Annotated in this window: 54 protein-coding genes, 3 tRNA genes, 1 pseudogene and 1 riboswitch (1 of these 59 cut by a window edge); of the genes and pseudogenes, 17 read left to right on the top strand and 41 right to left on the bottom strand. The window is 60.6% G+C overall.

Features of this window, described 5'->3' with window-relative positions; genetic code table 11:
- Positions 1-108 carry the final stretch of a L,D-transpeptidase family protein gene (locus tag EFD55_RS26925; protein ID WP_125849196.1) on the top strand. Its footprint begins 1,143 nt before the window's first position, so the window shows 108 of its 1,251 coding nt (coding positions 1,144-1,251); its start codon lies beyond the left edge, outside the window; the stop codon is at positions 106-108.
- A 39-nt stretch (positions 109-147) separates the two neighbouring features.
- On the opposite strand, the gene dnaE is transcribed toward EFD55_RS26925, so the two are convergent.
- Positions 148-3,645 (bottom strand): DNA polymerase III subunit alpha, encoded by a 3,498-nt coding sequence (gene dnaE / locus EFD55_RS26920; RefSeq protein WP_125849194.1) that lies wholly within the window; start codon positions 3,643-3,645, stop codon positions 148-150.
- A gap of 511 nt (positions 3,646-4,156) precedes the next feature.
- On the opposite strand from dnaE, the gene EFD55_RS26915 reads away from it, so the two are divergent.
- Positions 4,157-4,621 (top strand): DUF5680 domain-containing protein, encoded by a 465-nt coding sequence (locus EFD55_RS26915; RefSeq protein WP_125849250.1) that lies wholly within the window; start codon positions 4,157-4,159, stop codon positions 4,619-4,621.
- A gap of 7 nt (positions 4,622-4,628) precedes the next feature.
- Here EFD55_RS26915 and EFD55_RS26910 read toward each other — a convergent pair whose 3' ends face one another.
- From EFD55_RS26910 to proS, 3 genes are read right to left on the bottom strand one after another with little or no spacing between them, the layout of a single operon-like run.
- Positions 4,629-5,312, bottom strand: coding sequence for an ABC transporter ATP-binding protein (locus EFD55_RS26910; protein WP_125849192.1), 684 nt, complete (start codon positions 5,310-5,312; stop codon positions 4,629-4,631).
- Positions 5,313-5,326: 14 nt separating this feature from the next.
- A complete protein-coding gene (locus EFD55_RS26905) occupies positions 5,327-6,631 on the bottom strand; it encodes a lipoprotein-releasing ABC transporter permease subunit (RefSeq protein WP_125849190.1) in 1,305 nt (434 codons plus the stop codon).
- A 15-nt stretch (positions 6,632-6,646) separates the two neighbouring features.
- Entirely contained in the window at positions 6,647-7,969 is a 1,323-nt protein-coding gene (proS, locus tag EFD55_RS26900) for a proline--tRNA ligase (RefSeq protein WP_125849189.1), read from the bottom strand.
- On the opposite strand from proS, the gene EFD55_RS33325 reads away from it, so the two are divergent.
- Positions 7,968-8,243 (top strand): hypothetical protein, encoded by a 276-nt coding sequence (locus EFD55_RS33325; RefSeq protein ID WP_165504849.1) that lies wholly within the window; start codon positions 7,968-7,970, stop codon positions 8,241-8,243. The two genes, proS and EFD55_RS33325, sit on opposite strands and share 2 nt — an antisense overlap.
- Before the next feature lie 315 nt (positions 8,244-8,558).
- Here EFD55_RS33325 and EFD55_RS26895 read toward each other — a convergent pair whose 3' ends face one another.
- From EFD55_RS26895 to EFD55_RS26790, 22 genes are all read right to left on the bottom strand, one after another.
- A complete protein-coding gene (locus EFD55_RS26895) occupies positions 8,559-8,834 on the bottom strand; it encodes a DUF1467 family protein (RefSeq protein WP_125849187.1) in 276 nt (91 codons plus the stop codon).
- A 116-nt stretch (positions 8,835-8,950) separates the two neighbouring features.
- The gene (gene mce, locus EFD55_RS26890; protein WP_105005684.1) at positions 8,951-9,355 is read right to left on the bottom strand and encodes a methylmalonyl-CoA epimerase; all 405 of its coding nucleotides are present in this window, start codon (positions 9,353-9,355) and stop codon (positions 8,951-8,953) included.
- A 2-nt stretch (positions 9,356-9,357) separates the two neighbouring features.
- Positions 9,358-11,028, bottom strand: coding sequence for a ribonuclease J (locus EFD55_RS26885; protein ID WP_125849185.1), 1,671 nt, complete (start codon positions 11,026-11,028; stop codon positions 9,358-9,360).
- Positions 11,029-11,045: 17 nt separating this feature from the next.
- A complete protein-coding gene (locus EFD55_RS26880) occupies positions 11,046-11,810 on the bottom strand; it encodes a biotin--[acetyl-CoA-carboxylase] ligase (RefSeq protein ID WP_125849184.1) in 765 nt (254 codons plus the stop codon).
- A complete protein-coding gene (gene nuoN / locus EFD55_RS26875) occupies positions 11,810-13,255 on the bottom strand; it encodes an NADH-quinone oxidoreductase subunit NuoN (protein ID WP_125849182.1) in 1,446 nt (481 codons plus the stop codon). Before nuoN ends, EFD55_RS26880 begins: the two co-directional genes overlap by 1 nt.
- Positions 13,256-13,273: 18 nt before the next feature.
- Positions 13,274-14,785: an NADH-quinone oxidoreductase subunit M gene (locus EFD55_RS26870; protein WP_125849180.1), complete on the bottom strand. Its 1,512-nt coding sequence runs from the start codon at positions 14,783-14,785 to the stop codon at positions 13,274-13,276.
- On the bottom strand, positions 14,785-16,785 hold the full coding sequence (nuoL, locus tag EFD55_RS26865) for an NADH-quinone oxidoreductase subunit L (protein ID WP_125849178.1): 2,001 nt from the start codon (positions 16,783-16,785) through the stop codon (positions 14,785-14,787). Before nuoL ends, EFD55_RS26870 begins: the two co-directional genes overlap by 1 nt.
- 7 nt (positions 16,786-16,792) lie before the next feature.
- Positions 16,793-17,101, bottom strand: coding sequence for an NADH-quinone oxidoreductase subunit NuoK (nuoK, locus tag EFD55_RS26860; protein WP_003547388.1), 309 nt, complete (start codon positions 17,099-17,101; stop codon positions 16,793-16,795).
- A gap of 23 nt (positions 17,102-17,124) precedes the next feature.
- A complete protein-coding gene (locus EFD55_RS26855) occupies positions 17,125-17,739 on the bottom strand; it encodes an NADH-quinone oxidoreductase subunit J (protein WP_125849176.1) in 615 nt (204 codons plus the stop codon).
- A gap of 138 nt (positions 17,740-17,877) precedes the next feature.
- Positions 17,878-18,369 (bottom strand): NADH-quinone oxidoreductase subunit NuoI, encoded by a 492-nt coding sequence (gene nuoI, locus EFD55_RS26850; RefSeq protein WP_008521873.1) that lies wholly within the window; start codon positions 18,367-18,369, stop codon positions 17,878-17,880.
- Positions 18,370-18,409: 40 nt separating this feature from the next.
- Entirely contained in the window at positions 18,410-19,453 is a 1,044-nt protein-coding gene (nuoH, locus tag EFD55_RS26845) for an NADH-quinone oxidoreductase subunit NuoH (protein WP_125849174.1), read from the bottom strand.
- Positions 19,454-19,465: 12 nt separating this feature from the next.
- Positions 19,466-21,547: an NADH-quinone oxidoreductase subunit NuoG gene (gene nuoG / locus EFD55_RS26840; protein ID WP_125849172.1), complete on the bottom strand. Its 2,082-nt coding sequence runs from the start codon at positions 21,545-21,547 to the stop codon at positions 19,466-19,468.
- A gap of 226 nt (positions 21,548-21,773) precedes the next feature.
- Entirely contained in the window at positions 21,774-22,460 is a 687-nt protein-coding gene (locus EFD55_RS26835) for a helix-hairpin-helix domain-containing protein (protein ID WP_125849170.1), read from the bottom strand.
- 2 nt (positions 22,461-22,462) lie between these two features.
- Positions 22,463-23,767 carry an NADH-quinone oxidoreductase subunit NuoF gene (nuoF, locus tag EFD55_RS26830; protein WP_125849168.1) on the bottom strand — a complete coding sequence of 435 codons (1,305 nt, stop codon included), beginning with the start codon at positions 23,765-23,767 and terminating at the stop codon, positions 22,463-22,465.
- A 10-nt stretch (positions 23,768-23,777) separates the two neighbouring features.
- Positions 23,778-24,944: an NADH-quinone oxidoreductase subunit E gene (locus tag EFD55_RS26825; protein WP_125849167.1), complete on the bottom strand. Its 1,167-nt coding sequence runs from the start codon at positions 24,942-24,944 to the stop codon at positions 23,778-23,780.
- A gap of 16 nt (positions 24,945-24,960) precedes the next feature.
- Positions 24,961-25,233: a hypothetical protein gene (locus tag EFD55_RS26820; RefSeq protein WP_125849165.1), complete on the bottom strand. Its 273-nt coding sequence runs from the start codon at positions 25,231-25,233 to the stop codon at positions 24,961-24,963.
- Positions 25,233-26,423 carry an NADH-quinone oxidoreductase subunit D gene (locus tag EFD55_RS26815; protein WP_125849163.1) on the bottom strand — a complete coding sequence of 397 codons (1,191 nt, stop codon included), beginning with the start codon at positions 26,421-26,423 and terminating at the stop codon, positions 25,233-25,235. Before EFD55_RS26815 ends, EFD55_RS26820 begins: the two co-directional genes overlap by 1 nt.
- A 67-nt stretch (positions 26,424-26,490) precedes the next feature.
- The gene (locus EFD55_RS26810) at positions 26,491-27,093 is read right to left on the bottom strand and encodes an NADH-quinone oxidoreductase subunit C (protein WP_125849161.1); all 603 of its coding nucleotides are present in this window, start codon (positions 27,091-27,093) and stop codon (positions 26,491-26,493) included.
- A gap of 18 nt (positions 27,094-27,111) precedes the next feature.
- Positions 27,112-27,696 (bottom strand): NuoB/complex I 20 kDa subunit family protein, encoded by a 585-nt coding sequence (locus tag EFD55_RS26805; RefSeq protein ID WP_125849159.1) that lies wholly within the window; start codon positions 27,694-27,696, stop codon positions 27,112-27,114.
- Entirely contained in the window at positions 27,687-28,052 is a 366-nt protein-coding gene (locus EFD55_RS33320) for an NADH-quinone oxidoreductase subunit A (protein WP_008521906.1), read from the bottom strand. Before EFD55_RS33320 ends, EFD55_RS26805 begins: the two co-directional genes overlap by 10 nt.
- 247 nt (positions 28,053-28,299) lie before the next feature.
- Positions 28,300-28,376 (bottom strand) — tRNA-Asp (locus EFD55_RS26795).
- A 50-nt stretch (positions 28,377-28,426) separates the two neighbouring features.
- Positions 28,427-28,503 (bottom strand) — tRNA-Asp (locus EFD55_RS26790).
- A gap of 117 nt (positions 28,504-28,620) precedes the next feature.
- On the opposite strand from EFD55_RS26790, the gene EFD55_RS26785 reads away from it, so the two are divergent.
- The 3 genes from EFD55_RS26785 (at position 28,621) to EFD55_RS34230 (ending at position 29,369) form a co-directional block, all read left to right on the top strand.
- Positions 28,621-28,905 carry a hypothetical protein gene (locus EFD55_RS26785; protein ID WP_125849155.1) on the top strand — a complete coding sequence of 95 codons (285 nt, stop codon included), beginning with the start codon at positions 28,621-28,623 and terminating at the stop codon, positions 28,903-28,905.
- Positions 28,896-28,971: transfer RNA gene (locus tag EFD55_RS26780), tRNA-Val, on the top strand. The genes EFD55_RS26785 and EFD55_RS26780 overlap by 10 nt, the downstream gene beginning before the upstream one ends.
- Before the next feature lie 185 nt (positions 28,972-29,156).
- Complete coding sequence (locus tag EFD55_RS34230; RefSeq protein ID WP_125849153.1) at positions 29,157-29,369, top strand: hypothetical protein; 213 nt, start codon at positions 29,157-29,159, stop codon at positions 29,367-29,369.
- 139 nt (positions 29,370-29,508) lie between these two features.
- Here the strand turns inward: EFD55_RS34230 and EFD55_RS26770 are convergent, their stop codons facing one another.
- Together EFD55_RS26770 and EFD55_RS26765 are read right to left on the bottom strand one after the other, a co-directional pair.
- Positions 29,509-30,054: a glutathione peroxidase gene (locus EFD55_RS26770; RefSeq protein ID WP_125849151.1), complete on the bottom strand. Its 546-nt coding sequence runs from the start codon at positions 30,052-30,054 to the stop codon at positions 29,509-29,511.
- 132 nt (positions 30,055-30,186) lie between these two features.
- Positions 30,187-30,546: a hypothetical protein gene (locus EFD55_RS26765; RefSeq protein WP_125849149.1), complete on the bottom strand. Its 360-nt coding sequence runs from the start codon at positions 30,544-30,546 to the stop codon at positions 30,187-30,189.
- Between the two features lie 163 nt (positions 30,547-30,709).
- Here EFD55_RS26765 and EFD55_RS26760 point away from each other — a divergent pair, with 163 nt between their 5' ends.
- Positions 30,710-31,315, top strand: coding sequence for a class I SAM-dependent methyltransferase (locus tag EFD55_RS26760; RefSeq protein WP_125849147.1), 606 nt, complete (start codon positions 30,710-30,712; stop codon positions 31,313-31,315).
- Between the two features lie 6 nt (positions 31,316-31,321).
- Here the strand turns inward: EFD55_RS26760 and EFD55_RS26755 are convergent, their stop codons facing one another.
- Complete coding sequence (locus EFD55_RS26755; protein WP_125849145.1) at positions 31,322-31,744, bottom strand: (R)-mandelonitrile lyase; 423 nt, start codon at positions 31,742-31,744, stop codon at positions 31,322-31,324.
- A gap of 215 nt (positions 31,745-31,959) precedes the next feature.
- Between EFD55_RS26755 and EFD55_RS26750 the strand changes: the two genes are divergently transcribed.
- A complete protein-coding gene (locus EFD55_RS26750; protein WP_125849143.1) occupies positions 31,960-32,946 on the top strand; it encodes an aldo/keto reductase in 987 nt (328 codons plus the stop codon).
- Between the two features lie 135 nt (positions 32,947-33,081).
- Here EFD55_RS26750 and EFD55_RS26745 read toward each other — a convergent pair whose 3' ends face one another.
- Complete coding sequence (locus EFD55_RS26745; RefSeq protein ID WP_125849141.1) at positions 33,082-34,020, bottom strand: DMT family transporter; 939 nt, start codon at positions 34,018-34,020, stop codon at positions 33,082-33,084.
- Between the two features lie 60 nt (positions 34,021-34,080).
- Between EFD55_RS26745 and EFD55_RS26740 the strand changes: the two genes are divergently transcribed.
- Positions 34,081-34,941: a tyrosine-type recombinase/integrase gene (locus EFD55_RS26740; RefSeq protein WP_125849139.1), complete on the top strand. Its 861-nt coding sequence runs from the start codon at positions 34,081-34,083 to the stop codon at positions 34,939-34,941.
- A gap of 12 nt (positions 34,942-34,953) precedes the next feature.
- Complete coding sequence (locus tag EFD55_RS26735; RefSeq protein WP_125849137.1) at positions 34,954-36,123, top strand: IS91 family transposase; 1,170 nt, start codon at positions 34,954-34,956, stop codon at positions 36,121-36,123.
- Between the two features lie 457 nt (positions 36,124-36,580).
- A riboswitch (FMN riboswitch) is annotated at positions 36,581-36,732 on the bottom strand.
- 111 nt (positions 36,733-36,843) lie between these two features.
- Here EFD55_RS26735 and hupB read toward each other — a convergent pair.
- From hupB to clpP, 4 genes are all read right to left on the bottom strand, one after another.
- Entirely contained in the window at positions 36,844-37,119 is a 276-nt protein-coding gene (gene hupB / locus EFD55_RS26730) for a DNA-binding protein HupB (RefSeq protein ID WP_003558438.1), read from the bottom strand.
- A gap of 206 nt (positions 37,120-37,325) precedes the next feature.
- Positions 37,326-39,743 carry an endopeptidase La gene (gene lon, locus EFD55_RS26725; protein ID WP_125849135.1) on the bottom strand — a complete coding sequence of 806 codons (2,418 nt, stop codon included), beginning with the start codon at positions 39,741-39,743 and terminating at the stop codon, positions 37,326-37,328.
- 405 nt (positions 39,744-40,148) lie between these two features.
- Positions 40,149-41,426, bottom strand: a complete 1,278-nt coding sequence (clpX, locus tag EFD55_RS26720) for an ATP-dependent Clp protease ATP-binding subunit ClpX (protein ID WP_125849133.1) — start codon at positions 41,424-41,426, stop codon at positions 40,149-40,151.
- A 303-nt stretch (positions 41,427-41,729) separates the two neighbouring features.
- On the bottom strand, positions 41,730-42,359 hold the full coding sequence (gene clpP, locus EFD55_RS26715) for an ATP-dependent Clp endopeptidase proteolytic subunit ClpP (RefSeq protein ID WP_003573944.1): 630 nt from the start codon (positions 42,357-42,359) through the stop codon (positions 41,730-41,732).
- Positions 42,360-42,583: 224 nt separating this feature from the next.
- Between clpP and EFD55_RS26710 the strand changes: the two genes are divergently transcribed.
- Entirely contained in the window at positions 42,584-44,014 is a 1,431-nt protein-coding gene (locus EFD55_RS26710; RefSeq protein ID WP_183736861.1) for a GGDEF domain-containing protein, read from the top strand.
- Positions 44,015-44,155: 141 nt separating this feature from the next.
- Entirely contained in the window at positions 44,156-45,400 is a 1,245-nt protein-coding gene (locus EFD55_RS26705) for a cytochrome P450 (RefSeq protein ID WP_125849129.1), read from the top strand.
- 80 nt (positions 45,401-45,480) lie between these two features.
- On the opposite strand, the pseudogene pstB reads toward EFD55_RS26705, so the two are convergent.
- The 5 genes and pseudogenes from pstB to EFD55_RS26680 all read right to left on the bottom strand — a co-directional run bounded on the left by pstB (position 45,481) and on the right by EFD55_RS26680 (position 50,843).
- A pseudogene (pstB, locus tag EFD55_RS26700) lies at positions 45,481-46,238 on the bottom strand (phosphate ABC transporter ATP-binding protein PstB).
- 45 nt (positions 46,239-46,283) lie between these two features.
- On the bottom strand, positions 46,284-48,413 hold the full coding sequence (locus EFD55_RS26695) for a bifunctional diguanylate cyclase/phosphodiesterase (protein WP_125849127.1): 2,130 nt from the start codon (positions 48,411-48,413) through the stop codon (positions 46,284-46,286).
- 232 nt (positions 48,414-48,645) lie between these two features.
- A complete protein-coding gene (locus EFD55_RS26690; RefSeq protein ID WP_125849126.1) occupies positions 48,646-48,990 on the bottom strand; it encodes a cupin domain-containing protein in 345 nt (114 codons plus the stop codon).
- Positions 48,991-49,013: 23 nt separating this feature from the next.
- On the bottom strand, positions 49,014-50,297 hold the full coding sequence (locus EFD55_RS26685) for an O-acetylhomoserine aminocarboxypropyltransferase (protein ID WP_125849124.1): 1,284 nt from the start codon (positions 50,295-50,297) through the stop codon (positions 49,014-49,016).
- 117 nt (positions 50,298-50,414) lie between these two features.
- Complete coding sequence (locus EFD55_RS26680; protein WP_125849122.1) at positions 50,415-50,843, bottom strand: CoA-binding protein; 429 nt, start codon at positions 50,841-50,843, stop codon at positions 50,415-50,417.
- A gap of 134 nt (positions 50,844-50,977) precedes the next feature.
- On the opposite strand from EFD55_RS26680, the gene EFD55_RS26675 reads away from it, so the two are divergent.
- Entirely contained in the window at positions 50,978-51,301 is a 324-nt protein-coding gene (locus EFD55_RS26675) for a hypothetical protein (RefSeq protein WP_125849120.1), read from the top strand.
- Positions 51,302-51,774: 473 nt separating this feature from the next.
- Positions 51,775-52,611: an EamA family transporter gene (locus EFD55_RS26670; protein WP_125849118.1), complete on the top strand. Its 837-nt coding sequence runs from the start codon at positions 51,775-51,777 to the stop codon at positions 52,609-52,611.
- On the opposite strand, the gene EFD55_RS26665 is transcribed toward EFD55_RS26670, so the two are convergent.
- Both EFD55_RS26665 and EFD55_RS26660 read right to left on the bottom strand, forming a co-directional pair.
- The gene (locus tag EFD55_RS26665) at positions 52,612-53,445 is read right to left on the bottom strand and encodes an enoyl-CoA hydratase (protein ID WP_125849116.1); all 834 of its coding nucleotides are present in this window, start codon (positions 53,443-53,445) and stop codon (positions 52,612-52,614) included.
- A 93-nt stretch (positions 53,446-53,538) separates the two neighbouring features.
- Positions 53,539-53,769: a DUF1127 domain-containing protein gene (locus EFD55_RS26660; RefSeq protein ID WP_125849114.1), complete on the bottom strand. Its 231-nt coding sequence runs from the start codon at positions 53,767-53,769 to the stop codon at positions 53,539-53,541.
- A gap of 73 nt (positions 53,770-53,842) precedes the next feature.
- On the opposite strand from EFD55_RS26660, the gene EFD55_RS26655 reads away from it, so the two are divergent.
- The 3 genes from EFD55_RS26655 to rpsI all read left to right on the top strand — a co-directional run bounded on the left by EFD55_RS26655 (position 53,843) and on the right by rpsI (position 55,991).
- Positions 53,843-54,742, top strand: a complete 900-nt coding sequence (locus EFD55_RS26655) for a LysR family transcriptional regulator (protein ID WP_183736860.1) — start codon at positions 53,843-53,845, stop codon at positions 54,740-54,742.
- A gap of 314 nt (positions 54,743-55,056) precedes the next feature.
- Positions 55,057-55,521, top strand: a complete 465-nt coding sequence (gene rplM, locus EFD55_RS26650) for a 50S ribosomal protein L13 (RefSeq protein ID WP_012483399.1) — start codon at positions 55,057-55,059, stop codon at positions 55,519-55,521.
- A 2-nt stretch (positions 55,522-55,523) separates the two neighbouring features.
- Positions 55,524-55,991, top strand: coding sequence for a 30S ribosomal protein S9 (gene rpsI, locus EFD55_RS26645; RefSeq protein ID WP_009995734.1), 468 nt, complete (start codon positions 55,524-55,526; stop codon positions 55,989-55,991).
- Positions 55,992-56,164: the final 173 nt, after the last annotated feature.

Genomic DNA, 56,164 nt, shown 5'->3' with positions numbered 1-56,164 from the left:
AGGATCGACGCGCTGATTGCGCCCGGCTCAACGCTGACGATCTCCGATACAGGCCTCGGCTCGGAGACCGGCGAAGGCACGGATTTCATCACAATTACCCGAGGGTGATCTCGATCAGCCGAGTGTAATTGCGATCACCTGAGTTGATCACACGAGTTCGACATCCACGACGCCGGGGGCGGCGCGAAGGGCCGCGGCGATCTCCGGCGTGATGCGGTATTTCTCCGCCAGCGCCACTTCCACCTCGCGTTTGCCCTCCTCCTTGATGACGATGAAGGATACCAGGCCGTCGCCCTTGGCATTCAGATGGCCGGCAACCATCCGCAGCGGCCCGGAATCGCGGACATAGACCCGCAGTGCCTTCTGCATCTGCAGCGACTTTTCCTCTAGCGACTGGATCGTCTGGATGCGCAGGCCGATGCCTTCCGGCCGCTCCTCGCCCGTCGCGGTCAGCAGGAATGATTTTCCCGACTCGAGCACGTCGCGATACTGGTTCAGCATCTCGGAAAATAGCACCGCCTCGAACTGGCCCGACGAATCCGAGAAGACGATGATGCCCATCTTGTTGCCGGTGCGGGTCTTGCGCTCCTGTTTAGAAATGACGGTGCCCGCAAGACGCGCATTGGCAGCACCCTGCTTGATGGCTTGGGAAAACTCGGCAAAGGTCTGCACGCGCATCTTCTGGAGGATGTTGTTGTAGGAATCGAGCGGGTGGGCTGTGAGATAGAAGCCCAGCACCTGGAATTCCTTCAGCAGCCGCTCGGAAGCGAGCCAGGGTGAATAGGGCGGCAAGGAGATCTTCTCCGGGCCTGAGTTCAGTGTACTGCCGAAAATGTCCGATTGGCCGCTGAGCTTGTTCTCCTGGGCGCGCTGGGCATAGCCGAGAATGCGGTCGAGGCCGGCTGCAAGCTGGGCGCGGTCCAGCGCAAAACAGTCGAAAGCGCCGGCATAGATCAGGCTTTCCAGCACACGGCGGTTCACCTGGCGCGGATCGATCCGCAAGCAGAAATCCTCGATACTGGCAAAGGGCTTGTCGCCGCGCACCTCGACGATGTGGTCGACGGCGGATTCGCCGACGCCCTTGAGGGCTGCAAGCGCGTAGTAGATCCGGTTGTCGCCGGTCTCGAACTGGCGGAAGGAGGTCTGGACGGAGGGCGCGATGACTTCGATACCCAGGCGCTTGGCATCCTGGCGGAAGTCGTTGACCTTTTCGGTGTTCGACATATCGAGCGTCATCGAGGCCGCGAGGAACTCGACCGGATAATGCGCCTTCATATAGGCCGTCTGGTAGGAGACGATGGCGTAGGCGGCCGCGTGCGATTTGTTGAAGCCGTAATTTGCGAACTTCGCGAGCAGTTCGAAGATGTTGTCGGCCTGCGGCTTGGACACGCCGTTCTTGACTGCGCCAACAACGAAACGTTCACGCTGCTGGTCCATTTCGGCCTTGATCTTCTTACCCATGGCGCGGCGCAGAAGATCGGCCTCACCGAGCGAATAGCCCGACAGGACCTGGGCGATCTGCATCACCTGCTCCTGGTATACGATGACGCCCTGGGTTTCCTTAAGGAGATGATCGATCATCGGATGGATCGATTCCAGCTCTTCGTCGCCGTGCTTGCGGGCATTGTAGGTCGGGATGTTTTCCATCGGACCCGGACGATAGAGGGCGACCAGCGCGATGATGTCCTCGATGCAGTCCGGCTTCATGCCGATCAGTGCCTTGCGCATGCCGGCACTTTCAACCTGGAACACGCCGACCGTTTCGCCGCGCGAGAGCATCTCATAGGTCTTCTTATCGTCGAGCGGGATCTTGGCAAGGTCGACCTCGATGCCGCGCTTCTTGCAGAAGTCAACGGCGACCTTGAGCACGGTCAGCGTTTTCAGGCCAAGAAAGTCGAATTTGACGAGGCCGGCCTGCTCCACCCACTTCATATTGAACTGGGTGACCGGCATGTCGGAGCGCGGGTCGCGATACATCGGCACCAGCTTCGACAGCGGGCGGTCGCCGATCACGATGCCGGCGGCATGGGTCGAGGCGTGGCGATAGAGGCCTTCGATCTTCTGGGCGATATCCAGAAGGCGGGCAACGACCGGTTCCTTGGCCGCCTCTTCCTGCAGCTTCGGTTCTTCCTCGATCGCCTTGGAGAGCGGGGTCGGATTGGCCGGATTGTTCGGTACGAGTTTGCAGATCTTGTCGACCTGGCCGTAGGGCATTTCCAGCACGCGACCGACGTCGCGCAGCGCGGCGCGCGCCTGCAGCGAACCGAAGGTAATGATCTGCGCCACCTGCTCGCGGCCATATTTGGCCTGGACGTAGCGGATCACCTCTTCGCGGCGATCCTGGCAAAAATCGATGTCGAAGTCCGGCATCGAGACGCGTTCCGGATTGAGGAAGCGTTCGAAGAGCAGCGAGAAGCGCAGCGGATCGACGTCGGTGATCGTCAGTGCATAGGCGACCAGCGAACCCGCGCCCGAACCACGGCCCGGGCCGACGGGAATATCATGTTGCTTGGCCCATTTGATGAAGTCGGCAACGATCAGGAAGTAACCCGGAAAGCGCATGCGCTCGATGACGCTGAGCTCGAAATCCAGCCGCTCGCGATAATCCTTCTCCTCGTAGCCCGGCGACATGCCGAGTGAAGAAAGCCGCATATCAAGCCCTTCGACCGCCTGGCGGCGCAATTCGCTCGCCTCGGCACGTTCGGCCTCCTCGGCATCATCGGTGGCGCCTGTGAAGCGTGGCAGGATCGGCTTTCGCGTCTTCAGCACGAAGGAGCAACGCCTGGCGATCTCGATCGTGTTTTCCAAGGCTTCCGGCAGATCGGCGAAGAGCTTGGCCATCTCGGCCCGGCTTTTCAGGTAATGATCCGGGGTCAGGCGAAAGCGGCTATCGTCCGAGACGATAGCATTGTGGGCCACCGCCATCAGCGCATCATGGGCGTCGTAATCGTCCCGCGTTGGGAAGAAGGCTTCGTTGGTTGCAACCAGCGGCAGGTCGTGGGCATAGGCGAGCCCGACGATCTTCTGCTCGTGCCGTTTGTCGTAGGTGCCATGCCGCTGCAACTCGACATAGAGCCTGTCGCCAAAGAGACGCTTCAGTGTGAGCAGCCGAGCTTCCGCCTGGGCGGAATGGCCTTCCTTGATTGCCACATCGACCGGCCCGGTCAGGGCGCCGGTCAACGCGATCAGCCCTTCCGTGCCGGCCTCTTCAAGCCATGAGGCGCTGATATGGACGGCCTGGTTGCTTTCGCCACCGAGATAGGCGCGGCTGACGAGATCGACGAGCCGTTCGTAGCCGGCATCCGTCGCAGCGAGAAGAACGATCGACGGCAGTTTGATCAGCGCCTGCTGGCCACCGCGCTTTTCCGTTTCCAGCCCGTCTTCCATATCAATCGAAAGCTGGCAGCCGATGATCGGCTGCAGGCCTTCGTCCATCGCCTTCTGGGAAAATTCCAGCGCGACAAACAGATTGTTGGTGTCGGTGATCGCGATCGCCGGCTGGCTGTCGCCGGTCGCTTTGTAGAGGATCTTCTTCAGCGGCAGGGCGCCCTCGAGAAGCGAATAGGCGGAATGGACCCTCAGGTGGACGAAGCCCGGCGTGCCGCCGATCGCCTCACCCGTTGAATCCTTTACCGTATCCGCCATGACATGCCTTCCCAATCGACCGAATGAATCGGACGCATTGTCGGCATAGAGGGAGATGATGTCCAGAAGAAGTCCCGCGTCCGAACCGCATGACTGCCATGCGATCCCCTGAAAACTTTAGATCGCCATGACGATGAGCGAGAAGCTGGCAACGAACATTGCGATGGAGGTGAATGCTGCGATATCACGGATCATGTCAGTCATTTGGCTCTCCTTACTCGTTATGTTTTTACTTTGTTCCATTTATGTTCGCATGTCAACAGGAATCTTTTCCTCATGGCTTGCGTTTAAAAATCTCGGTTCGCGGTGCGCCGAATCGGTTTTGCTTCGACGCCGGCGTTGCGCATGCCCGCGCGACCGGCTCTGCATTCAGACCAGAAAAGCACCGTCGCAGATCATCCGAAAGCCAAGACAACTCCCACAGGCGGCTGAGCGATTCCCGCTGATTTGTTCTTCTTATGTTCCGATTTCCTTGCTATATCGCTACCGGATGAGTCATGAGGAGACGGCAATGCTCGACGCCAGGATGCTGAACGAATTCATCGTAGAGGCCAAGGCCGCGACCTATGTCGGCGGTGGTGTGCCGCGCCTGCCCTGCAGGCCGGGTGCTCACGATATCGGGTACGATCGCGGCGACTGGCGCTATCTCGACAGCTATTTCGGCGGCACCGATTTTGCCGGACAAGAGGTGGTTTGGTTTGCCGACGAACCCGTCTGGGCGATGAATTATTTCGGCTGTGTCGTCGCGCCTGACCTCATCGAGGGCGGCGCGGCCGGGGCTGTGATCAAGGCGGCGCTTTCAACAATGTATCGCGAAGGCCGGTTTCTCGGCGGAATGGAATTCGAGCATGCGTTCGGCCGCTATATCGATCGTAGTGAAGGCGGCTGCGAGCGGTTCAGCGGCAGCGAATGCATCATGGTCGACGGCAGAAAGGCCTATGAGCTCGATTATCGCGGCGGCCTGATCATCCCGTGACCGCCGCTCAGAAATCGACGATCTTGCCGTCGGAGATCGTTACGCGCCGATCCATGCGGCGGGCGAGCTCGTGATTATGGGTGGCGATAAGGGCGGCAAGGCCGGATTGGCGCACCAGCGCCTCCAGCGCGTCGAAGACGTAGCTTGCCGTTTCCGGGTCGAGATTGCCTGTGGGCTCGTCGGCAAGCAGCAAGGTCGGCGCATTGGCGACGGCGCGGGCGATTGCAACGCGTTGCTGCTCGCCGCCGGATAGCTCGCCCGGGCGATGCGAGCCGCGATGGCCGATGCGCATGTAATCGAGAAGCTGGCCGGCCCGTTCGCCGGCTTCCTTCCAGGAAAGCCCGGCGATCAGCTGCGGCATCATGATGTTTTCGAGCGCCGAGAATTCCGGCAGCAGATGGTGGAACTGGTAGACGAAGCCGATCTCGTTGCGGCGGATCGCGGTGCGTTTCTCGTCGCTAAGGCCGTCACAGGCATGCCCGTTGATGTTGACTTCACCGCCGTCTGGATGCTCCAGCAGGCCGGCAACGTGCAGCAGTGTCGACTTGCCGGTGCCGGAGGGAGCGACGAGAGCGACGATCTCGCCCTTCGACATCGAAAAATCCGCGCCCTTCAGGATCGAGAGCAGCGTATTGCCCTGCCCGTAATGGCGCTCGACGCCGGTAAGCTTGAGAACGACGTTGCGTTTCATGAAGGCGGCATTCCTTATTCGTAGCGCAGAGCCTGCACCGGATCGAGCCTGGAGGCGCGCCAGGCCGGGAAAATGGTCGCAATGAAGGAGAGTGTCAGCGCCATGACGACGATCGACATCGTTTCGCTGAAATCCATTTCGGCCGGCAGCTGGCTGAGGAAATAGACCTGCGGATTGAAGAGAACGGTGCCTGATACCCAGGAGAAGAATTGGCGGACGGATTCGATGTTGACGCAGACGAGAACGCCGAGCAACACACCGCCAATGGTACCGACAATGCCGATCGCCGCCCCTGTCATGAAGAAGATGCGCATGATCGCGCCGGCGCTGGCGCCCATGGTGCGCAGAATGGCGATATCGCTGCCCTTGTCCTTCACCAGCATGATGAGGCCGGAGATGATGTTCAGCGCGGCCACGAGCACGATCAGCGTCAGGATCATGAACATGACGTTACGCTCGACCTGTAGCGCCGAGAAAAAGGTCTGGTTGCGCTGGCGCCAATCGGTGATGGCGATCTGACGGCCGGCCGCCGCCTCCACCTTGGGCCTCAGATTGTCGACATCGTCGGGCTTGTCGACGAAGAGTTCGATCGACTGAACCAATCCCTCGGCATTGAAATAGAGCTGCGCTTCCTCGAGCGGCATGAAGATGATCGAGGAGTCATATTCCGACATACCGATCTCGAAGAGGCCGGAGATTTTGTAGGACTTGATGCGCGGATTGACGCCCATCGGCGTGATGTCGCCTTCCGGCGACGTCAGCGTGATGAGATCGCCGACGCGGAGACCAAGCTGGTCTGCCATGCGGGTGCCGATCAGCACGCCCTGACCGGAGGCAAAGGCAACCATGTCGCCCGACTTGATGTTGTCAGAGATCGTTTTGAGCTTGGTCAGGTCTTCGGCGCGGGCGCCGCGTACCAGCGCACCGGTGCTGCCGCCAGCTTGGGCGGAAGCGAGCACCTGGCCTTCGACCAAAGGCAGCGCCATCTTGACGCCGGGCACACCGGCGAGCCTGCTGGCGAGGTCGGGATAATCGGTGAAGGGGCCGTCGACCGGCTGGACGATCATATGGCCGTTAATGCCGAGAATGCGCGAGACGAGTTCGGTGCGGAAGCCGTTCATGACGGCCATGACGATGATCAGCGTCGCAACGCCGAGCATGATGCCGACGAAGGAGAAGCCGGCGATCACCGATATGAAGGCCTCCTTTCGGCGGGCGCGCAGATAGCGCCACGCCACCAGGCGTTCGAAGGTGGAAAATGGCCTGCCAGCCGGACCCAAGCCGGATTTTGAACTCCGGTCCACTGCTGCCTCTGCCATTTCGCCTCCGTTTCCTTAAGCCACGAACCTGTTGATCGCCGCTTCGATGGTCATCGTTTCGCGGGCGCCAGTCTTGCGGTCCTTCACTTCAACTTCGCCGTTCGCGACCGCGCGCGGGCCGGCGATGATCTGGACGGGCACGCCGATCAGGTCGGCGGTCGCGAATTTCGTGCCGGCCCGATCGTCGGTATCGTCATAGAGCACATCCTTGCCGGCCTTGGTCAGCGCGGCATAGATCAGTTCGCATGTATCGTCGCAGGCCTGATCGCCCGCCTTCATGTTGATCACCACGATATCGAAGGGCGCGACCGAAGCCGGCCAGATGATTCCGTTGTCGTCATGCGATGCTTCGATGATGGCGGGAACAAGGCGTGTCGGGCCGATACCGTAGGAACCCATGTGAACGAAGTGTTCCTTGCCGTCAGGCCCCTGCACTTTCGCGCCCATCGGCTCGGAATATTTCGTGCCGAAATAGAAGATGTGGCCGACTTCGATTCCGCGCGCCGAAAGGCGATCGCCTTCGGGAACGGCGTTGAAAGCCGCCTCGTCATGCATTTCCGAGGTCGCGGCATAGAGCGAGGTCCACTTGTCGAAGATCGACTTCAGGCCCTCGACGCTGTCGAAATCCGTGTTCTCACCGGGAATGTCGAAATCGACGAAGTCCTTGTGGCAGAAAACCTCGGACTCGCCGGTATCGGCGAGGATGATGAATTCATGGCTGAGGTTGCCGCCGATCGGACCGGTATCGGCGCGCATCGGGATAGCGCGCAGGCCGAGCCGGTCGAATGTTCTGAGGTAGGCGGCGAACATCTTGTTGTAGGAATGCTCCGCCCCTTCGCGCGTCAGATCGAAGGAATAGGCGTCCTTCATCATGAACTCGCGCGAGCGCATGGTGCCGAAGCGCGGACGGATTTCGTCACGGAACTTCAGCTGGATGTGATAGAGATTGAGCGGCAGGTCCTTATAGGATTTGACGGAAGAGCGGAAAATATCCGTCACCATCTCCTCGTTCGTCGGGCCGTAGAGCATCGGCCGGTCCTGACGGTCCTTGATGCGCAGCATTTCCTTGCCATAGGCGTCGTAGCGGCCGCTTTCCTGCCAGAGCTCGGCCGACTGCAGGGTCGGCATGGAAAGCTCGATGGCGCCGGCGCGGTTCTGCTCCTGGCGGATAATGTTGTTGACCTTGTCCAGCACCTTCTTGCCCAACGGTAGCCAGGAATAGATGCCCTGCGACTGCTGTCGGATCATGCCGGCGCGCAGCATCAGCCGATGGGAGACGATTTCCGCCTCCTTGGGGTTTTCCTTGAGGATGGGCATGAAAAAGCGGGACAGACGCATGGCGGATTCCGAGCAGTTGAGATCCCGCCGGCGAGCGGAATCGAAGACAATTGTTAATGTCGGGAGCGTTCATAGCCGCTTCGCGGCAGGAAGGAAACCCGCAACGAACGTTGGCAACCTCCCCGAAGCGCATGTTCGCACCCGCAATATGAAAGGGCGTGAAAAAGCGCGTGTTTATAAGGACTTGAACGAAAATCTTGTCAACAGAAAAATTTTGCTAGGGTGTAGCAAAAATGCAAAAAAAGGTAATGACAAAGCCCAATGTTTGAGCTAGCTTTAGCTTACAAAACAGGCAGGGAAGTTAATTCTTGCCAAATTCGCGGTCAAGTCTTGGGAGGATCAGATCTTAGGCGCGCTCGTCGCAGCCCCGGCAACGGTTACAGATCACGCGATACTTAAAACAAGGCTTTTAGCCTTGTTTTTTTTTGGTTTTTTGGCTTCCATCTCATTCGAAAAACAAGCTGCCTTCCGTAAGGGGATGGGCCTTGTTCCGTTAGGCAAGCTCTTTGCCGCAAAAGCGTGACGCCAGTATGACAGAATTCGGCGTAGCGAATTTACATCTGCCCAAAGTTTGAGCAAAAGCTACCTCTTAGTAGAAGCTCGGCCCGAGTTGTGGAAGGGCATCGAAGCCCCAGCCGAAATAGGTGTCGGAAACATACCAGAGGCCGTAGATTGCAGCCGAAATCAGCGTCGTCAGCGAAAAGACGAAAGCCGCGCGAAACCGGGTGGGCGCGCTCGGAACGGTGCCAAGCACGATGTCATTATCCTCGGCCTGGGTGCGCAGCCCGATCGGCAGGACCGCAAAAAGCGTGAGCCACCAGATAATGAAATAGACGGCAAATCCCTGGAGAAAAATCTGAAGCATCATGTTTTCCGTTAATGCCACATCGGCACTTCCGCGTCCTTATACGGCGGAACGGCGGACAACTCAAAGCCGGCGGGAGGTTTAGCCCCTTTTGGGTCACTCTGCCGCAGCCCGGTTCAGGCCTGTTCGAGCTCGATCAGCGTGCCGAAGAAATCCTTCGGATGAAGAAACAGCACCGGCTTGCCATGCGCACCGGTCTTCGGCTGGCCGTCACCGAGCACCCTTGCGCCCGCCTCGACCAGCCGGTCGCGGGCGAGAAGGATGTCGTCCACCTCGTAGCAGATATGGTGCATGCCCCCCGACGGGTTCTTTTCGAGGAAGGCCGCGATCGGGGAGGTGTCACCCAGTGGCTGCAGCAATTCGACCTTGGTGTTCGGCAATTCGACGAAAACGACGGTAACGCCGTGCTCCGGCAAAGCCTGTGGCTGCGACACCGCAGCTCCCAGCGTATCGCGATAGGCCGCCGTCGCCGCGGCAAGGTCGGGAACCGCGATGGCGATATGGTTCACCCGGCCGAGCATGGTCAGACCTTGGTGACAAACGCGGTGACTACAGGCTTCTTGCCCCAAGCCTGGTTCGCGGCCGCACGAACGGCGCGGCGCACGGCCTCCTGCAGCATGTCGAGATCCTTGCGGCGGGCGCGCGGAATGCTTTCGATGGCACCGATGGCCGCATCGTAAAGCGTATCCTCCATCTCGTCGCCCTCGTCGTCATAGACCGGCAGGCCGATCGAAACGAGATCGGGATCGCCGATGATGTCGTAGCGGGCGTCGAGCACGACGCTCACCGCGACATGGCCGACATAGGAGAGCTTCTTGCGCTCGCCGATACCCATCTCGTCAAAATCGCCGATCAGCGTGCCGTCCTTGTAGATGCGGCCATGCGGCGCCTCGCCGATCACCTCGACCGGCCCGGGAGCCAGCCGCAGGATGTCGCCGTTGCGCACGCGCGGCACGATCGCGATGCCGGATTGTTCGGCAAGTTCCTTATGGGCCGTCAGATGCGTCGCCTCGCCGTGCACGGGAACCACGACCTTCGGCCGTGTCCACTCGTACATTCGCTGCAACTCGTTGCGGCGCGGATGGCCGGAAACGTGGACCAGCGCCTCGGTATCCGTGATGATATGTACACCCTGCTCGACGAGACCGTTCTTGATGTCCTGGATCGCCTTCTCGTTGCCGGGAATAGCGCGCGAGGAAAACACCACGATATCGCCCGCGGCAAAGGCCACGTTGCGCATCTCGTCGCGGGAGAGCTTGGCAAGGGCTGCCCGCGGCTCGCCCTGGCTGCCCGTCAGGATGACGACGACCTTGTCGCGCGGGATATAGCCGTATTCCTCCTCGGAGATGAAGGGCTTCACCCCTTCCATCAGGCCGATATCCTGGGCGACGTCGACGACGCGCTTCAGCGAGCTGCCGAGCAGCAGCACTTCGCGGCCGGCTGCCTCGGCCGCCTCGGCCACGGTCCGGATACGCCCGACATTCGACGAGAAGGTGGTGATCGCCACCCTGCCCTCGGCATCCTCGATAATCTTGCGCAGACTTTCCGACACATCCTTCTCGGAGGGCGAAACACCGTCGCGCAGCGCATTGGTGGAATCGCACATCAGCGCCAGCACGCCCTCATCGCCGAGCTGGCGGAAACGTGTTTCGTCGGTCAGGGGACCGAGCGAAGGCTCATGGTCGATCTTCCAGTCGCCGGTATGGATGACATTGCCGACCGGTGTGCGGATCATCAGGGACATCGGCTCAGGGATCGAATGGTTGACGGCCACACCTTCGATGCTGAAGGGGCCCACATTAATCCTATCGCCCGCTTTGAACGGCGTCACCGGCACTTCGGCTGTTGTAGCCTTCTCGAAATTGCGCTTGGCTTCGAGCAGACCTGATGTAAAGCCGGAGGCATAAACCGGCACGTTGAGCCCGGGCCAGAGATCGGCGAGCGCCCCGTAATGATCTTCATGCGCATGGGTGATGATGATCGCCTTGAGGTTCTTGCGTTCGCTGGCGAGGAAACGGATATCGGGCAGCACGAGATCGACGCCCGGCAGGTCGGGTCCTGGAAACGTAACGCCGCAATCGACCATGATCCACTGGCGATGCTCGGGCGGGCCGTAGCCATAAAGAGCGAGATTCATGCCAATCTCGCCAACGCCGCCCAGAGGCAGGAAAACCAATTCGTCCTGTTTCGCCATAATTTTCGTTTTTTCCGCTATCCAAAAAACACATCGCCGGCAGCAATGGACATTATCCTGCCAGCGCCGGTATCGAGCATCAACAAGCCATTATCATCAATTCCGGCGAATTGTCCGGAAATCGACCGGTCCGGTAAATTGACCGTGATCTTTTCGCCGACGCCGCAAGCGATCTCGCGCCAGCGCGCTGTGATCTCGCCGACACCGCGGCCCTGATCCCATATATCAAGCACATCCGCCATCGCGGCGAAGAGGTGGGCGAAGAGCTCCTCCGGCGATGCCGCCGCCCCCTGCTGACGCAGGCAGGTGACGGGATAGAGCGGATTGTCAGGCATCTCCGAGATATTGATGCCGATGCCGACGATCAACGCATAGCGCCCGTCCGGCAACCCCTCGCCTTCGACGAGAATGCCGCAGGTCTTCTTTCTGCCGATCAGAATATCGTTCGGCCATTTGACCTCGAGTGGCTCGGCGCCCGGCGGCAGCACCCTGCGGATCGCCTGGTGCACGGCCACGGCAACCGCCAGCGGCAGCGAGCCAAGGCGCTCCATCGGCGCCGGGTCAATCAGGAGAAGAGAGGCGTAGAGATTGCCGCGCTCGGAAACCCAGAGCCTGCCGCGGCGACCGCGACCGCCGGTCTGTCTTTCAGCGGTCACCCAGAGGTTGCCGCCATCCCCCGCCCGAGCCCGGGCGAGGCATTCGCTGTTGGTGGACGATGTTTCCGACAGAGCATCGTGCCTGAAATCGCCGAGCGATATCCGGCGCCGTCCGTCGGAAGCCATCAAAAGAGCGTCGCTGCGGCAAGCTCGGCCGCGCCGCCGATCGGGCCGCCGATGAGGACATAGGCGGTGACGAAGAGACCGGAGAGGCCGAAGACCAGACGCAACGCGCCAGAGACACGGGCGAATTCGCCGGTCGCTTCATCGAACCACATCAGCTTGATGACACGCAGATAGTAGTAAGCGCCGACGACCGAGGCGAGAACGCCGATGATGGCGAGCGCATAGAGCTTGGCTTCGATGGCGGCGACGAAGACGAAGTACTTCGCGAAGAAGCCGGCAAGCGGCGGGATGCCGGCGAGCGAGAACATCAGCGCCGTCAGTACCACGGCCATGAACGGGTTCGTTGTGAAAAGACCAGCGAGATCGTTGACCTCCTCGACGACGGTGCCGTCCTTGCGGCGCATCGACATGATGATCGCAAAGGTGCCTAGCGTCATGACCATATAGATGACCATGTAAAGCATGACACCGGTAACGCCGGTCTGGTTGCCGGCTGCAAGGCCGACCAGCGCGTAGCCCATATGGCCGATCGAGGAATAGGCCATCAGTCGCTTGATGTTCTTCTGTCCGATCGCGGCAAACGAGCCGAGCAGCATCGAGGCGATCGAGATGAAGACGACGACCTGCTGCCAGTCCGCCAGAACCGGGTGGAAGGCGGTGATGACGATGCGGGTCATCATCGCCATTGCGGCAACCTTGGGCGCAGCAGCAAGGAAAGCGGTGACCGGCGTCGGTGCGCCTTCGTAAACATCCGGCGTCCACATGTGGAAGGGAACGGCCGAGATCTTGAAGGCGATGCCTGCGAGGATAAAGACCAGACCGAAGACGAGGCCGAGCGAACGCGTGCCTTCTACGGTCAGCGCCTGGGCGATCTCGGAGAAGTGGGTGTGGCCGGTAAAGCCGTAGACCAGCGACATGCCATAGAGCAGCATGCCGGAAGAGAGTGCGCCGAGAACGAAATATTTCAGACCGGCTTCGGTCGACTTCAGGCTGTCGCGATTGATCGCGGCGACGACGTAGAGTGCCAGCGACTGCAGTTCCAGCGCGAGATAGAGCGAGATCAGGTCGTTGGCCGAGATCATCAGCAGGATGCCGAGGGTCGCAAGCACCAGGAGAACCGGGAATTCGAACTTGTCGAGTTGGTTTTCCCTAGCGTGACCCATCGTCATGAACAGGGCGACCAGCGAACCGGTGAGCGCGACCAGCTTCATGAAGCGCGAGAAGCCGTCGGCCATGTAGACGCCGCCATAGGCAAGGCCTTCCGCAGGCACGAAGAGCAGCCACAGACCCGAGGCCAGGAGCAGGACGATGGCGAGACCGGTAACGACGGGGCCTGACCGCTCGCCCGAGAAGACGCCGACCATCAACAGGACAAGGGCGCCGACCGCGAGGATAAGCTCCGGCGCGGAAAGATGCAGACTGAGGAGAATTGTTTCAGCGGTCATGTCCGATAAGTCCCGTCATCAATTCATAGACAGCGCAATATTTTGCGCTGCGTGCACGGCGGCCGTGTAGTTGTTGACCAGCAGATCCACCGAGGCGGCCGTCGCATCGAAGACCGGAGCGGGGTAAACGCCGAAGAAGATGGTGAGCGCGACCAGCGGATAGAGGATCAGTTGCTCGCGTGGCGAAAGATCGAGCAACGCCTTCAGCTTTTCCTTCTCCAGCGCGCCGAAGATCACCCGGCGGTAAAGCCAGAGCGCGTAGGCGGCCGAGAGGATGACGCCGGTGGCGGCAAAGAGCGCGACCCAGGTATTGACCCGGAAGACGCCGATCAGCGTCAGGAATTCGCCGATGAAGCCCGACGTGCCGGGAAGCCCGACATTGGCCATGGTGAAGACCATCATCGCGACGGCATATTTCGGCATGTTGTTGACGAGGCCGCCATAGGCGTTGATCTCGCGAGTGTGGGTGCGGTCGTAGACGACGCCGACGCAGAGGAAGAGCGCGCCGGAGACGATGCCGTGCGACAGCATCTGGAAGATCGAACCCTGAACGCCCTGCATGTTGGCGGCAAAGATGCCCATGGTCACGTAGCCCATGTGCGCTACGGAGGAATAGGCGATCAGCTTCTTGATGTCGTCCTGCATCATCGCCACCAGGGAGGTGTAGATGATGGCGATGACGGACATGGCGAAGACGAGCGGCGCGAAATAATCGGACGCGACCGGGAACATGCCGAGCGAGAAGCGGATGAGGCCATAGCCGCCGAGCTTCAGGAGCACGCCGGCCAGGATCACCGAACCTGCCGTCGGCGCCTGAACGTGGGCGTCCGGAAGCCAGGTATGGACCGGCCACATCGGCATCTTCACAGCGAAGGAGGCGAAGAAGGCAAGCCATAACCAGGTCTGCAGCGCCGGCGGGAACTTGTAAGCGAGCAGCGCGGTAATGTCGGTCGTGCCGGCCTGCCAGTACATCGCCATAATGGCGAGCAGCATCAGAACCGAGCCGAGCAGCGTGTAGAGAAAGAACTTGTAGCTTGCATAGACGCGGTCCTTGCCGCCCCAGACGCCGATGATCAGGAACATCGGAATGAGGCCCGCTTCGAAGAAGACGTAGAAGAGCACGATATCGAGCGAGACGAAGACGCCGATCATCATCGTTTCCAAGATGAGGAAGGCGATCATATATTCCTTCAGGCGCTTCTCGATCGAGAGCCAGCTCGCCAGCACGCAGAAGGGCATGAGGAAGGTCGAGAGGATGACGAACAGCATCGAGATGCCATCGACGCCGACATGGTAGCCGATGCCGGTGCCGAGCCAGTCACGCTTCTCGAGCATCTGGAAGCCCGGGTTCGCATTGTCGAAGCCGGTCCAGATGAAGAGCGAAACGACGAAGGTAAAGACGGTGGTGATCAGCGAGATCCACAGCACGTTCTTCCGGCCGGCTTCGCTCTCGCCGTTCATCAGCAACAGGAGCACGACGCCGACGAGCGGCAGGAAGGTGACCGTTGAAAGAATGGGCCAATCGGTCATCAGAAGGAACTCCCGAGCATCATCCAGGTAACAAGCGCCGCAATGCCGATCAGCATGGCGAAGGCATAGTGATAGAGGTAACCGGTCTGCAGGCGGACCACGCGATCGGTGACGGCGACGACGCGGGCGGCGACGCCGTTCGGGCCGTAGGTATCGATGACGCCGACGTCACCCTTCTTCCACAGGAAGCGACCGAGAGCCCTTGCAGTGCGGACGAAGAGGAAGTCGTAAAGCTCGTCGAAGTACCACTTGTTCAGCAGGAACTGGTAGAGCACGCGGTGCTGCTGCGCGAGGATGCGCGGCGTCTGCGGCGAGCGGATATACATATACCAGGCGGTGACGAAGCCGAGCACCATGGCGATGAAGGGGCTCAGGCCCACGAGCGCCGGAACATGGTGGAACTGCTCGACGAGCTCGTTCTCGGCGCCGGTGAAGAGCGCGCCCTTCCAGAACTCGGCATATTCCTCGCCGTAGAAGCGTCCTTCGAAGAAATAGCCCGCAAGCACTGCACCGATCGCAAGGAGATAGAGCGGCACCAGCATGACCTGCGGCGACTCGTGGACGTGGTGCATGACCTCATGCGAGGCGCGCGGCTTGCCGAAGAAGGTCATGAAGATCAGGCGCCAGGAATAGAAGCTCGTAAACAGAGCCGCGATGACCAGCAGCGAGAAGGCGAAGCCCGAAACCGGCGAATGCGATGCGTAGGTCGCCTCGATGATCACGTCCTTGGAGAAGAAGCCGGCAAAGCCGATCGGCGTAAAGGGAATGCCGACGCCGGTAATCGCAAGCGTGCCGATGATCATCATACGGAACGTCCACTTAATGTGCGGACGCAGGCCGCCCATATAGCGCATGTCCTGCTCGCCATCGACAGCGTGGATGACCGAGCCGGCGCAGAGGAAGAGCAGCGCCTTGAAAAAGGCATGCGTGAAGAGATGGAAGATCGCCGCGCCATAGGCCCCTACCCCGAGCGCCACGAACATGTAGCCGAGCTGCGAGCAGGTGGAATAGGCGATGACGCGCTTGATGTCGTTCTGCACCAGGCCAACGGTCGCCGCGAAGAAGGCGGTGATCGCGCCGATCACGGTGACGACGACGAGGGCGTCCGGCGACAGTTCGAAGAGCGGCGACATACGGGCGACGAGGAAGACGCCGGCGGTGACCATGGTGGCGGCATGGATGAGCGCCGAGACCGGGGTCGGGCCTTCCATGGCGTCAGGCAGCCAGGTGTGGAGCAGGAACTGCGCCGACTTGCCCATCGCGCCCATGAAGAGCAGCAGGCAGATGCCGGTCAGCGCGTGCGCCTTGTCGAGCTGCATGCCGAAGAGGTTGAGGATCACCTCGCTCGCCTCGCTGCCGCCTTCATGCGGGGCGAAGTTCGAAGCATTGGCGAAGATCGTGTCGAGATTGATCGAGCCGAACAGCACGAAGACGCCGGCAATGCCGAGCACGAAGCCGAAGTCGCCCACACGGTTGACGATGAAGGCCTTCATCGCCGCAGCCGTCGCGGACGGCTTCTTGTACCAGAAGCCGATCAAGAGATAGGAGGCGAGACCGACGCCTTCCCAGCCGAAGAACATCTGGCCGAGATTGTCCGAGGTCACCAGCATCAGCATGGCGAAGGTGAAGAGCGAGAGATAAGCGAAAAAGCGCGGGCGATGCGGATCGGTGTGCATGTAGCCGATCGAATAGACATGCACCAGCGTCGAGACCGTATTGACGACGATCAGCATGACCGAGGTCAGCGTATCCACGCGCAGCGACCAGGAGACGTCAATGCCGCCGGACTGGATCCAGCGCAGCACCTCGACCTTGATCGGACCGCCTTCGAGGTGGCCCATGCCGACGTTGAAGAAAACGATCCAGGACAGGATGGCCGCAATGATCATCAGGCCGCTGGTGACATATTCCGAAGCCTTGGCGCCGATCGCGCGGCCGAACAGGCCGGCGATGATCGCGCCGATCAAGGGAAGAAAGACGATAGCCTTATAGAGGAACATGAGCCACTCAGCCCTTCATCATATTGACGTCTTCGACCGCGATCGAGCCGCGGTTGCGGTAGAAGACAACGAGAATTGCAAGACCGATCGCCGCCTCGGCAGCCGCGACCGTCAGGATGAACAGCGCGAAGACCTGGCCGACGATGTCGTTCAGGAAGGAGGAGAAGGCGACCATGTTGATGTTGACGGCAAGCAGGATCAGTTCGATCGACATCAGGATGACGATGACGTTCTTCCGGTTCAGGAAGATACCGAAGACGCCGAGCGTGAAGAGGATGGCGCTGACCGTCAGGTAATGGGAAAGTCCGATGACCATGTTCTTTGTTCCTTGACCTGCCTTTAGACGCCCTGCCCGGGCTTGACCGAAACCACCTCGACGGCGGTGGCGGGCGTGCGGGCAACCTGTCTGGAAATATTCTGCCGCTTGATGTTGGTGCGGTGCCTCAGCGTCAGAACGATCGCGCCGATCATGGCTACCAGGAGCACCAGGCCGGCGATCTGGAAGAAGTAGACGTAGTTGGTGTAGAGAACGTCGCCGAGAGCGGCCGTATTCGTGCGCTCGCTGAGCGCCGGGATCGGCATGGCAACGGTCTTTGCGATCTCAGGCGAGATGACGCTGCCGCCGATGACGACGATCAGCTCGGCTGCGAGGATGACCCCGATCAGGCCGCCGATGGGCGCATATTCGAGAACACCGGCGCGAAGCTCGGTGAAGTCGATGTCGAGCATCATCACCACGAAGAGGAAGAGAACCGCGACGGCACCGACATAGACGACGAGCAGGATCATCGCCAGGAATTCGGCGCCGAGCAGCAGGAAGAGGCCGGCGGCATTGAAGAACACCAGGATCAGGAACAGAACCGAGTGAACCGGGTTCTTCGCCCAGATAACCATGAACGCCGACGCCACCGCGACAAAGGCGAAAAGATAGAAAAATAGAGCCTGCAGACCCATGTTGGTGCCTTTTTCATCTTCCCCCGGGCAGCCGGGAGTTTCCCTGCCCGATAGAGCTTTTCACGGCGCTAACCGGCAAAGCTCCTGTGCATATTGACCGCGACGCCTAGGCGCTCTCGCGGCATTTCAAAATCTCAATCAGCGGTACGGCGAGTCGATCGCGATGTTGCGTGCGATTTCGCGCTCCCATCGGTCTCCGTTATCCAGAAGCCGCGCCTTGTCGAAATAGAGTTCTTCGCGAGTTTCAGTCGCAAATTCGAAATTCGGCCCTTCGACGATCGCGTCCACCGGGCAGGCTTCCTGGCAGAAGCCGCAATAGATGCACTTCACCATGTCGATGTCGTAACGCACCGTGCGGCGCGTGCCGTCGTTGCGGCGCGGACCGGCCTCGATGGTGATCGCCTGGGCAGGACAGATCGCCTCGCAGAGCTTGCAGGCGATGCAGCGTTCCTCGCCGTTCGGGTAACGGCGCAACGCATGCTCGCCGCGGAAACGCGGAGAAACCGGCCCCTTTTCGAAGGGATAGTTGATCGTCGCCTTCTGGCGGAAGAAATAACGCATCGACAAGAAGAAGGCGCCGACGAATTCCTTGAGAAACAGCGAGTTGATGGAGCTGGACAAGCTTGCCATCTTCAACCTCCAATTTTGCCGGAAACGAGAGCGGACATGATCATGCCCAACCCATCAGTTTCAGCACGAATGCAACGATGACGACCATGGCGAGCGACAGCGGCAGGAAAACCTTCCAGCCGAGGCGCATGAGCTGGTCGTAGCGGTAGCGCGGAACGAAAGCCTTGACCATCGCGAACATGAAGAACACCAGGCAGGCCTTCAGTGTGAACCAGATGATGCCCGGAACCCAGTTGAGGATCCAGATATCGACCGGAGGCAGCCAGCCGCCCAGGAAGAGGATCGTCGTCAGCGCGCACATCAGGCAGACGGCCGCATATTCGCCCAGCATGAACATCATGTATGGCGAGGAGCCGTATTCGACCATGAAGCCGGCGACGAGTTCCGATTCGGCTTCCGGAAGGTCGAAGGGCGGACGGTTCGTCTCGGCGAGCGCCGAAATGAAGAAGACGATGAACATCGGGAAGAGCGACAGCCAATGCCAGTCGAGGAACGACGCCGGCAGGCCGAGCATGGTGCCGAGGCCGGTATGCTGCGCATTGACGATATCGGTCAGGTTCAGCGAACCGACGCAGAGAAGCACGGTGACGATGACGAAGCCGATCGAGACTTCATAGGACACCATCTGCGCGGCCGAACGCAGCGCGCCGAGGAACGGATACTTCGAGTTCGAAGCCCAGCCGCCCATGATGATGCCGTAAACTTCGAGCGACGAGATCGCGAAGATATAGAGGATACCGACATTGATGTTGGCGATCACCCATCCGTCGGCGAGCGGCACGACCGCCCAGGTGGAGAGCGCCAGAAGCACTGTTACCAGCGGGGCAAGCAGGAAGACAGCCTTGTTGGCGCCAGCCGGAATGATCGGCTCCTTGAAGACGAACTTCAGAAGGTCGGCGAAGGACTGGAACAGGCCGAAGGGACCGACGACGTTCGGGCCGCGGCGCAGCTGCACTGCCGCCCAGATCTTGCGGTCGGCGAGCAGCACGTAGGCGATGAAGACGAGCAGGCAGACGAGAAGCAGCAGCGACTGACCGATCATGATGATCGCCGGCCAGACATAGGTTGAAAAGAAAGAATCCATAGTCCCCTGCCCTTACTCTGCCGCGACTTTGAAGTTGTTGCGGGCCAATGCCGAGCACTCGGCCATGACAGCCGAGGCGCGCGCTATCGGGTTCGTCAAATAGAAGTCTTTCACCGGCGACGCAAACCCTGACTTGTTCATCTTGCCGGCTTTTTTCGCGACTGCGGCAATTTGGGCGCTATCGGTTTCGGCGATCTCGTCGATGGCGGCGAAATGCGGGAAAGCGGCATAGAGCCTTGCGCGCAATTCGCTCAGCGAATCGAACGGAAGCTTCTTGCCGAGCACGTCGGAAAGAGCGCGGATGATCGCCCAGTCCTCGCGGGCATCGCCCGGCGCAAAGCCTGCGCGGTTGCCCATCTGAACGCGGCCTTCGGTGTTGACCCAGGTGCCGGACTTTTCGGTGTAAGCTGCGGCCGGCAAGATGACGTCGGCGTGGTGCGCGCCGTTGTCGCCATGCGAACCGATATAGACGGTGAGCTTGGCCTTCTTGGCGGTAAAATCGAGTTCGTCGGCGCCGAGCAGGAAGAGCACGTCCATCGCCGTCAGCATCTCGGCGGCATTGACGCCCTTGGCGCCCGGCACGAAGCCGAGGTCGAGGCCGCCGACGCGCGAGGCAGCGGTGTGAAGGACAGCAAAACCGTTCCAGCCTTCAACGACCGCGCCGACCGAACCGGCAAGCTTGGCAGCGCTTGCGAGAACGCCGGCGCCGTCGGTGCGCGACAGCGCGCCCTGGCCGATGATGATCATAGGCTTTGCCGCATTCTTCAGGACATCCGCGAAGCCGTGGGTGCCGTCGACCAGATCCTTCAATGTGTCGGGACCGCCGCCGAGGTAATCATAGCTGTAGCGCAGCTCGCCCGGCTCACCGATCACGCCGATCGGGAACTTGCCGCGGCGCCAGCGCTTGCGGATGCGGGCGTTGAGGATCGCCGCTTCGAAGCGCGGATTGGCGCCGATGATCAGCAGTGCGTCTGCCTGGTCGATGCCTGCGATGGTCGGGTTGAAGAGGTAGCTCGCACGGCCAAGCGACGGATCGAGTGCCGTCCCATCCTGGCGACAGTCGAGGTTCTCCGAGCCCAGCGACTTCACCAGCTCCGAGAGCGCATACATTTCCTCGACGGAAGCGAGATCGCCTGATATCGCGCCGATCCTGTCGCCGGAGGTGGCGCTGACGGCTGCCTTGATGGCAGCGAAGGCCTCCGCCCAGGTGGCGGGCTGCAGGCGACCGTCGCGGCGGACATAGGGCCGGTCGAGGCGCTGGGTCTTCAGGCCGTCCCAGATGAAACGGCTCTTGTCGGAGATCCACTCCTCGTTGATCGCTTCGTTGACGCGCGGCAGGATGCGCATGACCTCGCGGCCACGGGTGTCGACGCGGATCGCCGAACCGACGGCATCCATGACGTCGATCGATTCGGTCTTGTTCAATTCCCAGGGACGCGCGGTGAAGGCGAAGGGCTTGGAGGTGAGCGCGCCGACCGGGCAAAGATCGACAACGTTACCCTGCAGCTCGGAGGTCATCGCCTGCTCGAGATAGGTGGTGATCTCGGCATCTTCGCCACGGCCGATCAGGCCGAGTTCGGAAATGCCGGCAACTTCTGTGGTGAAGCGGACGCAACGCGTGCAATGGATGCAGCGGTTCATCACTGTCTTGACGAGCGGGCCGATATACTTGTCCTCGACGGCGCGCTTGTCTTCCTGATAGCGCGAGGTGTCGATGCCGAAGGTCATCGCCTGGTCCTGCAGGTCGCATTCGCCGCCCTGGTCGCAGATCGGGCAATCGAGCGGATGGTTGATGAGCAGAAATTCCATCACCCCTTCGCGGGCCTTCTTGACCATCGGCGTATTGGTGAAGACCTCCGGCAGTTCGCCGTTCGGGCCGCCGCGAATGTCGCGAACGCTCATGGCGCAGGAGGCCTGCGGCTTCGGCGGGCCGCCCTTCACTTCGACGAGGCACATGCGGCAGTTACCGGCAACGGACAGGCGCTCGTGGAAGCAGAAGCGCGGAACCTCGGCGCCAGCGTCTTCACACGCCTGCAACAGCGTGAAATGATCCGGAACTTCGATCTCGTTTCCGTCAATCTTCAGTTTTGCCATCGTCGCTCAGTCCTGTTTCCCGTTTGCCTGAAGACGGCAAACAAACCTATTTTTGCAACATCATCATTGCCAAGCCGGATCTTTCGTCCTGCCGACAGCTGATGTCGCCGAAATTCTCTGTCGCGCGTTCCAGACCCGGAACCCGCTCGGCATCTGCAGCTTGAGGCCCCCGCCCGTACGCCGATCTGCCCATCTTTCCGGCCGCTTGATACGGCCGGACACTTTATCATTTCTTCCTGCGACCCCGCGTCGCGAGAATTTTTGCCTGGCCGGGCCAGTCGTCACGTCCGATACGGCCGTTGAAACCGAGTTCGGCGTCGAGCCGAGCAATTTCCTCGTCGCTCCAGCCGGCGATCTCGGCAAAACTGCGAATGCCCTTGGCGTTCAACACCTGCTCAAGCTTCGGGCCGATGCCGGCGATCAGCTTCAGATCGTCAGCCTTCGCCGTCCGCGTCACCGGCTTCGCTTTTGCGGCCGGCACCGGCTTGGCGGCGGGCATCGGCGCGCTGACCGGCGCAACGATCGTCAGTTTTGGCTTTGCCTTCCTCTCGACAACCGGCTTGCTCTCAGGCGCCGGCTTCTCGACAGCCTTGACGGCCGGGCGAATATTCTCCGGCCGAACATCGACGTTGGCCGTCGGCTCGTCCGGCGGCGTATCATCGAGAGCGGCGGCGAGCTTGCCTGTGGTTTCCAGGGCGCTCTGGAAGGCGCCGAAGAAGGCGCCCGCCATTTGGGTCGAGAGACCAACACCAATCGCGGTTGCGGCGGCAAAAGCTGCAGCGGGATGCGCCATCAGCGGATGCACCGGCATCGCCCGTGCATTTTCCAGCATCTCGGCGGCAAGCCGGCCGAAGCCGGCCGCGAAATCGGCAGCCTCTTCCTTCTTCCTGCCATCAGATGCCTTGTCCACCATGATTACTCAGCCGCCTCCAGAACCGCGCCGTGATCGAGCGCGCTTGCCGTATACTGGTCGATGCGCTTTTCGATCTCGGGGCGGAAGTTACGGATCAGACCCTGCACCGGCCATGCGGCGGCGTCGCCGAGCGCACAGATGGTGTGGCCTTCGATCTGCTTCGTCACCTGGAACAGCATGTCGATTTCGCGCTTCTGGGCATTGCCCTTGGCCATGCGCTCCATCACGCGCCACATCCAGCCCGTGCCTTCGCGGCAGGGCGTGCACTGGCCGCAGCTCTCGTGCTTGAAGAAGGCCGAGATACGGGCAATTGCCTTGATAACGTCGGTGGACTTGTCCATGACGATTGCGGCGGCCGTGCCGAAGGAGGAGCCGACGCCGCGCAGGCCGTCGAAATCCATCGGGCAGTCGATAATGTCCTTGGCCGGAACGATCGGGCAGGATGCGCCGCCCGGAATGACGGCGAGCAGGTTGTCCCAGCCGCCGCGGATGCCGCCGGCGTGGCGATCGACCAGCTCGCGGAAGGTGATGCCCATTTCCTCTTCGACCGTGCACGGCTTGTTGACGTGGCCGGAGAGCATGAACAGCTTGGTGCCGACATTGTTCGGGCGACCGATGGCCGAGAACCAGCCGGCGCCGCGGCGCAGGATCGTCGGTGCAACAGCAATCGATTCGACGTTGTTGACCGTCGTCGGGCAGCCGTAGAGACCCATATTGGCCGGGAATGGCGGCTTCAGGCGCGGCTGGCCCTTCTTGCCTTCGAGGCTTTCGAGCAGCGCGGTTTCTTCGCCGCAAATATAGGCGCCGGCGCCGTGATGGACGTAGATGTCCATGTCCCAGCCGAGCTTGTTGTTCTTGCCGAGCAGACCGTAATCATAGCACTCGTCGATCGCCGCCTGCAGCGCTTCGCGCTCTCTTATATATTCGCCGCGCACGTAGATGTAAGCCGCATTGGCGCCCATGGCGAAGCTTGCGATGACGCAGCCTTCGATCAGCGTATGCGGATCGTGGCGCATGATGTCGCGGTCCTTGCAGGTACCGGGCTCGGATTCGTCGGCGTTGACGACGAGATAATGCGGGCGGCCGTCGCTTTCCTTCGGCATGAAGGACCATTTGAGACCGGTGGGGAAGCCGGCGCCACCGCGACCGCGAAGGCCGGATGCCTTCATCTCGTTGATGATCCAGTCGCGGCCTTTTTCGAGGATGTGCTTGGTGCCGTCCCAGTGGCCGCGGCTCATCGCGCCCTTCAGGGATTTGTCCTTGAGGCCGTAGATGTTGGTAAAGATGCGGTCTTTATCTTGTAACATGCTTCACCTCTTACCGCGGCTTCTTGCCGAAGACCTTGATATATTCCGCTTCACCGCCCTTGGCGAGCGCCTTGGCCTGCTTGACCCAGTCGTCTCGCTCGATGCGGCCGCGGAAATTCAGGTAGCCATCGACCCATTCGCGCTCGGCCTTCTTCCAGCCTGCGACTTGTGCGAAGGTGAAGATGCCGATTTCGTTCAACGTCGCCTCGATCTTCGGACCGACGCCTGAAATCATCTTCAGATCATCCGGCGCAGCCGGCTTCTCGATGCCGGACGGACGGTTCTTGTCGGTCAGGCTGGGCTTTGCCGCCGGAGCTGCTTCCGCCTTGACCGCAGCCGCAGGCGCTGGTTCCGCAAGCGCGGTGCCGGAGATCGGCTGCTCCTGGGCAGCCTTTGCGTTCTTCGCCGCAGCCTTCGGCGCCGTTGCCGGCGTCTTCAGGGCGGCATTGGTTTCCGCGTCAGTGCTCTTCGGGCGGGCAGCCTCGGAGGGCGGAACCGGAGCGCCGTCGACAGGAGCCGAAATGGCTTCGGCATCCGTCTTCTTGGCGCGCGTCCTTGCCTTCGGCTCTTCCGTCGTCAGCGAGGTCGGCCCGCCTTCAGGTGCCGAGAATATCCGGTCGATCTGGGTGCCGGGCTTGACGCTTGCGCCGTTCCCGGCGGCAAAGGCGTCGATGATCTCTTCGAGACGCTCGGGCGTCAGGTCCTCGTAGGTGTCCTTGCCGATCATCACCATCGGGGCGTTGACGCAGGCCCCGAGACATTCGACCTCTTCCCAGGACAGCGTGCCTTCGGCATTGCGCTCGAAGGTATGGGCATGGATCTTGCTCTTGCAGACCGACATCAGCGCTTCCGAGCCCCGTAGCATGCAAGGCGTCGTGCCGCAGACCTGGACGTGGGCGCGTGTTCCTACAGGATGCAGCTGGAACTGCGTGTAGAAGGTCGCGACCTCGAGCACTCTTATGTAGGCCATATCCAGCATGTCGGCGATTTTCTCGATCGCCGCGCGCGTGACCCAGCCGTCCTGCTCCTGCGCCCGCATCAACAGCGGAATGACCGCCGATTGCTGGCGGCCGGCGGGGTATTTCTGGATCGTCTTGTCCGCCCAGACCGCATTCTCATCGCTGAATGCGAATGCGGCAGGCTGAAATTGATCTTCGGCTAATCGACGAACGGACATTCTTCCTCACGCCTTGTCAGTTTAGGGTTCCACACCGCGAAGCGGTCAAAGACTGCATTTCGCAGGCATAGGCCGACTGGTCTTTCTGCATAAACACTACGAATTTGCTGCCGTTCGGGACGGCAGCCTTGATCTGATAGCCCTTGGACAAAAGCTCGCCCATGGACGATTGCTGTGCCGGCGGCGTCACTTCCTTATGGCCCAGCGGCGTGCCGAGGGTGTCGGCCTCCTGAGCCGAAACCCCGGATGCCGAAAGGAGCATTGCGACGACGAGCGGCAGACGCTGCATCAGCGATCCACCTCGCCGAAGACGATGTCGAGCGAGCCGAGGACGGCCGCGATGTCGGCAAGCTGGTGGCCGCGGCACATGAAGTCCATCGCCTGCAGATGCGCATAACCGGGAGCGCGGATCTTGCAGCGATAGGGCTTGTTGCTGCCATCGGAGACGAGATAGACGCCGAACTCGCCCTTCGGCGCCTCGACGGCTGCATAAACTTCGCCGGCCGGCACGTGATAGCCTTCGGTGTAGAGCTTGAAATGGTGGATCAGCGCTTCCATCGAGCGCTTCATCTCGCCGCGCTTCGGCGGTACGACCTTGCCGTCGATCGACGAGAAAGGACCGGTCTTCGCATCCGAGAGCAGGCGGTTGACGCACTGCTTCATGATGCGGACCGATTCGCGCATCTCGATCATACGGATCAGATAACGGTCGTAGTTGTCGCCGTTCTTGCCGATCGGGATGTCGAATTCGAGATCGGAATAACATTCGTAGGGCTGCGCGCGGCGCAGATCCCAGGCAGCGCCGGAACCGCGCACCATGACGCCGGAGAAGCCCCAGGCCCAGCAATCTTCCAGCGAGACGACGCCGATATCGACGTTGCGTTGCTTGAAGATGCGGTTGCCGGTCAACAGGTTGTCGATATCGTCAAGCGCCTTCAGGAACGGGTCGCACCAATCGCCGATGTCCTGCACGAGCTTTTCGGGCAGATCCTGGTGGACGCCGCCCGGACGGAAATAAGCGGCGTGCATGCGCGAGCCGCTGGCGCGCTCATAGAACACCATCAGCTTTTCACGCTCTTCGAAGCCCCAGAGCGGCGGCGTCAGCGCGCCGACGTCCATGGCCTGAGTCGTGACGTTCAGCAGATGCGAGAGGATGCGGCCGATTTCCGAATAGAGAACGCGGATCAACTGGCCGCGGATCGGGATCTCGATGCCGAGCAGCTTTTCGACGGCCAGCGCATAGGCATGTTCCTGGTTCATCGGCGCGACATAGTCGAGGCGATCGAAATAGGGCACTGCCTGAAGATAGGTCTTCGTCTCGATCAGCTTCTCGGTGCCGCGATGCAGCAGGCCGATATGCGGATCGACGCGTTCCACAATTTCGCCGTCAAGCTCCAGGACAAGACGAAGAACGCCGTGCGCCGCCGGATGCTGCGGCCCGAAATTGATGTTGAAGTTGCGGACGTTATGTTCGGTCATGGCGATGGCTCGCGTTCTCAGATAACCAGTGAATGACGGGCGCAGTGCCTGTCAGCCGCCTTGGATTTTATTGTTTCGCCTTTTCGTCGCCAGGAAGCACATAATCCGTGCCTTCCCAGGGCGACATGAAGTCGAAGTTGCGGAATTCCTGCTTCAACTCGACCGGCTCGTAAACGACGCGCTTTGCCGCATCGTCGTAACGGACCTCGACGAAACCTGTCGTCGGGAAGTCCTTGCGTAGCGGGTGGCCTTCGAAACCGTAGTCGGTCAGGATGCGGCGCAGATCCGGATGGCCGGTGAAGAGCACGCCGTACATGTCCCAGGTTTCGCGCTCGAACCAGTCGGCGCCGGGATAGACGGCGCAGGCGGACGGAACCGGCGTATCCTCATCGGTTGCGACCTTGACGCGGATGCGCAGGTTCTTCTTCGGCGACAGCAGATGATAGACGACATCGAAACGCAGCTCGCGCTGCGGCCAGTCGACGCCGCAAATATCGATCAGATTGACGAAACCACATTTGGTGTCGTCACGCAGGAAGGTCAGAAGCGCGATCACGTTCTCACCCGTTGCCGTCAGCGTCAGCTCGCCATACTTCATCTGCGAAGCGGCGATCAGGTTGCCGCGCGCTTCGCCAAGGTAGGACGCAAGCTCTGTCAGGGCTTCACTCATATGCCTTGTCCTTAACCCTTAGCGTTCGATCGTGCCGGTGCGCCGGATCTTCTTCTGCAGCAGAAGCACGCCGTAGAGCAGCGCCTCGGCCGTGGGGGGACAGCCCGGCACGTAAATGTCGATCGGCACGACGCGGTCACAGCCGCGCACGACCGAATAGGAATAGTGATAATAGCCGCCACCATTGGCGCAGGAGCCCATCGAGATGACGTAGCGCGGCTCGGGCATCTGGTCGTAGACCTTGCGCAGCGCCGGCGCCATCTTGTTGGTCAGCGTGCCGGCGACGATCATCACGTCGGACTGGCGCGGCGAGGCGCGCGGCGCAAAACCGAAGCGCTCGACGTCATAACGCGGCATCGACAACTGCATCATTTCGACAGCGCAGCAGGCAAGGCCGAAGGTCATCCACATCAGCGAGCCGGTGCGGGCCCAGTTGATCAGTTCGTCGGTCGAGGTGACGAGAAAACCCTTGTCGGCGAGTTCATTGTTGATCTCGCCAAAGAAGGCGTCGTTGCTGCCGATCGGCTTGCCGGTCGAAGGATCGATGATCCCTTTCGGCTGCTGGGCGACGAGCGGTTGATTGCTCACAGGGGCTACTCCCATTCCAGGGCTCCCTTCTTCCATTCATAGATAAAACCGATGGTCAACACGAGAAGGAAGACCATCATGGACCAGAAGCCGAACCAGCCGATGGCGCCAAAGGAAACGGCCCAGGGAAAGAGGAAGGCGACTTCGAGGTCGAAGATGATGAAGAGAATCGACACGAGGTAGAAGCGGATGTCGAACTTCATGCGGGCGTCGTCGAAAGCGTTGAAGCCGCATTCGTAAGCCGAGAGCTTTTCCGAATCGGGCGCTTTGAAAGCCACGGCAAACGGCGCGATGAGCAGCGCCAGGCCAATGACAAGCGCGATACCGATAAAGATGGCGATCGGAATATAGGAACTGAGCAGTTCAGTCATCATGTTCATCCCTGCTTGCCGGCGGCGCCAGGCGGCGCATATGGGCAAATGCCCGGCAAGCGAACGTGCGTTGCAACAAGCCGTGGTTAGCGCAGCCGAAGCCCCGGCGCAAGACTTTATACAGAGGCAATTCGACGAGTGCGCGCGGACATTATCAAGCAGATGCAACGATGTCGCGACAAATCCGCGCAAGCCGTCTGAACCCGCATGGCTGACCGCTGGAAACTGCATGGCTTTCAGAAGAAAATGGCGCGAGTGACGGGGCTCGAACCCGCGACCTCCGGCGTGACAGGCCGGCACTCTAACCGACTGAGCTACACCCGCGCATAACGGACGGAAGAGCCGGACGGCGGCGAATTTCGCCGGCTTTGAAATGGCGCGAGTGACGGGGCTCGAACCCGCGACCTCCGGCGTGACAGGCCGGCACTCTAACCGACTGAGCTACACCCGCACTTCATTTCAAGCAATCCGGATGCCTTCGCACCCTCTCCGAAACGGCTGCCCGTTTCGATGAGCGGCTAACTACGGGGTTCGCCTTTTAGTGTCAAGCAGGTTTGGAGACAAAACCATGACAGTCGTTGAATTGTTTCGGCAAAGCCTGCAATTCCCTTGCCCGCTGCCGCGCCGGCACCCGATCGAAGGCGACGACGCAGTCCAAACGAATATGCCCGCGTCTTCCCCCTCCCCTTTATCCACAGCCGGTGCGAGCCTGTTGGGCATCGCCGGACACAGGATCACCGGCAAAAAAATCAAAAAATCTTCACAAACACTCTTGCGGTTTTGCCGCGATCCGCATAGATCACGGCCACCAACGCGGCGGGCCGATGCGGCTTCGTTTGCGATGGGCGATTAGCTCAGTTGGTAGAGCGCCTCGTTTACACCGAGGATGTCGGGAGTTCGAGTCTCTCATCGCCCACCATTTCTTTTCCCCTAAACAGCTTCAGATGCGCGCCGCTCGAAAGCTAGCGCTCCACCAGAACGGACTACTCCGTCCGCCATGCCGCTACCTCCTATTGGGCGAATGGATGGCGGCCGGCAAAAGTGGGAGAATTCGCCGCCCGGAAAGTCTCCGCGCTCAAAGGCTACGACGCCTGGAGGTGTGCCATGAGGACCCTGCGCTCCGTATTGACGCTGTGCATCGCGATTGCCCTTTGCACGCCAACTGCCAGATATGTCACCCTGCCCGGATATGCGTTCAAGACGAATCCGCAATGCCAGCGCCATGAACCAAAGACGAGATTTGACAGAAAGTGCGACTGGCCGAGAGTGGGCTTCAAGGACTTTACGCCCCCACTTGTGACCTGGCTTGGAATCTGAAGATCCTGCTCAGACAAGTCATCGCAATCCGGAAGCGCATGAACACTGCCGGATGCGCGTTCTCATTTTCTCCGACTCAGCTGTGAGAGCGTGATCGGGGTAACGAGCATCCCTTATTCGGTGGTGCTCGCCCCATCATTCACCCCTTCGCCAGTTCTTTATCCACCGCCGAGACCAGCCGCGAATCATCCGCCGTCACGTCAGGCGCGAAGCGGCCGGCGATTTTGCCGTCGCGGCCGATCAGGAATTTTTCGAAGTTCCAGAGGATATCGTCTTCGTCGCCCGATATGCCGTGGGATTTCAGGCGTTCACGCATCGGGCCGTCGCCTGTTGTCTTCACGCCCGATTTGGTCAGCTGCCTGTAGAGCGGGTGCTGGGCCTCGCCTTTGACCGAAATTTTCGAGAAGATCGGGAATTTGACGTCATAGGTCAGGGTGCAGAAGTCGAGGATCTCGGCGTCGGTGCCGGGCTCCTGGCCCTTGAAGTCGTTGGCAGGGAAAGCGGCGATGACGAAACCGCGCTCGCGCTTTTCCTCATAAAGCTTTTCGAGCCCGTCATATTGCGGCGTGAGCCCGCATTTCGAGGCGACATTGACGATCAGGAGCACTCTACCCTTGTATTCGTTGAGCGTGGTTTCGCGACCGTCCACTGTTTTGACAGGGATATCCAGCACATTGCCCGTCACGGGAGCCTCCAATTTTATAGGAACATGTTCGCCAAACTTAGCGATATCGCCGCCATTGTCATCAGCGTCGGGATCAACTTGGCTTCTGGATAGTGCCGGTGCGGCTTGTGGCCGCACCGCCATCGCAGCCTGTCAGGCGGGGGATGTTTCCCTCACGTCGTCCAGCAGGAAGTGGACGACGATATAATCCTTCTTGTAGTGGCGGCCGCTGTCCGACACAGCCTCGAGACTGCCGCCGTCCTTCGGATGCCAGGCGTGGTAATGGGGATTGGTGGTGATCAGCGTGATCGCCTTGCCCGAGAAACTTCCTTCGCCAAGCCGGAAGCGCATCTCGGCGAGCGGCCAGATCCGCTCGTAATCCTCCATGGCAATGCGTGCCTTCAGCGCTTTGCGGCGCAGCGGCGCTTCACCTGGCTCTGCGGGAGATTCCAGCACCACCTCTTCGGCATCGTCAATGATGGCATTGAATTCGTCAGGCCACATCCGTCTCATGAATCGCTCCTCCCAGGGCTCTTTGCCGGTTTGCAGATGAAACTTAACGCTTTGCTCGAAAGAAGCAAATTCCTGTCATGCGGTTGTCATCGGCGTCGGCTGCTCCTACGTTCCCCTCGAACCGCATCAGGGCCGTCAGTCGCCCGCAGTCCCGAGATCAGAGATGAAGACACGTGAAGAAAGGCAGGCGCTCCGGGCGAACATGCCGCGCACTCCCCTCAGCGCCCATCATATGGAAAACGCCCGTCTGCTGCCGGACCGCGGCGAATTGCTCTACCGCATCCCGAACGGCGGCATCGGGGTCGAGGTGGGAGCGGCCTTCGGCGAATATACGGCGGAGATCCTGGAAAAGAACCGGCCGGCCCAGCTCTACCTCATCGATCCCTGGTCGATGGATCGCTACAGCTCCGGCCTCGATTCGATCCATACGAAGTTCGCGGCCGAGATCGAGGCCGGCCGGCTGCATCTGATGCAGGGCACATCGCTCGAAAAGCTTGCCGAATTCGAGGACGACTTTCTCGACTGGGCCTATATCGATACCGACCATTCCTTCGAGCTCACCTGGCAGGAACTCCTGCTCTGCGAGAGGAAGGTGAAGCGGACGGGACGTATTGCCGGGCATGATTTCTGCACCGGCAACACGGTCAAGCCGATCGTCTACGGCGTCGTCGAGGCGGTTACCAAGTTCTGCAAGGATTATGGCTGGCAATTCGAGTTTCTGACGGTCGAATCACACGCGCATTTTTCCTATTGCCTGAAACGGCTCTGAACCGCTTCACACCTTGCCGGAATATTGTTCGTCGCTCACCTGCTCCAACCAGTCTGCGACACTGCCATCCAGCGCTTCATGGATGGCGATATGCGTCATTGCCGTGTCCGGGGCAGCACCGTGCCAATGTTTTTCGCCCGGCGCGAACCAGATCGTGTCGCCGATCCTGATCTCGCGGATTTCCCCGCCCCAGCTCTGGGCGAGTCCCTTGCCTGATGTAACGATCAGCGTCTGGCCGAGCGGATGCGTGTGCCAGGCCGTGCGGGCGCCAGGCTCGAAGGTGACGGAGGTTGCCCTCAACCGAGCCGGCGCCGGCGCTTCCATCAGCGGGTCCTGGCGAACGGCGCCGGTGAAATAGTCGGCCGGCGCCTTCATCGAGGGGCGAGAGCCGGCGGGTGTGATCTCCATGATCTTTCCTTTTCCATCCATTGCGGTTGAAGCCTTGTAACGCGACGATATTTCATCAAGGCGACCGATCAAAGCCGGTTCGTCAATTGCCGCACAGTCGCCCGCCTGATAGTCCGGTGTCTTTCATCACTAAAGCGCGCCGCATCGTTCCTGATTCATGCGACGTGCCGGCTCTTTGTTTTTATGCATGTCGTCGCTGCAAGCTTCCAGGCGACAAGCAGTAGGGAGGATTTTTCATGAAACACCATGCTTTCGGCCGCATGCCTTTCACCGTCACCAATGTCGGCTTCGGCGCCTGGCAGATCGGCGGCTCCTGGGGCGATATCAGCGAGGCGGACGGACGCGCGGCGCTGAATTCCGCGCTCGATGCCGGCATGACCTTCATCGACACGGCTGACGTTTACGGCGACGGGCGCTCGGAAAAGATCATCGCCGACGTCTTGAAGGCGCGCGGCGGAGAACGCCCGATGGTCGCCACCAAGGCGGGCCGACGCCTCAACCCGCATGTCGCCGAAGGCTACACCAAGGCCAATCTGGAAGGCTTCATCGACCGCAGCCTTGAGAATCTCGCCGTCGACAGCCTCGACCTCGTGCAGTTGCACTGCCCGCCGCGTGAAGTGCTTTACCAGCCTGAAGTCTTCGAGAGTCTGAACGAGCTGCAGAAGGCCGGCAAGATCAAAGGTTACGGCGTCAGCGTCGAAAAGGTCGAGGACGGGCTGAAGGCGATCGAATATCCCGGCGTTGTCAGCATCCAGATCATCTACAACATCTTCCGCCAGCGCCCGGATCACCTGTTCTTCCAGGAGGCGCGCCGCAGGAACGTGGCGATCATCGCCCGCGTGCCGCTCGCAAGCGGCCTGCTCTCCGGCAAGATCACCCGCGACACCCAATTCGCCAATGATGACCATCGCAACTTCAACCGCCACGGCGAAGCCTTTGATGTTGGCGAGACCTTCGCGGGCGTTCCCTTCGACGTCGGCCTTCAGGCGGTGGAGGAAGTGCGCAAGCTCGTTCCGGCAGGGGCGACCATGGCCGCCTTTGCGCTGCGTTGGATCCTGATGAGCGATGCCGTCACCGTCGTCATTCCCGGCGCCCGCAATGCCGAGCAGGCCAAGGCCAACGCCACCGCCGCCGACCTCGCACCGCTTTCGGCCGACGTCATGGCGGCAACGCGCGAGATCTACGAGCGGCTGATCGCCCCGCATGTGCATCAGCGCTGGTAGGCGTCGACACTCGAGAACAAATAGCCGAAACGCAGATGGCCGGGTTTTCACCCGGCCATTTTCATTTCATCGATTCTCATCATCGTTCCACTCGCGCCGGACAACAATCCGGAGCGACATTTCAGAGGGCTTGCGTCAGGCCACTTCCCTTTCCCGGCGCATCTCGTTCCTCATGATGAAGAGCGATGAGCCAAGGATGAGTGCTGCCCCCAGCCAAAAGTAGCCGGCCGGCGCATAGCCGAAGAACAGCCAGCCGGCGAGCACGTTCAGCGGCAGCTTCAGATCGTCGAACGGCTGCACATAGGCGGCATCGGCGCTGGCATAGGCAAGGGTCAGCAGATATTGCGCCACGACCGTCAGGAGGCCCGCGAGCAGGAAGAGCGCGAGCGCCGCACCCGTCGGCACCGCAAAGCCCGCGGCAAGCGCCAGGCCGCCGTTGATCGGCGTCAGCAGCACCAGCAGCCAGACGGTAATCGTCTCCGGCTTCTCGATGCCGGTGAGGCTCTTGGTGATGAGCGACGAGGCGCCCCACAGCAGCGCTGAGAGAACAGGCAGCAATGCGGCCCAGGTGAAGCTGTCCGACCATGGCTGGAGGATGATCATCGCGCCGGCGAAGCCGACGGCCGTTGCCGCCCAACGGACCGGACCGACACGTTCGCCGAGAAACAGTCGGGCGCCAAGGATGATGAAGAAGGGCGAGGTCATGACGAGTGCGATCGCCTGCCAGATCGGCACCGAGGCGAGGCCCGAAACCCAGGCCTCGACACCGAGCGCGGCAAAGACAACGCGCACGACATGCCGCCACGGATAGTTGGTGCGCATTGCCGAAAGGCCGGCCTTGCGCAGGAAAGGCAAGGAAAAGAGGAAGGCGAAGGCATATTGCCAGAAAGCCGTAGAGGCCGAGGGAAAGGCGAGCTCCATGGTCAGCCACTGGGTGACGACGTTGAGGAGCGAGAAGGCCACGCCTCCAAGCACCATGAAAGCGGCGCCGGCAAAGGCGCGGGATTGCGAGACTGCAAGGGAATTCTGATTGAACGAAGCCGCTTTCGCGGCATTTGGAGGATCTGATTGCATGAAGTGCTCCTGATTTGAAGGAATGGGTTGTTTTGCCCAACCTTCAAACAGGAGATGACGATGACGGAGATGAGCCCTCTACGCCGGCGGATGATCGAGGACATGACGATCCGCAACCTTTCGCCTGCGACGCAACGATCGTATTTGCATGCGGTGGCGAAGTTCTCGCGCTATTTCGGGCGATCGCCAGACCATCTCGGACTGGAAGACGTGCGTGCGTTTCAGGTGCATCTGGTGTCGTCGGGCCTATCGTGGCCGGCGTTGAACCAGACAGTCTGCGCGCTGCGGTTCTTCTTTGGCGTCACGCTCGGTCATGCCGAGATACCGGAGCGCATTGCCTATGCGCGGACACCCTCCAAGCTGCCGACGATATTGAACGGCGACGAGATCGTGCGGTTTCTGGAAGCAGTTCCGAGCCTGAGAACCCGTACCGCACTGACGACAGCCTATGCGGCGGGGCTGCGCGCCTCGGAAGCTGTCCATCTCAAGGTCCGCGACATTGATGGCGAACGCGGCATCATCCGCGTCGAGCATGGCAAGGGCGGAAAGGATCGCAACGTCATGCTGTCAGCGCAGTTGCTCGCGATCCTGCGGGTCTATTGGCGGCTGGCGAGACCCGAGGTCTGGCTGTTTCCGGGCCGGGACGAGACCAAACCCATCGACGTCCAGGTTCTGTATTCTGCCTGCCGTTCGGCGTGCACCGCGGCCGGCATCGACAAAAGGGTGACGGTGCATACGCTGCGCCACAGCTTTGCCACCCATCTTCTCGAAAGCGGAACGGACATCCGCATCATCCAGGTTTTGCTCGGCCACAACAATCTGTCCACCACGGCACGCTACACGAAGGTCTCCAATACCCTGATCCGCAGCACGACCAGCCCGCTCGACCGGCTGACGCTGGAGGTGGTGCCGCCAAGCTGAGCAAGCTTCGCCATGGCGGCGGGACTGGAGGTGGCGGACATTTTTCGCCGCCACGGGGAAAGATATCGTCAAGCCCACGACACCCATCTCGGGCGTGTCGAACGCCGGGTCATGAGTGCGGTCGAGATGTGCCGGACCGCTCGCCTGGGCGGGCATGTCCAGCAATGTCAGGACTGCGCGGCGTTCCGCATCGCCTATAATTCCTGTCGCAACCGGCATTGCCCAAAGTGCCAGGGACAGGCGAGCCGTGACTGGCTTGCTGCCCGGCAGGCCGACCTTCTGCCGGTCGGCTATTTCCACGTGGTCTTCACCCTACCGCAGCAGATCGCCGCGATCGCCTTCCAGAACAAAAATGCCGTTTACACGATCCTCTTTCGCGCCGTCGCCGAGACGCTACGCAGGCTTGCTGCCGATCCCAAGCATCTGGGTGCAGAGATCGGCTTCATCGCGGTGTTGCACTCCTGGGGCCAGACGCTCCATTATCACCCGCATATCCATTGCATCGTGCCGGGCGGCGGATTGTCGGCCGACCAGTCCCGCTGGGTTGCCTGCCGGACAAACTTCTTCCTGCCCGTGCGGGTTCTGTCACGCCTGTTCCGGCGGCTGTTTCTCGAAGAGCTGAAGCAGGCCTACGACCTGGACCAGCTTCAGTTCTTTGGCGATATCGCCGGCCTGGCCAATCCGGCGGCGTTCAATCACATTGTCAAAGAAACGCGGCGTGTCGACTGGGTGGTCTATGCCAAGCCGCCATTTGCCGGACCCGAACAGGTGCTGGCCTATCTCGGGCGCTATACCCATCGCATTGCCATCTCCAATTCCCGCCTCGTCAGCATCGATGGCGATCGCGTCACATTCCGATGGAAGGATTATCGAACGGGCGGCAGGCAAAAGGTGATGACGCTCGATGCCCACGAGTTCGTCCGCCGTTTCCTGCTTCACACCGTTCCGGACGGCTTTCACCGTATTCGTCATTACGGCCTGCTTGCCAATGGCCATCGACAACTGAAGCTGGACCTGTGCCGAAGCCTGCTCGACGTCCCGCCGCCGCCGGTCGAAGAACCGGACGCAAAGCCACCACCTTTGCGGCGCCGCTGCTCCTGTTGCGGCGGAACCATGACGATCATTGGCGCGTGGACCCCGCTCCAGCCGGTACGCCGGCCAGCATGGAACGACAGTTCATGATCATATCACGCCCGGCATCATTGCAACGATCAGCGTCGGCATGCCGAGGAGCCGCGAGGCGAGTGCTTTGGCCAATCATGCCAGCGCGATGTAATGGGCGACGTAAAGCGCAACAGAACCAAGGGTTCGGCCGATGCAAACCAGCCGACAGGAGCGTCAAAGACACCGCATACCGGCAAGAATCTCCTTCCAGACCTGTCCAAGTGCTCCGGCAAGGCTCGATTCCGCCAAACGCCATCCACCGCTTCGGCTAAATCCCCATAGCGCCAAACAACCCGCGCCTTCGCTCAATCCGGCTTCAATGAGGTCCGATCAGTGAATGCCGCACGCACAGCGCGCGGACCTCACAGAACCCTCCAGATTCATGTCTTCGATCCTGAACAGGGACTAACACAAATCAGGACGCATGAGCCAACGGCACGCAAACGCCGACAGTTCCCTGCCTGCACGCGGCCATGCTCATTCTCTTTCATCCGGACTATACCGTCGGCTCCGGAATTGCACCGGATCTGCTGACCCTTCCCTCGCCGAGGCTCCGGAAGGCGCTCGCGGGCTCGAGCCGCAGCCCTTACCGCCGGTGGGGACTTTCACCCCGCCCTGAGAACGGTTTCGTTCGTAGAACAAAGCGTTGCAGGGAGCAAACGAAAAGGGGTCCGGCGATGCCGAACCCCTCAAAAATCCTGCGCAACCGCTCTCGTGTACGGCTGGCGGACTATCTAATCAGCCGTTGACGGCATCCTTCAGGCCCTTGCCGGGCGTGAACTTCGGCACGTTACGTGCGGGAATGTCGACTTCAGCGCCGGTCGACGGGTTGCGGCCCTTCGTTGCGGCACGATGAGAAACAGTGAAGCTACCGAAACCCGCGAGGCGGATGTCGCCCTTGTTCTTGAGTTCAGCCTGTACAACGTCGAAAACCGCATCGACAGCGGAAGCCGCGTCAGACTTCGTCAGTCCAGCCTTTTCGGCCACTGCGGACACGAGTTCATTCTTGTTCATGTTTCCACCCCTTTCTAAATGGTATGAAACGACTCAAATGTAAGCTAGGCGCCGAATAGGTTTCATCAGGCCCGCCGAGAACCCAAAAGCCCTGCAAATCAAGGAAAAGCAAGCGTCTCCATGACGTTTTCACAAAAAAGGCTGGCGTTTCCGCCAGCCTTTTCGCGTCTTTTGGGCCAATTGGGCATAAATGTGGCAAGCGCCACTCAATGCGCTATGGTTGCCCCTGTATCATCAAGGCCTTCGACCGATGCAATGACCGGTGTTTCCACCGTGCCGTCCCACTCGATCGGCTCCGGTCGGCGGATCAGCGCATGCTTGATCACCTCGCCCATGCGGGATACCGGGATGATCTCCATGTTGTTCTTCACGTTGTCCGGAATCTCCGCCAGGTCCTTGGCGTTTTCCTCCGGAATCAGCACCTTCTTGATGCCGCCGCGAAGCGCTGCAAGCAGCTTTTCCTTGAGACCGCCGATCGGCAGCACGCGGCCGCGAAGGGTGATTTCACCGGTCATGGCCACATGCCTGCTCACCGGGATGCCGGTCATGATCGAGACGATGGCGGTCGCCATGGCGACGCCGGCCGAGGGACCATCCTTCGGCGTCGCGCCTTCCGGCAAGTGCACGTGGATGTCGCTCTTGTCGAAGCGCGGCGGCTCGATGCCGAAATCGACGGCGCGCGAGCGGACATAGGAGGCCGCCGCGGAGATCGATTCCTTCATCACGTCCTTCAGATTGCCGGTGACCGTCATGCGGCCCTTGCCCGGCATCATCACGCCTTCGATGGTCAGCAACTCGCCGCCGACTTCTGTCCAGGCAAGACCGGTCACGACACCGATCTGATCCTCGCCCTCGGCTTCGCCATGGCGGAAGCGCGGAACGCCCAGATAGTCGGCAATGTTGGCGGCCGTCACATGAACGGACTTCGTCTTGCCCTTGATGATCTCGGTCACCGCCTTGCGGGCGAGCTTCATCAATTCGCGTTCGAAGCTGCGGACACCGGCTTCACGGGTGTACTGCTGGCTGATCGCCATCAGGGCGTCGTCGCTGACCGAAAACTCTTCCGGCTGCAACGCATGTTCCTTGATGGCCTTGGGCAGCAGGTGCCGCTTGGCGATCTCGCGCTTTTCATCCTCGGTGTAGCCGGCGATACGGATGATCTCCATGCGGTCCATCAGGGGCGCCGGAATGTTCAGCGTATTCGCCGTCGTGATGAACATCACGTCCGAAAGGTCGTATTCGACTTCCAGGTAGTGGTCCATGAAGGTCGAGTTCTGCGCCGGATCGAGCACTTCGAGCAGAGCCGAAGACGGATCGCCGCGATAGTCCTGGCCGAGCTTGTCGATTTCGTCCAGCAGGAAGAGCGGGTTGGACTTCTTCGCCTTCTTCATCGACTGGATGACCTTGCCGGGCATCGAGCCGATATAGGTGCGGCGGTGACCACGGATTTCGGCTTCGTCGCGAACGCCGCCGAGCGCCATGCGGACATACTCACGGCCGGTCGCCTTGGCGATCGACTGGGCAAGTGAGGTCTTGCCGACGCCCGGAGGGCCGACGAGGCACAGGATCGGGCCCTTGATCTTGGTGGCGCGGGCCTGCACGGCGAGATATTCGACGATGCGCTCCTTGACCTTGTCGAGACCGAAGTGATCGGCTTCGAGGATCTTCTCGGCATTGTTGAGATCGGCCTTGATCTTCGACTTCTTGCCCCAGGGGATACCGAGCAGCCAGTCCAGATAGTTGCGCACGACGGTGGCTTCGGCCGACATCGGGCTCATCTGGCGCAGCTTCTTCAGCTCCGCATCGGCCTTTTCACGGGCTTCCTTGGACAGCTTGGTCTTGGAGATGCGCTCTTCCAGTTCGCTCATCTCGTCGCGGCCTTCCTCGCCGTCGCCGAGTTCCTTCTGGATCGCCTTCATCTGCTCATTGAGGTAGTATTCGCGCTGGGTCTTCTCCATCTGGCGCTTGACGCGCGAGCGGATACGCTTTTCGACCTGCAGAACCGAGATCTCGCCTTCCATGAAGCCAAGAGCCTTTTCGAGGCGAGCCTTGACGCTGGTGGTCTCCAGCATTTCCTGCTTCTCGGTGATCTTGATCGACAGATGCGAGGCGACCGTATCGGCGAGCTTGGAATAGTCGTCGATCTGGCTGGCGGCACCGACCACTTCCGGCGAAATCTTCTTGTTGAGCTTTACGTAGCTCTCGAATTCGGAAACGACCGAGCGCGACAGCGCTTCCAGTTCGACCGGATCGTCATGCGGCTCCTCGAGCACATGGCCGAGCGCCTCGTAGAAATCCTCGCGGCTGGTATAGGCGTCGATCTCGGCGCGCGCGCGGCCTTCGACGAGAACCTTCACGGTGCCGTCCGGCAGCTTGAGCAGCTGCAATACGTTTGCGACGGTGCCGACATTGTGGATCGCGGAAGGATCCGGATCGTCGTCGCTGGCATTGATCTGCGTCACCAGCATGATCTGCTTGTCGGAACCCATGACCTCTTCGAGCGCACGGATCGACTTTTCCCGTCCGACGAACAGCGGCACGATCATATGCGGGAAAACCACGATGTCGCGCAGGGGCAGAACAGGGTAGGCAGTGCTGCTCGCTACAGACGTTTTCTTCGTCATTTTTATGTCCTTTCCATCGTCCCGTTGCCGGGCTCTCTGCACGGCCGCTTGGGACCGGCCGGCACTCTCACTTGGCCTACAAGTGGAGGTTCTGACTACGCTTTTCAAGCCACGCTAACGCCCGCGTTCCCCGGATGTGACAGCTTTATTACAACGGAACGCCAACACTATGAAGCGCGTGGCTGGACCGGCGCTTACCACTTCCGACCTGGCTAAAATACAAACGCCAGCAATACGCTTACGGAATTCACTGCATCTTTGCCAAGCACCGCCCCTTGCGCAATATCGACAAAGGCAATCGCGGTTCCCATGCGAAAAATACTAACAGCGCCTCGCATGGTTTTTCAAATAGAAAGGGCTCGCCGACGGCAAGCCCCTCAAAATAATCGTGTGAAAGTCACAAGGTCACGCGGAAGCGTTGGCCTTTTCTTCCTGACGATCGGCATAGATGTAGAGCGGACGGGCAGAACCGCGCACCACTTCCTCCGAGATGACGACCTCGCGTACGCCTTCCAGCGTCGGCAGCTCGAACATCGTGTCGAGCAGGATCTTCTCCATGATCGAGCGAAGGCCGCGGGCGCCGGTCTTTCGAGTGATCGCCTTGCGGGCGATTTCGCGAAGAGCGTCCTCGTGGAAGTTCAGCTCCACATCCTCCATCTCGAACAGTCGCTGATACTGCTTGATCAGCGCGTTCTTCGGCTCGGACAGGATCTGGATCAGTGCGTCCTCGTCGAGATCCTCGAGCGTCGCCAGAACCGGCAGACGGCCGATGAACTCCGGGATGAGGCCGAACTTGACCAGGTCTTCCGGCTCCAGCTCGCGCAGGACCTCGCCGACACGGCGGTCGTCCTGCGACTTGACGGTCGCGCCGAAACCGATCGAAGTCTTCTCGCCGCGGGCAGAGATAATCTTGTCGAGGCCGGCGAATGCGCCGCCGCAGATGAACAGGATGTTCGTCGTGTCGACCTGCAGGAATTCCTGCTGCGGATGCTTGCGGCCGCCCTGCGGCGGAACGGAAGCGACCGTGCCTTCCATGATCTTCAGCAGCGCCTGCTGCACGCCCTCGCCCGAAACGTCACGGGTGATCGACGGGTTGTCGGACTTGCGCGAGATCTTGTCGACTTCGTCGATGTAGACGATGCCGCGCTGCGCACGCTCGACGTTGTAGTCGGCCGACTGCAGGAGCTTCAGAATAATGTTTTCGACGTCCTCGCCGACGTAGCCGGCTTCGGTCAGCGTCGTCGCGTCAGCCATGGTGAAGGGAACGTCGATGATGCGGGCGAGCGTCTGGGCAAGATAGGTCTTGCCACAGCCAGTCGGGCCGACAAGCATGATGTTCGACTTCGCCAACTCGACTTCGCCGTTCTTGGAGGCGTGCGCCAGGCGCTTATAGTGATTGTGAACGGCGACCGACAGGATCTTCTTCGCCTGACGCTGGCCGATGACGTATTCGTCGAGGACCTTGATGATGTCCTGGGGCGTCGGAACGCCGTCACGGGACTTGACCATCGAGGACTTGTTCTCCTCGCGGATGATGTCCATGCACAATTCGACGCATTCATCGCAGATGAACACGGTCGGTCCGGCAATCAGTTTCCGGACTTCGTGCTGGCTCTTTCCGCAGAACGAACAATAGAGGGTGTTCTTGCTGTCGCCGCCGTTGCTGCCGCTGACCTTGCTCATATCACTTTCCTTCCAGCACGCCGCATTTCAACGCGAAATCGCGGTCCACTCAATCAGCTCCTGGCGGCACTCCGTCTCCGGAGCCTTTGCCGAGAAGGGCTTCAGGGGCTACGAACCGGGCCCATTCAATCCTGTCCGGGTTCCGGCGGCAACGAATTCCCCTTCGAATGCCAAATGCTATGTCATAAAAATTCAACATAGCATTAATAGTTACTATTAGCGTCTTCGTCGCCGCATGAAAGCCCTTGTTCAATCACAAATGGGATAGAACTGTGGCGAGGAAAACACCATCCCAATTAATTACTAGGCCTGTTCACCTTCCATTTCGAGGCGCGAGGTCAGAACCTTGTCGATCACGCCCCAACCCTGGGCCTCGTCGGCATCCATGAAATGGTCACGATCGAGCGTCTTTTCAACTTCCTCGTAGGTGCGGCCCGTGTGCTTGACATAGACCTCGTTCAGGCGGCGCTTCATCTTGAGGATGTCGCGGGCGTGGCGCTCGATGTCCGAAGCCTGGCCCTGGAAGCCGCCTGAAGGCTGGTGCACCATGATGCGGGAATTCGGGGTGGCGAAGCGCATGTCCTTGTGGCCGGCGGCAAGCAGCAGCGAACCCATGGACGCGGCCTGGCCGATGCAGAGAGTCGAAACCGCGGGCTTGATGAACTGCATCGTATCGTAGATCGCCATGCCTGCGGTAACGACACCACCGGGCGAATTGATGTAGAGCGCGATTTCCTTCTTCGGGTTTTCGGCCTCGAGGAAGAGAAGCTGGGCGCAGACGAGCGTCGCCATGTGATCCTCGACGGCACCCGTCAGGAAGATGATGCGCTCCTTCAACAGGCGGGAATAGATGTCATAGGAGCGTTCACCGCGATTGGTCTGTTCCACGACCATCGGCACGAGGGCCATTGCGGTATCGACTGGGTTTCTCATGTGCGTCCTTTGTCAACGTCTCGCCGGCCGGCGCCGGGAATCAAAGAAAATGTCTTACCCCTACATAGAGTGTCCCGGCCCTTCTCTTCAAGACACGCATGAGGATAACGTTAAGAAGGCGGGCAAGACGGCTCCGTTTCCGGCTCCTGGTAGCCTCTTTCGCCAAAACGCCTGTTAACGGCGAGCCCTCGGCAACGTCTCCCCCGGCTTTTCTCCGTGACAGGATGAAGAAAGGCTTACTCCATTCGGCAGTGCTCACATACGTTTACCCAACGGAAAGCCTACCGGCAGATATCGGCGCAAATCCATGCCGCAGTGCAGCGGCATTAAGAAAGTGGCGAACTTCCTCGGCAAGGATGCAGGCCAACAGAAAAGGGCCGACAGACGAGGGGTTTGCCGCCGTGTTCAATATCGCTACAGGTCTCGCCATCTGGTGTTCGGAGGCCATGACGCTCGCTTTGGTGCTCTTCGTCGCCTGGCGTCACAATGTCAGGAACGAGGCCTATCTCTATTGGGGCTTCGGTTTCCTTCTGACCGGCATCGGCTTTGCGATGATCTCGCTGCGCGGCCAAATCCCGAGCGTGCTTTCCATCGAGGCCGGCAACGCCATCGCACTGCTCGGCCAAAGCGCCTGGGTGGCGGGCTTCCTTGCGCTTGAGCACAAGAGGATCGAATGGTGGGCGCTGCTGCCGCCGGTCATCTGGCTGGCCGGGATTTTCCTGCCCTGGGTCAACGATGATTATTCGAACCGCGTCGTGCTCTACAATCTCGCTTCCTCGACGGGCGCCACGGCACTTGCCATGGCAGTTGCTGCAGGCGACATGCGTCGCGAGCGCACCCGCGTCAAATTGATGGGTGTCTTCGTCATCCAGGGCTGCCTGTGCTTCGGCTCGGCGTTGACGATGGCGCTGACGCTGCCGAGCGAGATCGACGCCACCAATCTCGCCGGCGCCTCCGCCATGGCAAGCGCCTTCCTGCTCACTATCGCCTTTGCGTTCACTTGCCGGCTGATCATGGAGCGTTCCGAACGCCACCTGCGCGCGCTGACCTTGACCGATGCGCTGACCGGCGTGCTCAACCGCCGCGGCCTGCTCGGCTATTTCGGCGCCATTCAGGAAAGAGCCCACATTGAACAGCGCCAGGTCGCGGTCATGCTCTTCGACCTCGATCATTTCAAGCGCGTCAACGATCGCTTCGGCCACCAGTCCGGCGATGCCGTGCTGACCGCGTTTGCCCGTATGGCCCGCCAGTACATTCCGAACAACATCTTCGGCCGCATGGGCGGCGAGGAATTCGCGGCCTTCGCCGACGTCGCCGACCAGACGGAAGCCGAAGCGATCGCCGAGGCGATCCGCACCGAATTCTGCCGTCTTCCCGTCAGCACCGGCGAGGCGATCGTTCCTGTCACGGTCAGCATCGGCATTGCGCTCGCCTCCTCGATCGAAGCCAATATCGACAAGCTGATCTCCGCTGCCGACCGGGCGCTCTATGCGGCGAAAGGCGCCGGCCGCAACTGCACGGTCACTTTCGGCGAAGCGGAGGCGGCTGCACCGGCGCCGGCGACGCCGGACAGCACCGCAGGCGAACTCGTGCCGACGGTCGACGATCAGGTCGAGGCGCTCCGGCGCATGGGCCAGCTCTCAAGGGCCGGCTAGCATCGACCCCGAAAATCGGAATCGATTCTCAGGGTTAGAAGCAAATGTTAAAGTGATGGAGCCCGCCCTACACGCAATGTTCCATCACCGCCCCTCACGTCCATCTTTCCGAGGCCCGGCAAATCCGCTAAGCCTCGAAGCATGACGATACCGCCCTTCCTCTCGATCGAGCGCACCAGCCGCCATGTCTCGCTGGACGCCCGCAACCCGGCCTTTTACGGCAATCCGAATGCTGTCTATGCGGCGCTTCACGCCCATTGCCCGACCTTCTATTGGAGCGAGCAGAAGCAGTGGTTCTTCACCGGTTACGACCACGTGAACGCACTGCTGCGCGACCGTCGCTTCGGCCGACAGATCCTGCATATCGCCAGCCGCGAGGAACTCGGCCTTGCCGAGCCGATGCCGCATCTTGCCAGTTTCGATCTTTCGGAACGCTATTCCCTGCTTGAACTCGAGCCGCCGGAACACACGCGGCTGCGCACGCTCGTCAACCGCGCCTTCGTCTCCCGCCATGTCGAGAAGATGAAGCCGGAGCTGGAGGAGCTCGCAAATAGACTGATCGACGGCTTTGCCGACAAGGGCGAAGTCGAGCTGCTCTCGGCCTTTGCCGACATCATCCCGGTGACGATGATCGCCCGCATGATCGGCATTCCCGAAGAAATGGGACCGCAGCTCCTCAAGTGGTCGCATGCTTATGTCCGCATGTACATGTTCGGGCGCACCCGCGCAGACGAAGATGCTGCGGAGCAGGCGGCACGGGAATTTTCCGATTATGTGAAGACCGTCATTGCCGAGCGCCGGGCCGAACCGCGTGACGACCTGCTGACGCATATGATCCATACAGAGCACAAGGGCCAGTACCTGACGGAAGACGAACTTGTTTCAACGACCATCGTGCTGCTCAATGCCGGCCATGAAGCGACAGTCCATCAGATCGGTAATTCCGTGCGCATCATTCTGGATAGCGGCTACGATCCAGCTGAACTTTTTCGCGACGAAACAGCAACCGAGTGCACCGTCGAGGAGTCTCTGCGCATCGGCGCGCCTGTCCATATCTTCCAGCGCTGGGCGCTGGAACCCGTCGAAATCGACGGCGTCTCCTTCAAGCGCGGCGACAAGGTCAGCCTCATCCTCGCCGCCGCCAATCTCGATCCGGCAAAGTTCACCGATCCCCTCACCTTCCGTCCCGATCGGAATGAGGCCGCAAACCTCTCCTTCGGCGCCGGCATCCACTTCTGCATCGGCGCGCCGCTGGCACGGCTGGAGCTCAATATCGTGCTGCCGATCCTGTTCGAACGGCTTGCCGGCTTAAGACTGGCCAAGACGCCGGTGGTCAAGGACGTCTACCATTTCCACGGGCTGGACCGGCTGGATCTCGCCTGGTAGGCCATCGCAGTCGATCTTCTCATCAAAACGGCCGGGTGCACACGCACGCCGGCCGTTCTTCATTGCAAGGGACTGCCGTATCAGCCGTAACGGCCGGTGATGTAGTCTTCCGTGCGCTTGATCTTCGGCGACTGGAAAATCTCAGCGTCGGACCGTATTCGATCAGTTCACCGAGATACATGAAGGCGGTATTGTCCGAGATACGGCTTGCCTGCTGCATGTTGTGCGTCACGATCACGATGGTGAACTCGCCCTTCAGTTGCGAGACCAGCTCTTCGACCTTGGCAGTCGAGATCGGGTCGAGGGCCGAGGTCGGCTCGTCGAGAAGCAGGACTTCCGGGCGCAGCGCCACGCCGCGGGCGATGCACAGACGCTGCTGCTGGCCGCCGGAGAGGCCGAGACCGCTGCCCTTCAGCTTGTCCTTGACCTCATCCCAAAGAGCCGCCTGACGCAGCGCCTGCTCGACGCGCACATCCAGATCGGCCTTATTGAGGCGCTCGTGGTGGCGAATGCCATAGGGGATGTTGTCATAGATCGACATCGGAAACGGCACCGGCTTCTGGAACACCATGCCGACGCGGGCGCGCAGTTCGTTCATCGAAAAGCTTGGGTCGAGGATGTTCTTGCCGTCGAGCTTGATCGAGCCGGTGGCGCGCATCTTCGGATACAGCATGTAGATGCGGTTCAGAATACGCAGCAGCGTGGACTTGCCACAGCCTGACGGACCGATCAGCGCCGAGACCTGACGCTCCGGAAAACTCAGGCTCCCATCTTTGATCGCATGGGCGTCGCCGTAATAGAAATTGACGTTCTCAAGAGAGATCTTGTCTTTGGCCATCGGCCTCCCGGCAAGGCGGGCGACGGCGAGGAAATCAGACAGGCATCATGCAGCGGTCTCTTCCTGCAGCTTGCTGGATATGTCGCTGGCCGACATAGGCTTGCCCATCAGATAGCCTTGAAGCTGATCGCAACCAGCATCTCGCAGGATCGCGGCCTGGCGACTATTCTCGATCCCTTCGGCCGTGACGGGAATCTGCAGAGCGGTTGCGAGAGAGATGGTTGCCCGGAGAACGTCCGCACCATTTGTGGCCTCGTCGAGAGCGGACACGAGCGATCGGTCGATCTTCATGCGATCAAAGCCGAACTGCCGCAATGCGCCGATGCTTGCGTAGCCGCAGCCGAAGTCATCGAGCGCGAACTTGATGCCGACGCGCTTGAGATGGTCTATCGAGCGCCGGGCCTGATCCGGATTCGTGATCAGAACGCCTTCGGTGATTTCCAAGGTCAGTCGATGCGGATCGAAATCGAGCTCTTGGAGGAGAGAGATCACTTCGGCGGCAAATTCCGGATTGCAGAGCTGGATCGGCGAGACGTTTACCGACAGTGCAAGATCGGGCCAGCTCCTGGCATGCTCGATCGATGTTTTCAGCATGTGAGCGCCGAGCGCATCGATGAGGCCACATCTCTCGGCAAGAGGGATGAAAATCTCCGGACTGATGTTCCCCGTCGCCGTGCGCCAACGCGCCAGTGCTTCAAGACCGGTGATGGCGCCCGTCGAGGCGGAGACGAGAGGCTGGAAGACGGCTTCGATCGCGCCACCATTGATCGCACTCTTCAACAGGCTTTCCAGTTCGGCGACCCGTTGCCGCTCCCGGTCCAGCTCGAAGTCGTACTCGACTGCCTGGCCTCGGCCATTTGCCTTGGCGCGATAGAGAGCCATGTCCGCTCTGCGGAGAAGTTCCAGCGGCGATACGCCTGTGGTGCAGGCAGCCGCGCCTATGCTTGCTCCAATCTCGATCGTCCGACCTTCGATTTTGAAGGGTTCGGCAAACAGCGCCAGGATGGTCCTTTCCATCTCCTCGCCCGAGGCGGACCCGACCTGCACCAGTGCGAACTCATCGCCCCCGAGCCGAGCCGCGGCAACGACTTCGGGATGGCAGGCCACCAGCGCGGTCGAGACCATCCGGATCAACTCGTCCCCCACCGCATGCCCCCAGGCGTCGTTGACGGCCTTGAAGCCATCGAGATCGACCAGATGGAGCCGGGGCGGCGAAGAATCCGAGGCCTCCAGCTCTTCCAGCAGGCTGAGAAGCCCATGTCTGTTCAACAGTCCGCTCAGGCTATCGTGGTTTGCCTCGAAAAGCGCCGTTTGCGCCAATTGGCGCAGGCGCCGCGCTTCGGATGCGCCCACCAGCAGAACGCCGACAAGAAACAGCACAAGAATGATGCTTGCGGCTGCAACATAAGGATAGACCTGATGAAACACGGCGCTGCCCGGTGCTTTGCTCGGCCAGACGAGATGGCCGATGACGCCACCCTTCATATCCGTGATCGGCGTGTCGAGCAGACCTGGCTCGGCGGTGGCTGCAAGGCGCAACCCCTCAAGTTCGTGTTCGTTCGAAAGCGTGTCGAGAACTTCCGACGTGAATTCCTTGTAGAGGCTCAGCACGCTGAGCTTCGGCAGCTCGCCTTCTATCGTGAAAGGCTGGATTGCCTGCGACGCGATCAGCGCGATACCGGTTTCGGTCTTGATGAAATTGATGACCGGCGCCTGCTTCGGATCGGCGGCTGCATCGATCTGCCGATAAAAGGCTTCGCCAAAAAATACGCCCGGCTCGAAAGGCTTGCCTTTTGCATAAGCGGAAATGATCGATGACCCGTCGGGGCCGATCACGATCGCGCCGTCATATAGCGGGTAGTCCTCGGTGGTTTTCCCCCAATTTTCATAGGCCCAATCGGCTGCGGTCGCAGATGCGGTCGCGGTATAGGCATCATCCCATACGGCGTTATCCCTCGTCGTCGCGCTCAGGCGGCTGACAAAGGCCGCGATCGCGGCCCGGGCGGCGCGATTGGCCCTGGCATCATCGATCTCGTTTGCCGACCGGGTCATCGTGACGACCACATGGCTCACGAGGCCGGTCAGCACGAGGGCGATGGCAAGGAAGCAGACGGTTGTCGCAATGATGGAAAACGTCTGAGCACGAACGTGCCTACCTGCAAGTTTCGACGACATGCAAATTCCGAAAAGATCGATTGCAAGGTCATGTCTGTGAGACGGCAGGAGACATCATGTCCGCAATGCGCTGCGGATAAGGTTTAGCATTTGACGATGTAGGCGGCGTTAATGCGAAAGATCAAAAGCATTCTATCCGGCAAAGAGACGCGGCCATTCGCGGAGAAAGGGGCCATAATCGCCGCAAACCGGGACAGGCTCCGGATCGCCGACGTCGGTTTGCGGGCATTGCTCAGACCTTCATCACATAGTCCTTGCGAGTCGTTTCAACCACTTCCCACGTTCCCTTGAAGCCCGGTCTGAGGATCATCCGGTCGCCCGTCTTCAGATGAACCGGCTCGCCGCCCTCCTCCATCACGATCGAATGGCCGGAGAGCAGGCTGAAATATTCCCACTCCTCGTAGACGATCCGCCACTTGCCAGGCGTCGCCTCCCAGATGCCGGAATAGAGGCCGCCTTCTGCCTCCTCCAGATTCCACGTGCGAAATTGCGGATCGCCGGAGATGATCCGCTCAGCCTCCGGAGCGCCGAACTCCGGTTCGACGCCGTCAATGCTAAAGGTAATGAAATTTGTCATGGTCCCCATGGTTTCCTCTGATCTCAGATCTTAGAGAGCGCCTGTTCGAGATCGGCGATGATGTCCTTGACGTCCTCGATGCCAACGGAAAGGCGCACCACGTCGGGTCCGGCGCCGGCCGCAATCCTTTGCTCGTCGCTCAGCTGCCGGTGGGTCGTCGAGGCGGGATGGATGACGAGCGAACGGGTGTCTCCGATATTGGCGAGATGGGAGAAGAGTTCCAGCCCCTCGACCAGCGTCTTGCCCGCCTCGTAGCCGCCGTGGACGCCGAAGGTGAAGACGGAGCCTGCGCCCTTCGGCGAGTAGCGCTGCTGCAGGGCGTGGTTCGGATCGTCGTCGAGACCGGCATAGTTCACCCAGGCGATCTTACTGTGCGCCTTCAGCCATCTGGCGACCGCGATCGCGTTGTCGCTGTGGCGCTGCATCCGGAGCGGCAACGTCTCGATGCCGGTCAGGATCAGGAAGGCATTAAAGGGCGAAATCGCCGGCCCGAGGTCGCGCAGGCCGAGCACGCGGGCTGCGATCGCAAAGGCGAAATTGCCGAAAGTCGCGTGCAGGACGATGCCGTTATATTCCGGCCGCGGGCTCGACAGCATGGGGTAGTTGCCCGACTTCGACCAGTCGAAGGTGCCGCCGTCAACGATGAGGCCGCCCATGGAATTGCCGTGACCGCCGAGAAACTTCGTCAGCGAATGCACGACAATGTCGGCGCCGTGTTCGATCGGGCGGATGAGATAGGGCGTTGCCATCGTATTGTCGACGATCAGCGGCAGGCCGTTGCGGTGGGCGACCTCGGCGATCGCGGCAATATCGACGAAGGTGCCGCCGGGATTGGCAAGGCTCTCGATGAAGATGCCCCGCGTCTTCTCGTCGATCTGGCTTTCGAAGCTCGCCGGATCGGCGGAATCGGCCCAGCGCACCTGCCAGCCGAAATTCTCGAAGGCATGGCCGAACTGGTTGATCGAGCCGCCGTAGAGCCTGCGGGCCGCGATGAAATTCTCGCCGGGACGCATGATGGTGTGGAAGACGATCATCTGCGCCGCATGGCCGGAGGCGACAGCAAGGGCGGCCGTGCCGCCCTCGAGCGCTGCGACTCGCTCTTCAAGCACGGCCTGCGTCGGGTTCATGATGCGGGTGTAGATATTCCCGAAGGCCTGCAGGCCGAAGAGCGCAGCGGCATGATCGGAATCGTTGAAGACGAAAGCGGTGCTCTGGTAGATCGGCGTTACCCGAGCGCCGGTCGCCGGGTCGGGCTGCGCGCCGGCGTGGATCGCCAACGTGTTGAATCCCGGATCGTTCTTGGCCATGTCGTCCTCCAATTATTGCTGACGGGCGGGATCATAACCGCTCCAGGACGAAAGTTAATCGCGATCCATTTCAACCCATGGGCGTTCCGTGGAAAATCCGTCTCAGCCGACCGCAACTCAGGCAATGAGACGGGGATACTCGATCGCGGGGCAGCGGTTCATCACCATCTTGATGCCGGCGGCCTCTGCCTTTGCCGCAGCCGCATCGTCGCGAACGCCGAGCTGGGCCCAGACGACCCTCGGCAGCGGCTTCAGCGCCAGCGCCTCGTCGACGACCCCATCCAGATATTCGGAGGCGCGGAAGACGTCGACCATGTCGATCGGTACGGGAATGTCGACAAGCCGGGCGTAGACGGTGCGGCCCTGGATCTGTTTACCCGCCTGCCCCGGATTAACGGGAATGACCTCGTAGCCGAGCGACAGCAGATAACCCATGACGCCGTTGCTCGGCCGCGCCGGATTGGGCGAAGCGCCGGTCAGCGCGATGGTCCTTACTGAACCCAGGATCTCGGCGAGATAATCATCCGTGTAGGTATCGTGGTTCATATCCGTTTCTCCACTCCCGAATTCTCCACTCCCGAAAGCCCTTCGGCCCGGCCCGCATGTTTTTTTGCGTTTCCGTGAAACTGGCAGTGCATCTTTCCCGTATATATGAGTTGGATGCCTATGAGGATGATTCGATGAAAAAAATCGCTCTTGCCCTCACGCTGGTGCTCGCCGCTTCGCCGGCGCTGGCGATTTCGCGCTACAATCCGCTCTCCATGAGTTGCGCCAGCATTCGCGCCGCCATCCATAATCAGGGCGCCGTCATCTTCCGCTACCAGTCCCCCCGCGGTCTGCCGCTTTACGATCGCTATGTCCGCAACAGCAATTATTGCGATGCGACAGAGTATGCGGAGTGGACGCATATCCCCTCGAAGGACGATCCCCGCTGTCCGGTCCTGAATTGCCAGAACATGGACAACCTTGACGGGATGCTTTTCCTTCCGCATCATCAGCTTTGATGTTTTTTCCCGGATTGGACGGACGCATAACCTGTACGCCCTTCGCGGTTGGGAAGGGCTCGGGTTCAATCCCGCGCTGCGATTTCCCGCAGATTATGCAATCAGCAGCTTAATTTCCCGATATATCAAAGTTATAGAAGAATATCTATATTTCAGCAGCATAGAATAATCGGCTCCCCAAGCCCTCCGGACATTTTCTTTCTTTGTTCCCGATAATGCCGCCTTATGTTCCCGCATCCATTAGAAACATCTCATAGTTGAAAGCGCCGCGTAGATTGAACGCATGTCGCGCGCACGTAAAAATTGCTCCAATGGCGCCCATTGTTCACTTATTGGAAGGATGTCATCCAGTCTGAACGTGGTGCTCGACCACTCCTGTTCATTTTCGTGCAAATCGCAGTTGTCTTTTCAAGAATTTAGGTCGCCTATGGCGAGGCGTATTCTCCTTTTCGTTTCCTTCCGGATTTGCTCCCTTGCCTATCGACGTCATCCTGCTCGTTCTCTTCGGCGCATTGCTGCACGCGACATGGAATGCCATCGTCAAGGCCGGCAGCGATAAATCGCTGGACGCGGCGCTGATCTCGGCCGGCGGCGCGGTTTCGGCGCTGCCGTTCCTTGCCTTCCTGCCGTTGCCGCAAGCCGTCGCCTGGCCGTTCATCGGCGCCTCGGCCATCCTGCAGTTCGCCTATTTCCAGCTGGTCGCCGCCGCTTACCGGACCGGCGATATCGGCCTCGTCTATCCGCTGATGCGCGGCTGCGCGCCGTTGCTGGTTGCCGCGACCAGCGGGTTTATCCTGCATGAAAATCTGTCCCCCGGCGCTCTTGCGGGCATCATGACGATCTCAGCCGGCGTCCTGACGCTCGCTCTGGAGGCGCGGCACGGCAGCGGCCGTGCCGTCATCTTCTCGCTCGCCAATGCCTGCGTCATCGCCAGCTACACCTATGTTGATGGCATCGGCGCGCGTATTTCCGGCAATGCAGTTTCCTACACGTTGTGGATGTCGCTGTTGCCGCCCGTCCTGTTGTTTGCCTGGGCGGTGTCCCAGCGCGGCAGCGTCGCCGTGGCACGTCATATCCGCCGCAACTGGTGGCGCGGCCTCATCGGCGGCGCGGGCTCGATCGCCTCCTATGGGCTGGCACTCTGGGCAATGACGAAAGCCCCGGTCGCGACCGTTGCCGCCTTGCGCGAAACCGCGATCCTTTTCGCGCTGGTGATCTCGGTCACCGTGTTCAAGGAAAAGGCCAGCATCTGGCGCTACGTCGCCGGCGTCGTCATCGCGGTCGGCGGACTGGTTCTGAAATTGGCGTGATCACTCGCCCTTCCACTCGGGCTTGCGCTTGCCGAGGAAGGCGCCGATCCCTTCCTGCGCATCCTCAGTCAGCATGTTCTCGACCATCACCCGGGCGGTATGGTCATAGGCCGCCTCCACCGGCAGCTCGAGTTGCCGGTAGAAGGCTTCCTTGCCGATCTTCAGGGTCAGAGGCGACTTGCTGGCGATCACCCCGGCATATTTGGCAACCACCTGCGCCAGATATTGCTTCGGCACGATACGGTTGACGAGGCCGAAATCCTTGGCGGTCGAGGCGTCGATCGTTTCGCCGGTCAGCAGCATCTCCATCGCCTGCTTGCGATGGGTGGCACGGGTAACGGCCACCATCGGCGTCGAGCAGAACAGGCCGATGTTGACGCCCGGCGTGCAGAATGTCGAAGTGTCCGTGCAGATCGCCAGATCACAGGAGGCCACCAGCTGACAGCCCGCGGCCGTGGCAAGCCCATCAACCTCGGCGATGACAGGCTTCGGCAGATGCGCGATCTTCAGCATCAGATCGGCGCAGAGCCGGAAGGCTTTCTCAAAGAAGCCGGCGCCCTGGTCTTCATCGGCCCGATGGGCCGTGAGCTCCTTGAGATCATGGCCGGCCGAAAAGACAGTACCGGTCGAGGCGATGACGACGACGCGCACATCCGGATCCGCCTCGGCCGTTTCAAGCGCAGCCATCAGCGCTTCGAGAAGCGCGATCGACAGCACGTTGGTCGGCGGATTGTTGAGTACGAGCCGCAACACGCCGTCCCGCAGCGAGCGGCTCAACAATCCGCCCTCTTCCATCCTGTCTGCGTCCTTCCGGAAGGATACGATCTCGGCCATGACACTGCTCCCTGCGCTCGATTCCAGATAGCCTTTGTGCCACAAGGCAGCGGCAATTTCGAGCGTGATCCGTTCCCGCACAGGCCGCTGCGGTCAAGACCAGAACCATGACTTCGATGCCTCGGTCGTCGCCTCCGCACGCGTCAGGCCGACATCACGAAGTTCGTCATCGGTCAGCTCCAGAAGCGTGCGGCGGCTGCGGCGCTTCTCGAGGTGCCACTCGATCGCCGCGAGCAACCGCCGGCCCCAGCGTATGAACTCGCTGACCTTCGACCGGACGATATCGCCCAATGTCTCCGTGGTCTCGCCTGTTTCCAAAGCCATTTCATCTTCCTTTCGCCAACGCATGAAGGATGCGCTGGAAAATTCCGCGAAGGAAGCTTATGGAAATTATGAGATGCATAAGGATTTCTTTGGTATGGCGCTCAATCTCGATCAGCTCGCGACCTTCGTCAACGTCGCCGATCTCGGAAGCTTTACGGCCGCCGCCGATATGGAAGGACTGACGCAACCGGCCGTCAGCCTGCAGGTCAAGGGGCTCGAGCAGCGGCTTGGCGTCCGGCTGATCGAGCGCGTCGGCCGGCGCGCGCAGCCCACCGCGGCAGGCCTCGACCTGCTTGTGCACGCAAGGCGCCTGCTTCAGGCGTCGGCGGCCGCGGAAGAGGCGATGATGCCATACCGAGATGGCGCGAGCGGCCGCGTGCGCATCGGCAGCGGCGGCACGGCGTCGATCCATCTGCTTCCCCGCGCCATCGCCGCCGCCAGGAAAAGCATGCCCGGTCTCGAAATCACCGTGCACATCGGTAACGCCGACGACATTCTGCACGATCTGGAGGCCAACAGCCTCGATATCGCCGTCGTCGCCATGCCTGCCTCGGGACGGAATTTCCAGATTGAACCGTTCTATGAGGAGGAATTGCTGGCCGTTGCCCCTGCAGGCAGCCTCATGCCCGAAGGCGGGCCGGATGCCGCCTTCATGCGCGAGAGGGCGCTCCTGCTTTATGAGGGAGGCAATACGCGGCGCGCGATCGACGAATGGTTGGCCGCCCCGGATGCCAGGACCCGGCCTGCGATGGAGTTCGGCAGCATCGAGGCGATCAAGGAGCTGGTGGCCGTCGGCCTCGGCTGGTCGATCCTGCCTGGGCTGGCGCTGAAGCGCGAACGCGCCGGCCTCGTGACCACGTCGTCGTTGAAGCCCAGGCTTACGCGCCGGCTTGCCATGGTTCTTCGCCGGGACAAACATCTGACACGCGGCCTTCGCGAAATGATGAAATGCCTGCGCGAGTTCAAAAACTAGGGCTGCGGCTGCGCGTCACGTCCCGCCGGAAAGGCGGCAGAGGCGACGCGAAACAGCCAAACGGGGGCCGGCCGCACCTCATAAATGTGAGGTATTGGAATACCACGCATGCAACTAATTGTTTTTGCTTGTAATTTTTTCACGGCTCCGGAAGACTCGATATTGACCCGATGTCACATTCCCTTTATACACCGCGCCAGAACGCAGCCTTTCCGGGCTGCTTTCTTTTTGGCATGCCTCGAGCCTGCCAATCCAAGCAACAAGAAACGCCCTTCAAGCCTTCGGGCCAAGGGTCCTAAAAGAGAGTATTCACTATGGCAACCTTCTCCCAGAAGCCTGCAGAGGTGGAGAAGAAGTGGGTGATCATCGACGCCGAAGGGCTGGTCGTTGGCCGTCTCGCTTCCATCATCGCTATGCGCCTGCGCGGCAAGCACAAGGCAACCTTCACGCCTCACGTTGACGACGGCGACAACGTCATCGTCATCAATGCCGACAAGGTCGTTTTCACCGGCAAGAAGTATTCCGACAAGGTCTACTACTGGCACACCGGTTATGCCGGCGGCATCAAGGAACGCACCGCGCGCCAGATCATCGAAGGCCGCTTCCCGGAGCGCGTCCTCGAAAAGGCCGTCGAACGCATGGTTCCGCGTGGCCCGCTCGGCCGTCGCCAGATGAAGAACCTGCGCGTCTACGCCGGCTCCAACCATCCCCATGAAGCCCAGCAGCCGGTCGCACTCGACGTTGCCGCGCTCAACAAAAAGAACGTAAGGAGCGCCTGATCATGGCTGACCTCTCCTCCCTGAAGGATCTCGGCACGGCTTCGGAAGCTGCCGCTCCGGCCCACGTCCGCAAGGTCGACTCGCTCGGCCGCTCCTACGCGACCGGCAAGCGCAAGAACGCTGTTGCCCGCGTATGGGTTAAGCCGGGCTCCGGCAAGATCATCGTCAACGGCAAGGAATTCGCGGAATATTTCGCTCGTCCGGTGCTGCAGATGATCCTGCGCCAGCCGATCGTTGCGGCTGCCCGTGACGGCCAGTTCGACATCGTCGCAACCGTTGCCGGCGGCGGTCTCTCCGGCCAGGCCGGCGCGGTTCGCCACGGCCTGTCCAAGGCGCTCACCTACTTCGAACCGGGCCTGCGCTCGGTCCTGAAGAAGGGCGGCTTCCTGACCCGCGACAGCCGCGTCGTCGAACGCAAGAAGTACGGCAAGGCAAAGGCCCGCCGCTCGTTCCAGTTCTCCAAGCGTTAATCGCTTCGGACAGACGGAATTCACGAAGGCCGGGGAGACCCGGCCTTCAGACTGCTGACAAACCCCTGGCACCGTCCAGGGGTTTATGATTCATTGGGACATGTTGAAGAAACCTGCCCCCACCCAGACGGCTCTTGAGATGGTGACGCTCGATAGCCTGGTGCCGAAGGATC

The sequence above is a fragment of the Rhizobium pisi genome (assembly GCF_003938655.1).
GTDB lineage: Bacteria > Pseudomonadota > Alphaproteobacteria > Rhizobiales > Rhizobiaceae > Rhizobium > Rhizobium pisi.
This window is presented reverse-complemented; position numbering and strand designations above follow the sequence as displayed.

Excerpts from the sequence above, each read along its gene's own strand:
- dnaE (WP_125849194.1), bottom strand. The coding sequence starts at position 3,645 with ATGGCGGATACGGTAAAGGATTCAACGGGTGAGGCGATCGGCGGCACG.
- EFD55_RS26915 (WP_125849250.1), top strand. The coding sequence starts at position 4,157 with ATGCTCGACGCCAGGATGCTGAACGAATTCATCGTAGAGGCCAAGGCC.
- EFD55_RS26910 (WP_125849192.1), bottom strand. The coding sequence starts at position 5,312 with ATGAAACGCAACGTCGTTCTCAAGCTTACCGGCGTCGAGCGCCATTAC.
- EFD55_RS26905 (WP_125849190.1), bottom strand. The coding sequence starts at position 6,631 with ATGGCAGAGGCAGCAGTGGACCGGAGTTCAAAATCCGGCTTGGGTCCG.
- EFD55_RS33325 (WP_165504849.1), top strand. The coding sequence starts at position 7,968 with ATGGCGGATTCCGAGCAGTTGAGATCCCGCCGGCGAGCGGAATCGAAG.
- proS (WP_125849189.1), bottom strand. The coding sequence starts at position 7,969 with ATGCGTCTGTCCCGCTTTTTCATGCCCATCCTCAAGGAAAACCCCAAG.
- EFD55_RS26895 (WP_125849187.1), bottom strand. The coding sequence starts at position 8,834 with ATGCTTCAGATTTTTCTCCAGGGATTTGCCGTCTATTTCATTATCTGG.
- mce (WP_105005684.1), bottom strand. The coding sequence starts at position 9,355 with ATGCTCGGCCGGGTGAACCATATCGCCATCGCGGTTCCCGACCTTGCC.
- EFD55_RS26885 (WP_125849185.1), bottom strand. The coding sequence starts at position 11,028 with ATGGCGAAACAGGACGAATTGGTTTTCCTGCCTCTGGGCGGCGTTGGC.
- EFD55_RS26880 (WP_125849184.1), bottom strand. The coding sequence starts at position 11,810 with ATGGCTTCCGACGGACGGCGCCGGATATCGCTCGGCGATTTCAGGCAC.
- nuoN (WP_125849182.1), bottom strand. The coding sequence starts at position 13,255 with ATGACCGCTGAAACAATTCTCCTCAGTCTGCATCTTTCCGCGCCGGAG.
- EFD55_RS26870 (WP_125849180.1), bottom strand. The coding sequence starts at position 14,785 with ATGACCGATTGGCCCATTCTTTCAACGGTCACCTTCCTGCCGCTCGTC.
- nuoL (WP_125849178.1), bottom strand. The coding sequence starts at position 16,785 with ATGTTCCTCTATAAGGCTATCGTCTTTCTTCCCTTGATCGGCGCGATC.
- nuoK (WP_003547388.1), bottom strand. The coding sequence starts at position 17,101 with ATGGTCATCGGACTTTCCCATTACCTGACGGTCAGCGCCATCCTCTTC.
- EFD55_RS26855 (WP_125849176.1), bottom strand. The coding sequence starts at position 17,739 with ATGGGTCTGCAGGCTCTATTTTTCTATCTTTTCGCCTTTGTCGCGGTG.
- nuoI (WP_008521873.1), bottom strand. The coding sequence starts at position 18,369 with ATGGCAAGCTTGTCCAGCTCCATCAACTCGCTGTTTCTCAAGGAATTC.
- nuoH (WP_125849174.1), bottom strand. The coding sequence starts at position 19,453 with ATGGATTCTTTCTTTTCAACCTATGTCTGGCCGGCGATCATCATGATC.
- nuoG (WP_125849172.1), bottom strand. The coding sequence starts at position 21,547 with ATGGCAAAACTGAAGATTGACGGAAACGAGATCGAAGTTCCGGATCAT.
- EFD55_RS26835 (WP_125849170.1), bottom strand. The coding sequence starts at position 22,460 with ATGGTGGACAAGGCATCTGATGGCAGGAAGAAGGAAGAGGCTGCCGAT.
- nuoF (WP_125849168.1), bottom strand. The coding sequence starts at position 23,767 with ATGTTACAAGATAAAGACCGCATCTTTACCAACATCTACGGCCTCAAG.
- EFD55_RS26825 (WP_125849167.1), bottom strand. The coding sequence starts at position 24,944 with ATGTCCGTTCGTCGATTAGCCGAAGATCAATTTCAGCCTGCCGCATTC.
- EFD55_RS26820 (WP_125849165.1), bottom strand. The coding sequence starts at position 25,233 with ATGCAGCGTCTGCCGCTCGTCGTCGCAATGCTCCTTTCGGCATCCGGG.
- EFD55_RS26815 (WP_125849163.1), bottom strand. The coding sequence starts at position 26,423 with ATGACCGAACATAACGTCCGCAACTTCAACATCAATTTCGGGCCGCAG.
- EFD55_RS26810 (WP_125849161.1), bottom strand. The coding sequence starts at position 27,093 with ATGAGTGAAGCCCTGACAGAGCTTGCGTCCTACCTTGGCGAAGCGCGC.
- EFD55_RS26805 (WP_125849159.1), bottom strand. The coding sequence starts at position 27,696 with ATGGGAGTAGCCCCTGTGAGCAATCAACCGCTCGTCGCCCAGCAGCCG.
- EFD55_RS33320 (WP_008521906.1), bottom strand. The coding sequence starts at position 28,052 with ATGACTGAACTGCTCAGTTCCTATATTCCGATCGCCATCTTTATCGGT.
- EFD55_RS26785 (WP_125849155.1), top strand. The coding sequence starts at position 28,621 with ATGACAGTCGTTGAATTGTTTCGGCAAAGCCTGCAATTCCCTTGCCCG.
- EFD55_RS34230 (WP_125849153.1), top strand. The coding sequence starts at position 29,157 with ATGAGGACCCTGCGCTCCGTATTGACGCTGTGCATCGCGATTGCCCTT.
- EFD55_RS26765 (WP_125849149.1), bottom strand. The coding sequence starts at position 30,546 with ATGAGACGGATGTGGCCTGACGAATTCAATGCCATCATTGACGATGCC.
- EFD55_RS26760 (WP_125849147.1), top strand. The coding sequence starts at position 30,710 with ATGAAGACACGTGAAGAAAGGCAGGCGCTCCGGGCGAACATGCCGCGC.
- EFD55_RS26755 (WP_125849145.1), bottom strand. The coding sequence starts at position 31,744 with ATGGATGGAAAAGGAAAGATCATGGAGATCACACCCGCCGGCTCTCGC.
- EFD55_RS26750 (WP_125849143.1), top strand. The coding sequence starts at position 31,960 with ATGAAACACCATGCTTTCGGCCGCATGCCTTTCACCGTCACCAATGTC.
- EFD55_RS26745 (WP_125849141.1), bottom strand. The coding sequence starts at position 34,020 with ATGCAATCAGATCCTCCAAATGCCGCGAAAGCGGCTTCGTTCAATCAG.
- EFD55_RS26740 (WP_125849139.1), top strand. The coding sequence starts at position 34,081 with ATGACGGAGATGAGCCCTCTACGCCGGCGGATGATCGAGGACATGACG.
- EFD55_RS26735 (WP_125849137.1), top strand. The coding sequence starts at position 34,954 with ATGGCGGCGGGACTGGAGGTGGCGGACATTTTTCGCCGCCACGGGGAA.
- hupB (WP_003558438.1), bottom strand. The coding sequence starts at position 37,119 with ATGAACAAGAATGAACTCGTGTCCGCAGTGGCCGAAAAGGCTGGACTG.
- lon (WP_125849135.1), bottom strand. The coding sequence starts at position 39,743 with ATGACGAAGAAAACGTCTGTAGCGAGCAGCACTGCCTACCCTGTTCTG.
- clpX (WP_125849133.1), bottom strand. The coding sequence starts at position 41,426 with ATGAGCAAGGTCAGCGGCAGCAACGGCGGCGACAGCAAGAACACCCTC.
- clpP (WP_003573944.1), bottom strand. The coding sequence starts at position 42,359 with ATGAGAAACCCAGTCGATACCGCAATGGCCCTCGTGCCGATGGTCGTG.
- EFD55_RS26710 (WP_183736861.1), top strand. The coding sequence starts at position 42,584 with ATGAAGAAAGGCTTACTCCATTCGGCAGTGCTCACATACGTTTACCCA.
- EFD55_RS26705 (WP_125849129.1), top strand. The coding sequence starts at position 44,156 with ATGACGATACCGCCCTTCCTCTCGATCGAGCGCACCAGCCGCCATGTC.
- EFD55_RS26695 (WP_125849127.1), bottom strand. The coding sequence starts at position 48,413 with ATGTCGTCGAAACTTGCAGGTAGGCACGTTCGTGCTCAGACGTTTTCC.
- EFD55_RS26690 (WP_125849126.1), bottom strand. The coding sequence starts at position 48,990 with ATGACAAATTTCATTACCTTTAGCATTGACGGCGTCGAACCGGAGTTC.
- EFD55_RS26685 (WP_125849124.1), bottom strand. The coding sequence starts at position 50,297 with ATGGCCAAGAACGATCCGGGATTCAACACGTTGGCGATCCACGCCGGC.
- EFD55_RS26680 (WP_125849122.1), bottom strand. The coding sequence starts at position 50,843 with ATGAACCACGATACCTACACGGATGATTATCTCGCCGAGATCCTGGGT.
- EFD55_RS26675 (WP_125849120.1), top strand. The coding sequence starts at position 50,978 with ATGAAAAAAATCGCTCTTGCCCTCACGCTGGTGCTCGCCGCTTCGCCG.
- EFD55_RS26665 (WP_125849116.1), bottom strand. The coding sequence starts at position 53,445 with ATGGCCGAGATCGTATCCTTCCGGAAGGACGCAGACAGGATGGAAGAG.
- EFD55_RS26660 (WP_125849114.1), bottom strand. The coding sequence starts at position 53,769 with ATGGCTTTGGAAACAGGCGAGACCACGGAGACATTGGGCGATATCGTC.
- EFD55_RS26655 (WP_183736860.1), top strand. The coding sequence starts at position 53,843 with ATGCATAAGGATTTCTTTGGTATGGCGCTCAATCTCGATCAGCTCGCG.
- rplM (WP_012483399.1), top strand. The coding sequence starts at position 55,057 with ATGGCAACCTTCTCCCAGAAGCCTGCAGAGGTGGAGAAGAAGTGGGTG.
- rpsI (WP_009995734.1), top strand. The coding sequence starts at position 55,524 with ATGGCTGACCTCTCCTCCCTGAAGGATCTCGGCACGGCTTCGGAAGCT.